Source organism: Actinomadura sp. NPDC048394, assembly GCF_040651755.1.
Taxonomy (GTDB): Bacteria; Actinomycetota; Actinomycetes; order Streptosporangiales; family Streptosporangiaceae; genus Spirillospora; species Spirillospora montaniterrae.
The window spans coordinates 1-55,672 of the sequence record NZ_JBEZJL010000019.1; the positions used below are offsets into that span (position 1 = coordinate 1).

Here is a 55,672-nt window from a genome sequence, read left to right on the forward strand (position 1 = left end):
ACCCACACCCAACCTCCACCCACCCCCCCCCCCCCCACCCCCCCCCCCCCCCCGCGGGGGGGGGGGGGGGCGCCCGCGCCCCCCCCCCCCCCCGCCTCCGGAGGCGCTCCGTCAGGACCAGGCGAGCATGCGCAGCGGGTCCTCGAGCATGTCGCCGACGTCGCGCAGGACGCGGGAGCCGAGCTCGCCGTCGACGATGCGGTGGTCGAACGACAGCGCGAGCGTGGTGACCTTGCGGATCGCCAGCTCGCCCTCGTGCACCCACGGCATGTCGCGGATCTGGCCGAACGCCAGGATCGCGGCCTCGCCGGGGGTGAGGATCGGGGTCCCGGTGTCCACGCCGAACACGCCGACGTTGGTGATGGTGATGGTGCCGTCGGACAGGTCGGCAGGGGACGCCTTGCCCGCGCGGGCCTTCTCCGTCAGCTCGGTCAGCGCGCGCGCCAGGGCGGGCAGGGACATGTCCTGCGCGTCCTTGATCTTCGGGACGATCAGGCCGCGGTCGGTGGCGGCGGCGATGCCGAGGTTGACGTAGCGCTTGACGACGATCTCCGCGCCGGACGGGCCGTCCGCCCAGGTGGAGTTCACCATCGGGTGGCGCGCCACCGCGGTGAGCAGCGCGCGCGCGACGAGCAGGAGCGGGGAGACCTTGACCCCGGCGAAGTCGGGCAGGTCGCGCAGCCGCGCCACCGCCTCCATCGTGCGGGTCACGTCGACCTGGAGGAACTCGGTGACGTGCGGCGCGGTGAACGCCGAGCCCGACATCGCGGTGGCGGTCGCCTTCCGGACGCCCTTGACCGTGATCCGCTCCTCGCGTTCCGCGGCGGCGGCGGGCGGCGCCTGCGCGCCCTGTGCGGGGGGCGGGCCGGCCTGGGCGGCGAGGACGTCGTCGCGGGTGATCGAGCCGTTCGGGCCCGAGCCGGTGATCGTCGTCAGGTCGACGCCGAGGTCCTTGGCCATCTTCCGGACGGGCGGCTTGGCCAGCGGCAATCCGTTTTCCACAGGCTGTGGACGAACGGCCGGTGCAGGCGGCCGTTCGACCGGCGGCGCGGGCGGCGCGGGCGGTGCGGGTGCCTGCGGCGGCGCCGGAGCCTGCGCGGGCACCGGCGGCGGCGCGCCGTTGGACGCCTTGCGAGGACGGCGCTTGGTCGTCCCCTCCTTGACCCCGTAGCCGACCAGGACGGGCTGGCGTTTTGGCTGGTCAGGGCTCGTCATGCCGGGCTCGTTGGCGGCCGGGACACCCTCCTCGCGCATCGCCGCGGCCTGCGCCGGAGGCTCGGACACCGGGGTCGCGACACCGCCGTCCGCCTCGGTGCTCACCGCGATGATCGGCACCCCGACGTCCACGGTCTGGCCCTCGGTGACCAGCAGCTCGGCGACCACGCCCTCGAACGGGCACGGCAGCTCCACGATCGCCTTGGCCGTCTCGATCTCCACGATCGTCTGGTTGACCTCGACGGTGTCGCCGGGCTGGACGTGCCACTTGACGATCTCCGCCTCGGTCAGCCCCTCGCCGACGTCCGGCAGCTTGAACAGTTTCGGGCTCACCGGCGTCACCACGCGAAGGTACGGTCGACCGCGTCGAGGATGCGGTCGAGGTCGGGCAGGTAGTGGTCCTCGAGGCGGGACGGCGGGTACGGGGTGGACGCCCCGCCGACCCGCAGCACCGGCGACTCCAGCCGGTAGAAGCACTTCTCGGTGATCCGCGCGGCCAGCTCGGCCCCGAACCCGCCGTACACCGGGGCCTCGTGGACGACGACGCAGCGTCCGGTGCGGTTCACCGAGCCGGTGACCGCGTCGATGTCGAGGGGGTTGAGCGAGCGCAGGTCGATGACCTCCAGCGAGCGTCCCTCGTCGGCGGCGGCGGACGCGGCCTCCAGGCACGTCTTCACCGACGGCCCGTAGGCCAGCACCGTGACGTGCTCGCCCGGCCGGACGACCTTCGCGTCGTGCAGCGGCGCCCAGTCGCCGGGGGCGGCGTCGACGTCGACGTCGGCCTTGTCCCAGTACCGGCGCTTCGGCTCGAAGAAGATCACCGGGTCGGGGGAGGCGATCGCCTGCTGGATCATCGTGAACGCGTCGGCCGGGTTGGAGCAGGCGACGACGCGCAGGCCGGCGGTGTGCGTGAAGTACGCCTCCGGTGACTCCGAGTGGTGCTCGACGGCGCCGATGCCGCCGCCGCACGGGATGCGGACGACCACCGGCAGCGACAGCGCGCCCAGCGACCGCATGCCCATCTTGGCGAGCTGGGTGATGATCTGGTCGGCCGCGGGGAACACGAACCCGTCGAACTGGATCTCGCAGACCGGCCGGTACCCGCGCAGCGCGAGCCCGATCGCGGTGCCGACGATGCCGGACTCGGCCAGCGGCGTGTCGATCACCCGCTCCTCGCCGAAGTCCTTCTGCAGCCCGTCGGTGATCCGGAACACGCCGCCGAGCTTGCCGACGTCCTCGCCCATGACCAGGACCTTCGGGTCGTTCTCCATGGCCTTGCGCAGGCCGGTGTTCAGCGCCTTGCCGAGCGTCAGGGTCTGCGCGGTCACGACGTCACCTCTTCCTCGAAGGACGCCAGGTAGGCGGCGAACTGCTCCTGCTCCTCGGTCATCAGCGGATGGTCTTCGGCGTAGACGTGCTCGAACATCGACAGCGGCTCCGGGTCCGGCAGGGCGAGGCAGCCCTCCCGCAGCTCCTTGGCGACCTGCTTGGCCTCGGCCTCGACCTCGTCCAGGAACGCGGTGTCGGCGAGGTCGTTGCGGACCAGGTACGCCTTGACCCGCTCGATCGGGTCCTTGAGCTTCCACGCCTCCTCTTCGGCCTTCAGCCGGTAGCGCGTGGGGTCGTCGGTGGTGGTGTGGGCGCCCATCCGGTACGTGAACGCCTCGATCAGCGTGGGGCCCTGGCCCGTCCGCGCGTTCTCCAGGGCCTTGCGGGTGACGGCCAGGCACGCGAACACGTCGTTGCCGTCCACCCGTAGCCCGGGAAAGCCGTAGCCCTGCGCGCGCTTGTAGAGCGGGATGCGGGTCTGCTTCTCCAGCGGCTCGGAGATGGCCCACTGGTTGTTCTGGCAGAAGAACACGATCGGGGCGTTGAACACGGAGGCGAACACGAACGCCTCGTTCACGTCGCCCTGCGACGTCGCGCCGTCGCCGAAGTACGCCATCGTGGCGCCGGCGGACGGCGTGCCCAGCACCCCGTCGCGCTGCACGCCCATCGCGTAGCCCGTCGCGTGCAGCGTCTGGCTGCCGATCACGACGGTGTACAGGTGGAAGCCGTGCTCGGCGGGGTCCCAGCCGCCGTGGTTGACGCCGCGGAACAGGCCGAGCAGGTTCAGCGGCGGGACGTCCCGGCACCACGCGACGCCGTGCTCGCGGTAGGTGGGGAAGACCATGTCGTGCTCGGACAGCGCGCGTCCCGAGCCGATCTGCGCGGCCTCCTGGCCGAGCAGCGACGCCCAGAGGCCGAGCTCGCCCTGCCGGGTCAGCGCCACGGCCTCCCGGTCGATCCGGCGGACGATCACCAGGTCGCGGTACAGCCCGCGGATCTCCCCGGCGCTCAGGTCCAGCGGGTAGTCGGGATGCTCGACGCGCTCGCCCTCGGGGGTGAGGAGCCTGATGAGCTCGGGTTCGGCGAGCTCGGAGGCGCCTGGCGCGCCGCGCACGGAGTCGATCGTCATTGATGGCACTCCTCGTTCGGGGCCGGTACGCGGGATCGCCGCACAGCCGGCCGATGTCAGCGGCCCCGTCCCCGGTAAGGGACAAAAGCCACCAAAGACATCGTGGCAGACATCACACCCGGAGATGCAAGTGCCGCCGCTCTATCTCCTACCCCGCTCCGGAGCCCCGATCCGCTGTGACGCACACCACCCAGCACGCCAGCCCGCGCGCCACCCCGAGCCGGGCCTCACTCGCGGGAGAGCGCGCGCGTCGCCCCGGCGGCGACAGTCAGGCCGAGGACCAGCCCGGCGGCCACGATGAAGTTGGCCACCCACTGGTAGATCCCGCTCGGCGCGAACTCGACCTCCTGCCCGAGGCTGCCGATCGGCAGCAGCAGGTCCAGCGTGTAGAAGAACGCGTTGAAATGCGGCTTGTGGCCGGTGTCCAGCACGTCCGGCCGGTGGATGGAGAAGACGATCGTCCCGAACGCCAGCAGCCCGACCAGCCAGCTCGCCGCCCGGAACGGCCGGTACCCGTAGCCGACCAGGACGTCCTGCAGGAACCCGACGACCTTCAGCGGGATGCCCTGCGTGCGGCGCCGGTCGCGGGCCTTGGCGAGCAGGACCGAGCGCCCGTCGGCGTCCAGGCCGAGGGACCGGTAGGTGGCGGCGAGCCGCTCGTACGGCTGCGGCGCGTAGCCGTCGGTGTCGCGGCGCAGCCAGGCCAGCCGCTCGCGCGCGGTCAGCGGCGGCTCGAGCGTCTCGTACTGCAGCCCGTCGAGCTGGAGCCGGTCCGGCCACGTCGCCGCCTCGTCCCGCAGCAGGTTGATCCGCGCGTACGACATGTCGGTCGTCCCGGCGATCTTGTCGGCCGGGCGCAGCAGCAGCTCCTCCGCCTGGACGCGCTGCAGGCTCAGCGCCGTCCCCTGCTCGTGCCGCAGGTGCGCGCCGCGCAGGCTGAGCTGCCCGGTGACGTGCGCCCCGGAGAAGCTGACCGAGCCGTGCGCGGTGAACCCGTCCGAGCAGTACACGTCGGTCTCGACGGTGAGGTCGTCGGCGTTCAGCGCGGTCCGCTCCGGCGCCGACAGGTGCGCGCCGACGAACGACAGGTACCCGCCGACGCGGGCGCCGCGCAGCCGGACCTCGCCCTCCGCGACGAACCCGCCGTCGCAGAACACGTTCGCCGCCACGTCCAGCCGGCTCGCGTACAGCGCGGCGCCGGACGGGTTGTGCAGCCGCGCCTTCCGGAAGATCAGCTGGCCGCCGACCCGCGCGCCGGGCAGCCGGACCTCGCCGTTCGCCGCGAACCCCTGGTCGCAGTAGACGTTCGCCTCGACCGTCAGCCGGTCGGCGAGCAGCGCGTCCCCGCCCGGGTTGGACAGCTGGACGCCCGACATATTCAGGATGCCGGTGATGTTCGCCCCGTCCAGCCAGAGCCCGCCGGAGATCCGGCTGCCCTCCAGCCACAGGTGGCCGTCCACCCGGGTGCCGGACGCGACCAGCCCCGGCAGCCGGCACCCCATCAGGTGGACGCTGTTCATGCTGGCCCAGTACAGGTGCGGCGCCTCGTCGAACGAGCAGGCCGTCAGCGCCAGCGGCACCCGCACCTCGGCGTGCCCGAGGTTCAGCGACCCGGTGATCCGGGCGCCGCTCAGCCGGACGGCGGCGACCCGTCCCGGCTCCGGCTCCACCGCGCCGACCAGCAGCGCGACCAGCACCTCGGCCCTGACCATCCGGTCATGACCCCACTGCGTCGCGTACCCGGGATCGTCGCGGGCGGGGTCGCCGGTCGACAGGTCCACGGATTCGCCGCTCGGGAACGCCTCCCACAGGCGGCGCTCCGAAGGGGTCAGGTCCTCGATGTTCATCGGACGTCTCCGGGGGATGCGGGCGGGGTGCGGACGGGGGGATGCGTGGGTCGCGCGTGCCAATGGTGCCGTACGCTTCAGGATCGTAAGCAAAAGCGCAGATCAGTGAGGGGGCGATCGTGGCGCGTGTCGTCGTCGACGTCATGCTCAAGCCGGAGATCCTCGACCCGCAGGGCCAGGCGATCGCCCGGAAGCTGCCGCAGATGGGCTTCGACGGCGTCGTGGCCGTCCGGCAGGGCAAGCGGTTCGAGGTCGAGCTCGAGGGCCCGGCCGACGAGGCCGCGCTCGAGCGGGTCCGCCGCATCGCCGAGACCCTGCTCGCCAACCCGGTGATCGAGAACTTCGAGGTGCGGGTGCTGCAGCCCGAGGGCCTCGAGCCCGACGCCTCGGACGAGCGTGGCGAAGGCCTCATCGAAGGCCTCCCCGAGGGCTCCCCGGCCGAGACGCCGCAGGTCGAAGGGCAGCCCGGGCAGCCCGATGGCCTCCAGGGCGACGCGAAAGACCCGACAGTATAGCGGTTACGGAAGATTCCGGCGGGGAAGTCTTAGCTGCGTCGAGTCGTCGAGCACGCTCCGGGACCGGGGGCCCTGCCGGAACGCCCGGGGCATGACACGAGGTGTCCGGGGTGGATATGGAGTTCGCGCTCGCGCTGCCGCGGGAGGCGCCGAGCATTCCGGTGGTACGCCGGGTCGTGGGGGACGCGCTGCGGGGGCTGGGCGTCGCCGAGGACTGCGTCGCCGACATCCTCGTCGCCGCGTCCGAGGCGTGCACCAACGCCGTCCAGCACGCCCGCGCCTCGGGCGACTACCGGGTCGCCGGACGCGTCGACCACGGCACCTGCCTGCTGGAGATCGAGGACGGCGGCCACGGCCCCCGTCCCGTCCCACGGGAACCAGGAGTTTTGAGCGAATCCGGGCGCGGGATTAAAATCATGCGGGCGCTGGTGGACGATCTGGACATCGACCGCACGCCCGACCGGGGCACCATCGTTCACCTGCGGAAGCGCCTGACCTGGCGGGACGGGGCCCTGGTCGGCGGCCTCGAGCGCCGGCTCATGCACACGGCCGGGTAGATTGGTACGCGCGCGGGGGGATTGTGCGACGCGCGCAGCGGTGATCGGCGGATGAGACCCGACCGTCCCGGCCGCACCTCATTTCGGAGGAACAGAACAGATGGACGCTGCCCGGGTGGGGGTCATCACCTTCCCTGGTTCCCTGGACGACAAGGACGCCGCGCGTGCCGTGCGGCTGGCCGGCGCCGAGCCGGTCGCGCTCTGGCACGCCGACCACGACCTGCGGGGAGTCGACGCCGTCGTGCTGCCCGGCGGGTTCTCCTACGGGGACTACCTGCGGGCCGGCGCGATCGCCCGGTTCGCGCCGCTGATGACCGAACTCGTCGCGGCCGCGAAGGCCGGGCTGCCGGTCCTCGGCATCTGCAACGGCTTCCAGGTGCTCTGCGAGTCGCACCTGCTCCCGGGCGCGCTGCTGCCCAACGCCGGGCTGCACTTCGTCTGCCGCGACCAGCGGCTGCGCGTCGAGAACGCCGGCACCGCCTGGACCTCGGAGTACACCGAGGGCCAGGAACTGGTGATCCCGGTCAAGAACGCGGACGGCCGCTACACCGCCGACCGCGAGACGCTGGCCGAGCTGGCCGACTCCGGCCGGATCGTCGCCCGCTACCTCGACCTGAACCCCAACGGCTCCCTCGACGACATCGCCGGGATCTGCAACGAGGCCGGCAACGTGGTCGGGCTCATGCCGCACCCCGAGCACGCCGCGGAGTCGCTGACCGGGCCGTCCACCGACGGGCTCGGCTTCTTCACCTCGATCGTCAAGAGACTGGTCAACGCATGAGCGAGCAACGGCCCCACTCTTCCGGCCGCGCGGGGCGCGACGCCGCGCACGACGAGCCGTCGCTGGACTGGCTGGACGAGCTGAAGTCCGACGCCGACGACCCCGAGCTGCAGCCCGTCGACCCGTCGGTGACGCAGGCCTTCGAGGCGATCCTCGAGGAGGACCGGTCCAACGCGGCCGCCGCGTCGCCCGGCACGTCCGGCATTCCCGGCCTTCCTGGTGCGTCCGGAGCGCCCGGCGGGCCCGGTGCGCCCGGTGCGTCCGGAGCGCCCGGCGGGCCCGGCGGGGAGCCGTCCGCGCCGGTGCCGCCTTCGGCGTCGCCCGGGCCGCAGGGGCCGTTCACCGGCCCGCTGCCCGTGCTGAACGACGACCAGGCCGCCGGACGCACCCCGCCCGCCGTGCCCGCCGGCCTCGCCGGTCCTGCCGTCCCCTCGGACGACCTGGCGCGCGCGCTGGCCGAGGAGGGCGTCGCCGTCCCCCTCCCGCCGCACGCCGACCCCACGCTCACCACCCCCGACCTCGGCGAGTACGCGGCGTTCCCGCCGCCGCCCGCCGCCCCGCAGCGCGTCGCAGGCCCCGCGACGGGTCCGCTGCCGGCCATCGGCTCCGGCACCGGTCCGCAGCCCGCTGTCGGGCCGCAGGGACCGTCTGGCCCTTGGCAGGGCCCCGGCGCGAGCCCGCAGCCCGCGGCCGGCCCCGGCACGGGTCCGCTGCCCGCGGTGAACCCGCACACCGGTCCGCTGCCCCCGGTCGGCCCGGGGACCGGCCCCCTGCCCGCCATCGGCTCCGGCACGGGTCCGCTGCCCGCCGTGAGTCCGAACACCGGCCCGTTCCCCGCCGTCGGCCCGTCCGGCACCGGCGCGTTCCCGGCCGTCGGCCCGTCCGGCACCGGCCCGCAGCCGGCCGTCGGGCCTGGCACCGGCCCGCTGCCCGCCGTCGGCTCCGGTACCGGCCCGCAGCCCGCCGTGGGCTCCGGCACGGGCCCCCAGCCGGCCGTCGGGCCCAACACCGGCCCGCAGCCGGCCGTCGGCTCCGGCACCGGCCCGCAGCCCGCCGTCGGCGGCCCCAACACCGGGCCCCAGCACGCCGTCGGGTCCGGGACGGGCCCGCAGCCCGCCATCGGCGGCGGCGCCCGGCTCGCGATCGAGTCGTCCGTCCGGGCCGACCCCGGCACCGACACCGTCGCCATCGCCGCCGCCTCGCCGGACCGCCCGCAGCCGTACGCCGAGCTGGGCATGAACGACGAGGAGTACCAGCGCGTCCGGCACATCCTCGGCCGCCGCCCCACCTCCGCCGAGCTGGCGATCTACTCGGTGATGTGGAGCGAGCACTGCTCCTACAAGAGCTCCAAGGTGCACCTGCGCCAGTTCGGCGACAAGGCGCCCAAGACCGACAAGCTGCTCGTCGGGATGGGGGAGAACGCCGGCGTCGTCGACATCGGCCAGGGCTGGGCGGTCACCTTCAAGGTCGAGTCGCACAACCACCCGTCCTACGTCGAGCCGTACCAGGGCGCCGCGACCGGCGTCGGCGGGATCGTCCGCGACATCATGTCGATGGGCGCCCGGCCGATCGCCGTCATGGACTCGCTCCGCTTCGGCCCGGCCGACGCCCCCGACACCCAGCGCGTCCTGCCCGGCGTCGTCGCCGGCGTCGGCGGCTACGGCAACTCCCTCGGCCTGCCGAACATCGGCGGCGAGACCGTCTTCGACGCCTGCTACGAGGGAAACCCGCTGGTCAACGCCCTGTGCGTGGGCGTGATGAAGCACGAGGACATCAAGCGCGCCGTGGCCCCCGGCCCCGGCAACAAGGTGATCCTGTTCGGCGCCCTCACCGGCCCGGACGGCATCGGCGGCGCGTCCGTCCTCGCGTCCGCGACGTTCGACGAGGAGTCCCACCAGAAGCGGCCGTCGGTCCAGGTCGGCGACCCGTTCATGGAGAAGCTGCTCATCGAGTGCTGCCTGGAGCTGTTCCGCGAGGACCTCGTGGTCGGCATCCAGGACCTCGGCGCCGCCGGCGTCTCCTGCGCGACGACGGAGCTGGCCGCGGCCGGCACCGGCGGCATGCACGTCGACCTCGACGCCGTCCCGCTGCGCGACGCGACCCTGCGCCCTGAGGAGATCCTCATGAGCGAGTCGCAGGAGCGCATGATGGCGGTCGTGTCGCCCGACAAGGTCGACCGCTTCATGGAGATCTGCCGCCGCTGGGAGATCCCCGCCACCGTCATCGGCCAGGTCACCGACACCCGCCGCCTCGTCATGACGTGGCGCGGCGAGACGATCGTCGACATCCCGCCGGTCACCGCCGCCGACGAGGGCCCCGTCTACGAGCGTCCCCTCGAGCCCCCGAAGGACCTCGGCGCCCTCCAGTCCGACACCCCGGGCCGGCTGACCCGCCCGTCCAACGGCGACGAGCTGCGCCGCACCGTCCTGTGGCTCGCGGGCTCCCCGAACCTGGCGAGCAAGACGTGGGTGACCTCGCAGTACGACCGGTACGTGCTGGGCAACACCGTCCTCGCCATGCCGGAGAACGCGGGCGTCGTCCGGATCGACGACGAGTCGGGCCTCGGCATCTCCCTCTCCCTCGACGGCAACGGCCGCTACGCCCGCCTCGACCCGTACTCGGGCGCGCAGCTCGCGCTGTCCGAGGCGTACCGCAACGTGGCCGCCACCGGCGCCCGCCCCCTCGCCGTCACGAACTGCCTGAACTTCGGCTCCCCGGAGGACCCGGGCGTCATGTGGCAGTTCGCCCGCGCCGTCGAGGGCCTCGCCGACGCCTGCCAGTACCTCGGCATCCCGGTGACCGGCGGCAACGTCAGCTTCTACAACCAGACCGGCACCACGCCGATCAACCCGACGCCGGTCATCGGCGTCCTCGGCGTCCACGACGACGTCCGCCGCCGCGTGAACATGGCGCTCACCTCCGACGGCGCCACGATCGCGCTGCTCGGCGAGACCCGCGAGGAGTTCGGCGGCTCCGAATGGGCGCACGTCGTCTACGGGCACCTCGGCGGCCTGCCGCCGCTGGTCGACCTGAAGGCGGAGGCGGCCCTCGCGTCCGTCATGGTCACCGCGATCCGCGAGGGCCTGCTGACGGCCGTCCACGACCTGTCGGACGGCGGCCTCTCGCAGACCCTGGTGGAGTCCTGCCTGCGCGGCGGCCTCGGCGCCCGGATCACCCTGCCCGGTGACCCGTTCGTCACGCTGTTCAGCGAGTCGGTGGCCCGCGCGATGGTCGCGGTCCGTCCGGGCGGCGAGGCCCGCCTGGCGGCCCTGTGCGAGTCGGCGGGCGTCCCGGTCACGCAGATCGGCGTCGCGGGCGGCGACTCGCTGAACGTCACCGGCCGCGGCCCCGAAGGCGACCAGCAGGAGCTGTTCTCCATTCCCCTCGCCGAACTCCGCGAGGCCAACGAGCGCATGCTCCCCAGCTACGCCAACTGACCGTCCCGAGGGCGCTCCCGTTTCCGGGGGCGCCCTCTCTAATGGACGCATGCAGATCCGAACCGCCACGGAAGCCGACGCCTCCGCGATAGCGCGCCTGCACCTGTCCTCGTACCGCACCGCCTACCGCGGCCTTCTCCCGGACGGCGTCCTCGCCGCCTACGACCCCGCCGAACGCGAACACCGGTGGCTCGAAAGGCTCAACGACCCGTCCCGCACCACCTTCGTCACCACACCCGCCTTAGTGGCCTTCGCCGAAATCGGCCCGTCCGGCGTCCCTCTCACAGGCGAACTGCTGGCCCTCCACGTGGCCTCGTCGCATTGGCGGCAAGGCCTCGGTCGCGCACTCCACTCCCACGCCCTCAAAGCCCTCACAGGCCGCGGCTTTGAAAGCGCCACCCTCTGGGTGCTCGACGGCAATCAATGCGCCTGCGCCTTCTACGAGGCCGCCGGCTGGACGTTCACCGGCGAAACCCGCCGCCGTCTCCTCCGCGGCACCGCCGTCCACGAACTCCGCTACCACTGCGAATTGGGCCGTAACCTGCGGATGTGAACGAGACCGTAACCTACGTCGAGATGACCGACCCCGTAACCTACGTCGAGATGACCGACCCCGCCCAGCTGGTCGCGGCCGACCCCGTCCCCGGCCTGACCCTGGACGCCCTGGACCGGACGTCCCCTCTCGTCCCCGACATCCTCGCCCGCGTCGGCGCCCCCTACGGCTGGAAAAGCTCCCGCCGCACCCCCGCCGAATGGCAGACCTGGCGAGCCGAGAACCCCCGCCGAACCTTCGCGCTGCTGACCTTCACGTCCGACCCCGCCGGCATCGTCGCCTACGACCCCCACGACCACGAGGTCGAGATCAAAAGCTTCGGCCTGCTCCCCGATTTCGTCGGCAAAGGCCTCGGTGGCTACGCGTTGACCCTGGCAATCCAGCGCGCCTGGGCCCTCTCTCCCACGGCCACCCGCGTCTGGCTCCACACGTCGTCCTTCGACCATCCCAACGCCTTGCCCAACTACCACCGCCGAGGCTTCCGCACCTACAAAACCGAGCAGACCACCCGCACCTAACCCAACGCCGCCCTTCCGGAAGCATGGCTTGAAATACTTCGGGCCCATGGTGCTCCTGCTGTCCAACTCGATCGCGCAAGCCAGGACCGTCCGCCTCCGCGACCTCGAAAGCGCCCCCAACGCCCTCGACGGCTACAAGCACAAGTACGTGGTCATCGCCCACAAATCATGGTGGCGACGAGGCCGCGAAATCGCGGCCTTCTGCACGGCGGTCGAACGCCTGGAGGCGAAAGGATGGGAGCCGGTCTCCTGGAACCTGGGCGCCCGCCGCTCCACCGTGGTCCTCCGACGCCGCGAGACCGACCCGGAATAGGCGTCAACGGGCGCTGGAAGCCGCGTCGGGAAGCCCGAGTGCTCTCACCAACTTCATGAAGACTTCTTCCACAAAGCCGCCCGTGGTTTCGAGGGCCTGGGTGATGAGCTCGGCTTCCGCGCGGTAGCCGGCCTCGGCCGACCATCGGGTCGCGCGGCGGGCGATGTCCTCGACCGGGCCGCACATCGCGGTGAACGTGGACCGGACGTCTTCCCGTTCCTGGAGGTAGTCGGGATCGTCTTCGAAGGTTCGCGGGATTTCCTCGCCGTCCACCCACTCGATCTCCGGAAGGACCAGGTGAGCAAGGACGCCCTCGATTTCGAGCACCGCCTGCCAGTTGCCGCTCGTCGGGGCGGCGCCGAGGACGCAGGCGCCGTCGCTGTCAAAGACGAAAGCGCCGACCACCGGCCGGGCGGTCTCACGCATCACCTCGATAAGCACGCTCCGCCAGTCGAGGGAATCGTCGTGGCGGAACTGGACGCCCTGCCAGCCATCACCGCAATGCCACGAGTCCATGCCGAGCTCGGCCCACGGCCCCAGCGCGCCCAGCGTTTCCGCAGGACGGGAGGCCTGAAGAAAAGCAAGGGTGCCCCAAAAACCCATCGAGTCAGAAGACCGAGTTCTGAGCTGCCCAAGATCGCGACCAGCGGCGATACCCCGCATGACCGCGCTGACCTGCCATGAGTCCCTCGGTGACTCTCAACGTCTCGTACATGATCGCGCCCCCATGTGCCCTCGATGTGCCCTCGCCGCCCGGCTGCCGCTCATCAGGGCGGAGTGCCCAAGACGAGCAGTAACCCCTACCTGACCAGCGAACGAATGGCCTCACCGCGCACGAACGGGGCCGTCCGTTCCACGATTGTTCCGTGCTTCGCGATCTGGTTCGATGAACGTGCGGGATTGGGTGCGGTGAGGTGAGGTGGACGGGATGAACGAGCGTGCGGTCATCCTGAACGAGTTAGCGCAAGGGATGGCCCCGATTGCTCAGGGTGTCGAGTGGTTCGAGGGTCTGAACGACCTTGAGCAGTTCGACGCCTTGCGCGACCTCGCGGCCTTCTGCGTTCAGGCGTGCGCCACCGTCGAGGACGGGCCGGAGAGCATCCGCCGGGCCGGAATCCGCCCAACTCACACTCCGGCCGTGCTGATCACGCGTGGGCGTATCGGGGAGCAACTAGCGAAGATCATCAACTTGCGGCAGGACGAGCGGGTTAAGGCGTTCCGTCTGCTGGTGGCGCTCCTTGGCGTTGCTGACGAGCGACGGCGTGAGCGCTGTTGCATCGATGGGTGCGGCCATGCTTGGCACCATCTCCGGGCCTGATGCCGCGAGTGCCTTGGCCAGCGGCGTAGCCGCTGTTCTCCCCCACCTTCCTCCCCCCGGCCCCGACGAGACCTGTACTTAGCGACGGACAGGTTCCGTCAAGGGTGGCGTAGCCATCACGTAGTGACGCCGTAGGCGCCCTTGACGGGTTCTGGCCGTCGCCATCCTCGACAGATCGGGGTCGGGGGGAGCCCGCGGATTTCCACGCCAACTTGCAACGTCCCTGCACCGGGATGGCATGTGCCTGCATCTGTGTCACCGTGCTCGGCGGCGGCGGCGCGGCCCCCGTGGCGGGCGGTCGGGGCGGGGCCGGCGGACGCGTCGCGATGCGCGGCCCGAGCGCCGCCGCCCCTTGATCCCAAACAGCCCAATTCGGCAGCCGAAGCGATGCCAAGCCCTTCAAGATCGTTCAGTAGGAGAGACTGGAGGCCAGGTCAACTAGGCACTTGCTACAAGATCAATTTCTTTAATGGAGCCCTTCGTCTGAAGCCGTGCGCTGTGCCCTGCAGACGATTTTCCGTTGGAACCGCAAGCGGCGCTGTAGAGTCCAAGTCACAGAGGCCGGTGCGCGGGCATGGTCCGCGAGTTACCCTGGGCTGGGACCAGGCTGAACGAGAGAGCTATCAGATGTCGACTCATTGGCTATACCAGTGGATTGATGAATTTTCCGTCAGGGACGCCGAAGATGCGCGCAATAAATTCGCACTTCCTGGGCCGGCTTCGAGACTGCATCAACTCGCGTCGGAGGCGCCGAGATGGACGGATGGAGCACTGCCCGATGGCCGCGCCATTGTCGCCGGTAGCACAATGGACTTCTCTGGCCGCCTATCCTGCTTTCATTCAGAATGTCTGGGAAAACAAGTGGATAGGCTATTTGGAAGCGTCTGGCATTACTTTGATTCGGTGGTAGTGGAAGGGCCGGTCGCCGACTCTTATATTGAGGGATTCGAGGAGGAGCCTTCAAAGAGGAAAGTCCCATTTGAATGGAAGGTAAGTCAGGACGTTCAATTTCTGCTCAATCTCAGATCCTCGGGAGTCTCTGAATACTTGTCCTTTCGTGCAAAGGCTCATCACTTTTGTGAAGCACACATACAGCAACATGCAGAAGAGGCAGGTGTCTTGCACTTCTTCGACCCATCTCTTCGTGCAGATATCGCCAAACAGATAAAAAATGAAAGCAATATCGAACTGCAGCCAGAGGGAAAAGGTTGGCGATTCACTGTCCGACACCCAAACATGCCGGAGCCGTTCAATGGATTCGCTCAACCAAAAAAGAAGGCCAAGAAGGACAAGAGGCGCAAGAATGAAATGCCTACAAAGCAGCAGATCGCGGAATTTGTGGTCAAGAAATCCGCTTACGCCCTCATCTGTGACATAGCCACCAGCAAATTCACCTCGCTACCCTTGGCGATCGAGACTCTTCACCTAAGGCCAGCTTGGAGGGCCGCTGACGGTCGCATGCGGGAGTCGAGCATAGCTCTGGAAATTCCTCTTCCGATCATGCAAGGGATGTCCGTCCGGGATGCATGCCTATTGCGGCAAGACCTGAGGCCGCATTTCGAGCGATTTCAGCATGCACTCACCATTGCCATTCGCGAGCAATTGGCGCGCGATCCAGGGCAAGAGGACTCGCGCATCGCCCAGGCGGTCGCGAATGAATACATTAAGCCTTCGCTTGCCGAAATTGACCGCGCCTTGAAGGAATCCAAGAGATCCCTTTCTGTGAAGGTAGGATCGTCATTGGCAGTCGGGGCTGCCGTAGCGAGCACCGGCCTGATCCTTTCTGTGCCTCTGGTTGTCGCGTCAGGGTTGGCGGCCGTCGGTGTGTCAGTTCCGGGAATTCATAAGTTTTTCGATGAAAATCGAGAAGTTAGAACTTCTGACGTTTACTTCCTATGGAAAGCTGCTAATCGTAAAAGATAGGCTTCACTTAAGTCCAATAAGGCGAAGTGAAAACCCGTGAGATCTTAGGTCGCGCGGGTATCAATGGGGGCTGGTCTGGTGACGACGTTCCTCTGACGCGGATTCAATCCTGTCGAGAGCCGTGGACCATGGGTAGGCTTCCATGTGGGAACCACCGGTACCGGGAGGGTGGGGCGCGAACTCGTTGGAGCCCAGAAGTATTCGGATTTTTTCCTTGCGGAGTGTGGCGATACTGCGTTGCAAGGGGGCACGGGCTGCTAGGGCAGTGTTGATGAAGGGGAGGACTGCCACGGGGATGCCCAGTCCGGGGGCTTCGGCGAGGATGCCTAGGGCGTAGGTGTCGCTGATGCCTGCGGCCCATTTGTTGATGGTGTTGTAGGTGGCGGGGGCGACGATGATGGCGTCTGCTTTGGGGGAGCGGGGCTCGCCTGGTTTGCGGTATTGGCTGCGGACGGGGCGGCCGGTTTGCTTTTCGAGGGCTTCGGCGTCGATGAAGTCCAGGGCTGAGGGGGTGGCGATGATTTGGACGTCCCAGCCTCGTTGGTGGGCGAGGGTGACGAGTTTTCCGACGTCGCCGGCGGGGCCTGCTGCGCAGACGATGATGTAGAGGACGCGGCGGCGCTCGTCGTCGGTTCCGGCGTCGGTCACAGGCGCACCCCGATTTCTGTCGTGAACTCTTTGAGCTGCCGTTTGATGCTGGGCGGGGCGGTGGCCATGAGGTCGCCGAGCATGCGGTGGACGGCGGGGCGCGCGGAGATCTCCTCGGGCGCGAGTTGGTGAGCGAAGCGCAAGACGTCGTATGCCTTGTCGTGCTTGCCCCATTGGGTGAGCGCGCGGGAGGTGTCGATAAGAAGTGTTGCTTTGCGCTCGGTGAGGGGAATTTGGTTCAGGTCGACGGAGCGGGCGTGCTGGATGGCGGCTCCGGCGTCGCCGAGCTGGAGGGCGATGTTGACGCGGTGGAGTTGGACGTTGGTGGGGCCGAACGCGGTCCAGCGGTGGTTGAAGTCGCCTCCGAGCTCGCGGCCCGCGTCTTCGGCCTCGTCCAGGAGCGTGGCGGCGGTGTGCCGGTCGGAGCGTTGGCCGGCAGCGACCGCACCGCGGAGGAGGAGCGCGCCGTAGACGGACAGGAAGTCGGGGGTGCGCTGGTCGATGTCGTGATCGATGCGTTCGGCGTAGGTGCTGGCGGTCTTGGTGGCGGCGCCGTGGTGGCCGTCGTTCATCAGGGCGTGGGTGATGATGCGGGCGCTGGATCCGATGATCGTGAGGTCCTGGCTGCGGCGGGCTGCTTGCATGCTGCGGTCGGCGGCGAGCCAGGCGAGGCCTTCGTGGTCCAGTTTGAGCAGGATGCTCGCGGCGACGTGGTGTGCCTCGGCCGAGAGCGCTTCGGCCTGGAGGCGGGCGTCTCCGTCGTAGGTGCCGGAGGCGTTGCGCAGGTCTGCCAGCAGGGCGGGCAGGGAGTTGATGACGGTGGAGTACTTGCAGTCCTGGTAGTTGCGTTTGGCTGCGGCTACGGCGGCGTCCAGGCGGGCGATGCTGAGGGCGGCCGGGGACGGGTCGTCGTTGATGGCGGGGTATCCGGCCAGTGCGGCGGCGAATGCCTCGACGCCTTCCAGGGGTGCGCCGTCGGACGGTAGGTCGGCGAGGATGGCGCTGAACACGCTGGCTCCGGCGAGCTTGCCGAAGGTTCTGCGGTGCACGGGGTCCCCTTCCTCGACGTTGGGATCTACGTCTAGGGAACCCAGGAATGCAGGCGGAACCAAGTCCGCGGGGGCATCCCGTGGTGTGATGACCGTCGCGTTCGTGGTGGTCGGTGACGTGAACGCGGGGAAGGTGCGCGGGGCCAGGCCCAGGGTCATGCGGGCTGGGTCGGGCATCTGGAGGCCATCGGCGATGCGCTCGAAGACCTCCAGGGTGGTGACCTGGCGGCCGCCCTTCTTCATGGTCTCGCTGACCTTGCCCTGCGACATGCCGCAGGCGATCGCGATCTGGGTCTGGCTGGCGCCTGCGTACTGGCGCAACAGGTGGAAGACGGTTCGGATGTCGCGGGCGGTCAGGGCCTCGATCATCTGCGGGCGCCGCCACAGTGAGTCCGGGATGACGATCGGGTCTGACGCCCGTCCCGACATCGGGTCTCCCTCCGCGTAACCGGTCTTCGCTGAGCGTATATCCCGTCGCGGGATATCGCCTGGGAATGGGTGCCGTCCGGGATTTGGCGGATCTTGGTCGGCATGACGCAGCAGCAGGGAACCGGCAAGCCGGGGTGCCGCTCGTGCGGTGGCCGTGGCTGGAAGTTCGTCTCTCCTCTCCGTGTGGTGTTCGTAGGGACGCCGGGTGACTCCGGTCCGCAGGTAAGGCGAACGCCGTGCCGCTGGTGCGCGCCGGTGCGCGAAACGCGTGCGGCGTAGGTGAAAGCCGCGGGGCCGGCGGGTGTGGCGAGCGACTGGAAGCGTGGTCGCTTCGCCCCCGTGGCGGCTGCGCTTGGCCGGGTGGGGTTCGGTCGCCTGCTCGTCCGTCGGTCCCGCTCAACCCCTGGGAGTTCTCGGTCATGAACGTGGTGAGCTTGCGGCCCCTTCAAGACACGGCATGGCGTCCGGCGGCGCTGGCGCTGGTCGACGCATTGAAGCGGCGAGGCCTGGACGCGCAGGTGTACGGGCATGGTGCGGTGCGGGCGAGTAACCCGGCCGGTGAACCCGACCCGGACGACCCGCGCGGGGCGCTGATGCATCCGGGGATGCGGCAAGAGGTGCTGTGCCGCCGCCACGAGGGCGTGTTGTGGTGGCTGTGGGTGTGGGCGGGGCCGACCCGCCAGTCTCCGCCGGAGTTGGAGCCGTTGTGCCCGCTGCTGGAGACCGATACGGCGGCGGACCGGATCGCGCGCGTCCTGGCGGTGCCGTTCGCCAGCGCGCCGGACGGCGGCTCGTGATGGGTGCGGTTCCCGTGGTGCTGCCGCACGGGATGAGCGGGCGGCCGGTCGCCGCGCAGATCGAACGTGAGTTCTCCGGAGTCTGGGCCTGGTACGGCGAAGCCACCGGGTCGTGGTGGGCGATGGTCCGGCTCGGCCATGCCGAGCGGCTCGTGGAGGCGCTCAACCCTGACGAGTTGAGGAACGCGATCGTCCACGCGCGGGGCTGGCCTTGGCCCCGGTGATGCGAAACTTCGTCGTCCCGGCGAGCCGGTCCCTGCACGGCCCGGTTCGTCTTCACGGCCGCGGATACGTCTAGAAGACCGAGATGTGGACGTGGTCGTAGTGGTTGGCGGTTACGCCGCCGCGGTTCTCCATCATGCGCCAGCCGGGGCTGCGGAGGTCGTAGATGCGCTGGCGCCAGATGATGTACTTGATGCCGAGGGCGCTCGCGTGGGCGATGGCGTAGGCGGCGGTGGCGTCGCCGTGGGCCTTGGCGGCGCCGGTGGCCATGACGCCGCCGGTGGTGACCATGAAGTCGCAGGCGTGGCCGGTGCCGTGGTCCTGCGGGTCGCCGGTGTGGCGGACGCAGCCGATCGTCGGGAAGGGGCCCTCTTCCTGGTCGATGACGGTCTTGACGTTCGCCATGCGGGGCGTGACGCCGCCCATGCCGACGCTCGGTGACTGCGGCTTGTACTTCTTGACCAGGGCCTCGATGCGCTTCTTCTGCGACGCGAGGTCCTTGATCTCCTTCTGCAGGTCGGTGATCTTCTGCTGGGCCTGGTCGTGCGCCTTGGCCTGCTCGTCGACGAGCTTGCCGATCTGCGCGACCTTCGCGGTCTTGTTCTGCGCGAGGTGCTCGATGAGGGTGTAGCCGCTCAGCATGTCGGACGCGTCGCCCGCGGCGAGCATGGAGATGGTGGGGCCCTGGCCGTCCGTCATGTACTGGGTGGCGGCCATCTGGGCGACGAGGGAGCGGGCGTCGTTGAGGTCGCTCTGCAGGCTCTCGGACTTCTGCAGCGCCTTCTTGGCGGCGTACTGGGCGTCCTTCAGCTTGGCGAGGTCGCCGCCGTAGGCCTTGTCGAGCTTGGCGATCTGGGCGTTCAGCTTGGCGAACTTGCCGCTGTCGCCGGGGTCGGACGGCAGGGCGGCGGGGGAGCGCGGCGCGGCGGCGGAGGAGGGGGCGGCGGTGCCGGCCAGCGGCAGGGCGACGGCGAGGACGGCCAGGGCCGCGCGCCGGGTTCGTCTCCGGAGGGTGGAGGTGGGGGACTCCACGTCTGCTCCTCTCCGGCCGGACCCGGGGGTGCCCGGCCGAACGCCAGTGGACGGTGAGGGGGACCGTCCTCGCCAAGGGTAAACGGCTGTGACGGGTGGGGCGGTTCAACACCCAAGAAGCCCGGCTCCCCGTGGGGGAGCCGGGCCAGCTTACGGGAGGGTTAGAGGGTGCTCTTGTAGAGCAGGCGGTTGGCCTGGCTGTGCATGCGGCCGAGGACGTTCTTGGTGGAGTTGTCGTTCAGCCACTTCTGCACGGTGGGGAAGGTGGCGCCGGGGTGGCCCGACAGGTAGAGGGCCGCGGTGCCGGCGACGAACGGGGACGCCATGGACGTGCCGCTCATCAGGCCGGTCTTGTTGCCGGGCAGCGTCGACCTGATGTCGTAGCCGGGGGCGTTGATGTCCACGCAGGGGCCCCAGTTGGACCAGGTGGCGCGGTTGTCGTAGGACGTGGTGGCGCCGACGGCCATGACCCAGCCGGCGCTGGCCGGGGAGGTCTTGCAGGCGTCCTGGTTGTCGTTGCCCGCCGCGACGGAGACGAAGACGCCGGACTTGGACAGGTTCGTGATGGCGGTGTTGAGCGCCGTGGACTTGGCGCCGCCGATCGACATGTTCGCGACGGCCGGCTTGGCGGCGTGGGTGCGCAGCCAGTTCACGGCGGACATGATGTCGGAGACGTAGCCCTCGCCGTTGCAGTCGAGGACGCGGAGCGCGCGCAGCTTGACGCCCTTGGCGACGCCGTAGGTGGACGAGCCGATGATGCCGGCGACGTGCGTGCCGTGGCCGTTGCAGTCGGCGCCGTCGCCGTTGAACGTCGGGGCGACCCACGCGACGGCGGCGCGGCCGCCGAACTGCGGGTGCCCGACGGCGAGGCCGGAGTCGATCACGTACGCGGTGACGTTCTTGGCGAGCGACGTGTAGTGGTACGACTTCGACAGAGGGCGCTTGCGCTGGTCGATGCGGTCGAGGCCCCAGGGCGCGGAGCCCTGCGTCGACTGGGTCTTCATGACCTGGTCGTGCTCGATGGCGGCGACGCGGCTGTCGCGGCGCAGCTTGTTCAGCTGGTCGGCGGTGAGCTTGGCGGCGAAGCCGTTCAGGACGCCGTCGAAGCGCTGGGCGCCGGTGGCCTTGACGGTCTTGACGGCCGACTCGGCGGAGGCGCCCTTCTTCAGGGTGACGATGTAGCGGCCGGGCACGGGGGTGCCTTCGGCGGCGGTCACCTTGACGAGGGAGGGGGAAGAGGAGTCCGCGAGGACGGGGAAGGCCGCCGCGCCGCCGACGCATGCCGCGACGACGCCGGTCAACAGGAGCCTCCGGTGGACAGCCCGCAAGGCTTGTCTCCTTCTGCCGGGGGGCCGCGCTCTCGGCGGCCCGTCAGAAGATCGAGGGATTCGATCGAGGGGACACCATAGCGGAACTGTCCCGATATAGACGGAGAAAATGGACAGGGCGGACGGACCGCGGAAAGGCCGGAGTCGGCCGTCAACCGGAAGGCCCCGTCAGGAGACGCTTCCGATCCGTCAGGGCCGGCGGGGGCTCAGCCGCGGGACAGCTTCCCGGCATAGGCGAGGGCGGTGCCGGGCTTGCTCCACGCGTACTGGAGCGTCCCGTCCCCCATCCGCTTGATCTCCACGGTCCCGGGCGTGCACGGCGCCGGGATGGCGAGGTCCATGGTCAGGTTGCTCTGCGTGCCCTTCTTGAGGGTGAGCGTCCCGGTGCAGTGCTCCTGCGGGTACACCGCGCGCGCGGTGGTGGCGCCGGTCTGGAAGGTGACCTCGACGGGGAAGGACGCGTGCTGCGCGGCGTTCACCACCGTGCCCTTCCACGTGCCCGCGAACGGCCCGGGCACCGTGCTCACGGGCTGGTTGGCGGACGTGTTGGTCTGGTTGGGCGGCGGGTCGCCGTCGTCCTTCAGCTGCGGCCACAGCACGAGCACGATGATCGCGATCCCCACGCCCACGCCGATGACCAGGGACAGCGCGACGCCCAGGACGTGGTTGCTGGGACGCCGCATCCGCCCGAGGGCGAGGCGCGCCGACGTCTTGCGCTCGCCGCCGCCGCCGTGCTCGGCGCGCAGGCCGGGAATCAGGTGCGACGCCGTCGTCTCGTCCGCCGGCGGCATGTCGAGGGGGCCGAACATGGCGGTCGGGGCCGGGTCGGGCTGGTCGGCGGGCTCGGGGACGGCGCTCAACGTGGCCGTGGCGTCCGCCGACGGGGCGACCACGTTGAACGTGGTCGTCGCCTCGAAGGCGGCGGGGTCGAGCTCAGGCGCGGACGATGCCGTACCGCCCGGGCCTTCCGGCGCGGGCTTCTGCTTTTCCTTCCCCAGGGATGTGGAGGACAGGAATTGCGAGAGCTTCCGGAAGGGACGCGACGGCGGCGGATTGAACGCGTGCCGCGCCGCTGTGGGCGGCGCCTTCATCTGCGGCGCGTTACCGGGAGGCGGGGGCATGAACCCCTGCTGCGGCGGGGGGAACGGAGGGCCGCCCATAGGACCACCCATAGGGACGCCCATGGGCGAGCGCGGAGGGCCCGGCGGCATAGGCGCGGGCCCGGCACCGGGCGGGGGCGGCCCTTGCGGCGTCGGCGGCGGGCCTTGCGGTGGAGGCGGCCCGGCGGGCTGCCCCTGTCCCTGCCCTTGTCCCTGCCCTTGGCCCGCAGGCGGCGGAGGCGGTTGAACCGGCGGCTGCACCGGAGGCGAAGGCGGCGCGGGGGACTGCTGTGCGGCGGACGGCTGCCCGGGGGACGGCTGCGCTGCCGGGACGGCGTTCGTCGCGAGCGCACGGCCTTCGTCCACCATCGACGCGGGCATCCGCCCCGCGAGGGCGGTGTTCTCCTCAAGGAGCCGTTCGAGGAGCTGCCTAGAGGTGGGACGTGCGGCGGGGTCCTTCGCGAACGCGTCGCGCAAGACGTCTTGCAGGGACGGCGGTGCGTCGGACAGGTCCGGGTCCTCGTAGATGATGTGCTGCATCACCTCGGACGGGGAGCCCTCCCCGAACGGTGCCTTGCCGGTCGCGGCGAAGAGCATGGTGGCGGCCCACGCGAAGACGTCGGCGGCGGGGCCTATGCCGCTGCCGCTGAGTTGTTCGGGCGCCTTGTAGGCGGGGTCCTGGGTGATACGTCCGGTGGGCGCGGCGTTAACGGCTTCCAGCGCGCGCGCTATACCGAAGTCGGCCACCCGGGGGCCGTTCCTGCCGAGCAGGATGTTCCCCGGCTTGAGCCCGTGGTGGACGGCGCCCGCCCGGTGGATGGCGGCCAGCGCGACCGCCGCACCGACGGCGACGCGTTCCACTACGGCGCCGCCGCGTTTGCCTTCCTCGTCCACGAGCTGCTGCAGGGAAGGGCCGTCGACCCATTCGCTCACCACGTAGGGGCGGTCGCCTTCCACGTCGGCGCTCAGGATGGCCGCGGTGCAGAAGCCGGAGACCTTCTGCGCGGGCGCGAAGGCGTTGGCGAACCGGGAACGGGCCACGGGCTCGCCGCTGAGCCGGACGTGCAGCAGCTTCACCGCGACGAGGCCGCCCGCGGGGTCCCTGCCGAGGAAGACGGCGCCCTGCTCGCCGACGCCCAGCCGGCCCGTGACCTCGTACGAGCCGAGCCGTCGCGGGTCACCGGGCTGCAGGGGCAGCGCCTCGGGCATCTGACGAACCTCCGTGTCCTCCGGGGACCGCGTCCCCGGCCTCCCCGTTCCTCTCACTCCCCCATGCGTGCCTGCCGCCGGGGTCCATTTTTACCGTGTGCGCGGCGTTCGGGTGCCATCGACGGCCGACCGCCTCCGCCGGAAAGGCCTCGACCGCCTCCGCCGGAAAGGCCCCGATGCCCTTGCCCGGCGGCCTCTCGCTCCCTCCCTCGGCGGCGACCCGGTAGTTTCGGGACGGTGCCGCGAACACCGCTCTCCACCGCCCTGCTGAACGAGCAGCGCGCCGCTCTCGGCCTGCCGCCCCACGCCGGCCCGGACGAGCCCGCCGCGCTGCGCCGCGCGGCCCTGGAGACCGTGCTGGCGGCCCTGGACGCGGGCAAGGACCCGGCCGGGGACGTGTCCCGCCCGGTCGTCCGGGGGGCCGTCCGGTTCCTGCTCGACCGGCTCGCGGAGCTGGCGCCGGGCCGGTCGGTCGAGGTGCGCGTCCCTCCGCACGCCGCCGTGCAGTGCATCGCCGGCCCGCACCATACCCGGGGAACCCCGCCGAATGTGGTGGAGATGGACGCGGGGACGTGGATCGCGCTGGCGACGGGACGGCTGAGCTGGGCGGACGCCGTCGCCGCGAACCGGGTGCGGGCCAGCGGCGCGCGCGCGGACCTGTCGGAACAGGTCCCGCTGCCGCTCGGCTGATCCGGTTTCCCGCGCCTGACCTGCGGTATTGGGCGAGAAGTCCAATTCGGGGCTTGCCTGGCGCGCCGGGCGCTGCGAGCGTGGGTGCCGACCGTCGGGGCACCGCATCGGCGAGACGCCGTGCAGGAGGTGGACCCGTGCTCGTTGCGCATTGGACGTTCGACGTCGAGACCGTCGACGGCCGCCGGGTGGCGGACGCCGCCGGCGGCGGGCCGGTCGCGGAGCTGAACGCGTCGGCGCAGATCGTCCCGGGCCGGAACGGGGAGGCGCTGAGCCTGGACGGCCGCGGCCGCGCGCTGATCCCCGCCATGCCGCAGCTGGTGCTGAGCCAGGTGTTCGGGTTCAGCGTGGCGTTCTTCGTCCAGGTGGTGGAGGAGCCGACCGGCGAGTGGCGCAGCCTGCTCTACAAGTCCGTGGCGGAGAACGATGCGCGCGCGCTCGGCATGTGGCTCTACCCGGACGCGATGCGCATACGGGTACAGCTGTTCACCGTTAAGGGACCGGAGTACGTGGACAGCCACGCACGGCCGGCTCCAGGGGAGTGGACCCACGTCGCCTTCGTCGTGGATCAGGAAGGCATGTTCCTCTACATCAACGGCAGCCTCGATACGGGCATGTCGCTGGAGCACGCCGTCGTGACGCCCGCCGGGCCCATCTATCTGGGCAGCGAACCCACCAAGCCCGGCTTCGGCGGCCTGATGGACGATTTCCGGGTCTACGCGTCCCCGCTTACCGCCGAGGCGGTGGCGGAGCTGGCCGCCCAAGAGCCCGGCTAGGCCGGGCCTAGGCGCCGAGGTACGGGATCAGGGGTTCGACGTCTCGCGGACGAACGGGAACTCCTGCTCCACGCACCCTTGCCGCGCCTCGTCGTTCGGGTAGCGGGACGTGTCCCCGCACATGGCCGCCTTGCTCAGCAGCCAGAACAGCGCCAGGGCGCCCACCACCACGGCTATGCCGGAGCACACGACCCCCGCCACGGCGGGCCACCGCTCGGACTGCCCGCGGACGAGAGCGATCGTCCCGAGGACGAGCCCCACCAGCGCCGGGATCAGCCCCAGCAGGCACAGGGCCAGCCCTAGGAGCCCGACGATGCCGAGCACCAGTGAGGCCCGTGCCAGACCGCTCCGCCTGGGCGGAGCGGGAGGCGAATAGGTCCGGTACCCAGGCAGCGTCATAGGTTCCTCCACGTGTCGGCCACCAGATTTGCGTGCGGACGCTGAAGGCCGTGCTCGCGGGGAGTAAAGGTCGGTTAAGGAGATCCACCGATCCGAGCAGGTGAAGGGGGCATCTAGACTGGCTGGTGTGCCTCTCCGTGACGGACGTCTGAGCCACGACATCGATCCCTCCGACCGCCCCCCGCAGGACGCCTGCGGTGTGTTCGGCGTCTGGGTCCCCGCGGACCAGGCGCCCAGGGCGGAAGTGAGCAAGCTCACCTACTACGGCCTGTACGCGCTCCAGCACCGCGGGCAGGAGTCGGCGGGCATCGCGGTAAGCGACGGCTCCCGGATCGTCGTCTACAAGGACATGGGCCTGGTCGCCCAGGTCTTCGACGAGTCGGTGCTGAACACCCTGCGCGGCCACATCGCCGTGGGCCACTGCCGCTACTCCACGACCGGCTCGCCGACGTGGGAGAACGCGCAGCCCACGTTCCGCTCGACCGAGTCGGGCGGGCTGGCGCTGGTGCACAACGGCAACCTGATCAACACCCCGGACCTGGCCGCCCGGCTGGAGCCGGGGGTGCTGACCGCCACCACCGACACCGAGGTCCTGACCGCGCTGCTGGCCACCCGCGAGGGCGGCCCGCTCGCGGCGGCGCGCGACATCCTCCCGGTGACGCGCGGCGCGTACTCCCTGGTCTTCATGGACGAGGGCGTCCTGTACGCGGCCCGCGACCCGGAGGGCATCCGCCCGCTGGTGCTGGGCGCGCTGGAGGACTTCGGCTGGGTCGTCGCGTCCGAGACCGCCGGTCTCGACATCGTCGGCGCCCGGTTCGTCCGGGAGATCGAGCCCGGCGAGCTGATCGCGATCGACGGCGGCGGCGTCCGGTCCGAGCGGTTCGCCGAGCCGCGGCCGAAGGGCTGCCTGTTCGAGTACGTGTACCTGGCCAGGCCGGACACCACGATCGCCGGGCGCAGCGTCCAGGCGACGCGGGTGGAGGTCGGCCGCCGGCTGGCCCGCGAGCACCCGGTCGAGGCCGACCTGGTGATCCCGACGCCGGAGTCGGGCACCCCGGCCGCGATCGGCTACGCGGAGGCGTCCGGCATCCCCTACGGCCAGGGCCTGGTGAAGAACTCCTACGTCGGCCGGACGTTCATCCAGCCGTCGCAGACGATCCGCCAGCTCGGCATCCGGCTGAAGCTGAACCCGCTGCGCGAGGCGATCGAGGGCAAGCGCCTGGTGGTGGTGGACGACTCCATCGTCCGCGGCAACACCCAGCGGGCGATCGTGGGGATGCTGCGGGACGCGGGCGCCAAGGAGGTGCACGTGCGCATCTCCAGCCCGCCCGTGTCGTGGCCGTGCTTCTACGGCATCGACTTCGCCACCCGGGCCGAGCTGATCGCCGGGAACCTGTCGGTGGAGGAGATCCGCGACTCCATCGGCGCCGACACGCTCGGCTACATCTCGCTGGACGAGCTGATCTCCGCGTCGCGGATCCCGAAGGACAACCTGTGCCGGGCGTGCTTCGACGGCGTCTACCCCATCCCGGTGGAGGACGCCGCCCGCGGCAAGCACCTGCTGGAGGTCACCCGATGACCTCGTACGAGGCCGCCGGTGTGGACATCGCGGCGGGCGAGCGCGCCGTGGAGCTGATGAAGTCGCGGGTGGCGCGCGCGCGGCGTCCCGAGGTCGTGGACGACGCCAGCGGCTTCGCGGGCCTCTTCGACGCGTCCGCCTTCCTGCGCTACAAGCGGCCGCTGCTGGCGACGTCCACGGACGGTGTCGGCACCAAGGTCGACCTGGCGCGGCGCCTCGGCGTGTACGACACGGTGGGGCACGACCTCGTCGGCATGGTCATCGACGACCTCGCCGTATGCGGGGCCGAGCCGCTGTTCATGACGGACTACATCGCCTGCGGCAAGGTCGTCCCGGAACGCATCGCCGACATCGTCGGCGGCATCGCGGACGGCTGCGCCCTGGCGGGCTGCGCGCTGGTCGGCGGGGAGACCGCCGAGCACCCCGGCCTGTTGGAGGCGGACGAGTTCGACATCGCCGGCGCCGGAACGGGCGTGGTGGAGGCCGGCGAGCTGCTGGGGCCGGACCGGGTCCGCCCCGGGGACGCGGTCATCGCGATGGCGTCGTCCGGCATCCACTCCAACGGGTACTCGCTCGTCCGCCACATCCTGGCGGCGACCGATCTCGGCCTGGAGTCGCAGCCGTCGGAGCTGGACCGTCCGCTGGGCGAGGAGCTCCTCACGCCGACCCGCATCTACGCGCAGGACTGCCTCGCCCTGACGCGGGCCGGGGGCGTCCGTGCGTTCGCCCACATCACGGGCGGCGGGCTCGCGGCGAACCTGGCGCGGTCCCTGCCGCCGACCGTGGACGCGGCGCTGCGCCGCTCGTCGTGGGAAGTGCCCGCGGTGTTCCGGGTCCTGCAGGGGCACGGCGACGTGCCGCAGGCGGAGATGGACAAGACGTTCAACCTGGGCGTCGGCATGGCCGCCATCGTCGCCCCGGACGCCGCCGACGAGGCGCTGCGGCTGCTGGCGGCGCGCGGCGTGCCGTCGTGGGTCCTCGGCGAGATCACCGAGGGCACCGGCCAGGCCGTGCTCGCCTGACCCGCCCGTTCTGTGGCGACGCGTCCGTTCCGTCCCGCTCGGGTGCCCGGGTGGAGCGGCGCGGCGCTGAGCGCGACGCTGGGACGCTCCGGAGACCCGTGGGTCCACTGATGCGTCCGAGGTGCGGAACGCGACCCCAGGCCGCTCTCAGCCGCGCGGGCGGCCGCTCACGGGTGCTGGGGGCCGGGTGCCCGAAACCGAACAAACGCCACTGCCCGCGCGAGCGGGCAGTGGCGTGTTGTCAGCCGGTCAACCGGAGGTGCCGTCCTTGCGGTCCTCGGTCCCGTAGTCATCGGCGAAGTCCGCGTACTTCTCGGCGAGCTCGTCGTAGGAGTCGTCGCCGGAGTCGTTGACTCCGAGTTCGTGCTTCAGGCGGTCGAGGTCCGTGTTGCCGCTGTTGTACTTGAGCTGGCGGGCAACCTTCACCTGCTTGGCCTTGGCTCGGCCGCGACCCATTGGCTCGACCCCCTCGATGGTCAGGGCTTTCGTGGGCCCATCAACGCGCGCGTGTACCACACGAACCGGTGCCTGATGAGCCATGCGTCAGTCACGGATACAACCGTACCCGTTTTGCGCCCGGCTCGGTACATCGACGGTACGTGGCGGCGCTCTTGTTGCTGAGGACTCCAGTGTATCCGGTGGTCAGGGCGCCCCGCAGGGCGGCGCCGCGGGCCACCGCGACACGCCGCGCGAGACCCGGCTCCATCGGCCGAAACGCGACGGACCGCCGCGGAACCGGGCGAACCGGGCCCGCGGCGATCCGGAGCGGTGCCCCGCTCGGAGATGTCCGCTCAGAGGAGAATGCCGCGCAGGCGTCCGATCTCGGACATCCGCCGCTCGGCGAGCCGGTCGGCCGCCACCGCCGGCGGGACGCCCTCGTCGGCGGCCAGCGCGAAGATCTTCCGGGTCGTCTCGTAGATCCCCGACGCGCGCGCCTTCGCCCGGTCGAACTCGAAGCCCTCGATCTCGTCCGCGACCTGGATCACGCCGCCGGAGTTCACCACGTAGTCGGGGGCGTACAGCACGTCGCGGTCGGCGAGGCGCTTCTCGATGCCGGAATGGGCGAGCTGGTTGTTGGCCGCCCCGCACACCACCTTCGCGGACAGCAGCGGCACCGTGTCGTCGTTGAGGGAGCCGCCGAGCGCACACGGCGCGTACACGTCCAGCTCCGTACGGACCATCTCGTCCTTGTCCGCGACGACGTCCACCTCCGGGTGCAGCGCCTGGACGCGCTCCACCGCCGCCTCGCTGACGTCGCAGATGACCACGTCCGCGCCGTCCTCGCGCAGGTGCTCCACCAGCCTGTGGCCGACCTTGCCCACGCCCTCCACGCCGACCCTCCTGCCGCGCAGGGAAGGCGTGCCCCACACCGTCTCCGCCGCGGCGCGCATGCCCTGGAACACGCCGTACGCGGTGAGGATCGACGAGTCGCCAGCCCCGCCGTGCGCGACCGTCCGCCCGGTGACGAACCGGCACTCCCGCGCCACCACGTCCATGTCCTCGCTGTACGTACCGACGTCGCACGCCGTGTAGTAGCGGCCGTTCAGCGACTGGACGAACCGCCCGTACGCCCGAAGCAGCGCCTCGGACTTGTCCTTTGCGGGGTCACCGATGATGACGGCCTTGCCGCCGCCGAGGTCGAGGCCCGCCATGGCGTTCTTGTAGGCCATGCCACGGGACAGGTTCAGCACGTCGGTGAGCGCCTCCTCCTCCGACCCGTACGGGTAGAAGCGGGTGCCGCCCAGCGAGGGGCCGAGCGCGGTGGAGTAGATCGCGATGATCGCGCGCAGGCCGCTGGCCTCGTCCTGGCAGAAGACGACCTGCTCGTGTCGGGGCTCTGTGCCCTTGTGGGGCGACCCGAAGACATTAGGCACGGTAGTGCCCTCCTCTCTGTCTGTAGATCAGACTAAGGGGCGCCGGTATGGCGTGTTCGCGGCAGCGTTCGTCCGGTCTCATGTCACGATGCGGTGGTGTTTCCGTACGCGGCGTACCTACGGATATATGAACCGGTGACCGCCTTCCCGGAGCCCGCGCGGACCCTGTGGACGGCCTATGCCGACTCCAGGCGGCGGCCCCGCCGGATCCACGCGCTCGGCGCCGAGCACCGCGACGCGGCGCGCCGCATCGTCGGCGTGCCCCCGGAGGTCGTCCCGGACCGGGAGAGCCGGGACGCCTACGTCCGGCGCGTGGACGACACGATCTACGTCTCCCCGTGGGAGACGCGGCTGCGGTCCTGGCTGGCGTTCGAGCGGTTCCGCGGCGAGCACGCCGCGGGCCTCGCGGCCGCATTCGTCCCGCCGCCGCAGGCGGAGCGCGTCACGCGCGAGTTCGAGCAGTGGAAGCGGGCGGGCCGCCCGCTGCGGCCGCACATCCTGACCAGTACGTGGCACGTCCCGCTGGACTGGTTCGTGCCGTTCGCCCGCGGGGAGCGGTGCCTGATGCTGGGCGCTCCGGGCACCGGATACGGCGCCGCAGAGGGCGCCGCGGAGGGCGCGGCGGACCCGCCGGCGGACGACGCGTCCCAGGAACATGCAGGTCATGGCCCTGCTACGGCGGCTCCTGCGCGTACCCTCATCTACGTCACCTCGATGGGGGAGGCGCGCCGCCGGGTCGCCGCCGCCCTCCCGGTGGTGCGCGAGAACCTCGGCGACGGGTCGGGAGAGGTCTTCCTGCTGTCGGCGGGCCGGCTGGACACGCTCGCCCGGTGGCTCGGGGAGTTCCATCCGCGGGCGCTGGTCGAGCTGGACTACGGCGGCCTGGTCCACCTGCTGGACGACCGGACGCTGCAGGGGGACGAGTCGGTCGCCGAGATGGCCGTCGCGCTCACCGGGATGGAGCGCGGTGAGGTCGAGCTGACCGTGGCGATGTACAAGCGTCTCCTCGCGCGCTGGAGGCCCGTGCGGGCCCTCGAATCGGCGAACTAAAACAAATTTCCCGAATCCGCGCGCGATACGACTATACGTGTCGCTAGAATCACGCAGCGTGACCCAGTCATCACCGGACACGCGCAGCTCCCGGCCCCGGCGGGGATGTTTGCACGCAACTACCGCCAGGAACTTGCTTGTTGCGCTGAGTGGTGGCAAGGTTACACGTTGTGATGTCATAGTGGCTCTTTCGGGCCATAGGGGACATCAGTGACCGCGCGAGGATCAATCGCAGGATCGCTGTCATCGGTCCACGGAGGAGAGGCCGCAAACATGTCAGCACGTACGCCAGAGGCCGAGCCCCTGTTGACGCCGGCGGAGGTGGCGACGATGTTCCGCGTCGACCCCAAGACCGTCACGCGGTGGGCGAAGGCGGGAAAGCTCACGTCCATCCGCACGCTCGGGGGGCATCGGCGCTACCGCGAGGCGGAGGTGCGCGCGCTGCTGGCGGGCATCCCGCAGCAGCGGTCGGAGTAGCCGCTCCGGCCGGCCGGGCTCGAGCCGAGCCCTGCCGGAAGCACCCGGCCGAACAACTGGGGGGGCGGTCAGGAGGCCCCTGGACGACTCGCACGTCGATTACGCGCGGGGACGCCGCAGCGGCCTCCTGGACGAACGGGCCGGGACCACGGTCATCCGAGAATCGCGGTCCCGGGCCGATCACCGTCCGATCGGGATGTCCCGCTCGCAACCGGCGAGCGGGACAGTTCCTGTTCAACCCCGGTCCTGTTCAACCCCGCGCTCGCGCGACGGCTCAGGTTGACGGCGCGTGACCGGATGAGGTCACCGGATCTTCCCGATGTGGCAGAACGGGCCGGGCGTCAGACGCTCATCTCTTCCTGGGCGAGGCGGTCGAAGAGGGCGCCGGTCGACGGGTCGTGCTTGCCGGCCACGTGCAGCATCACGACGAGCTGGTCCACCACGAGCGCCTCCAGCTCGGGGCGGGTCACGTCGCGGTTGTCCAGCCAGTCCAGGCCCGCGGTCTCCACCGACGCCATCCACGAGCGCAGCGTGATGCGCAGGATCGGCGGCGGCGTCTCCACGTCCAGCGAGTGCAGGATCCGGTCCAGCAGCAGCTGCCGGATCCCGTCGACGATCTCCCCGACCTCCCCGGACCGGTCCGCGGGCCCGCCGCGCAGCAGCGCCGTGTAACCGGCCGCGTGGCTCTCCACGAAGTCGAAGTAGCGCTCCAGCGACACCCGCAGCCGCTCCAGCGGCTTGCCCTCCGCAGGCGGCTCCAGCAGCACCGACAGCTGCTTGGCGGCGCTGCCGAGCGCCGCGAGGTACAGCTCGTACTTGCCGCCGAAGTAGTGGTAGACCAGCGCGCGCGAGGCGCCCGCGGCGGCCGCGACGTCGTCGATCGAGATGTCCTCGGGCGAGCGCGTGCTGAACAGCTGCAGCGCCGCCTCGATCAGTTCCTCTCGCCGTTCGTCCACGCTGAGCCTGCGGCGTCCTTGCCCGCCGCCCTGCCGGCTCCGCGCCTTACCGCCGGCCACCGCACGTTCTGCCACCTGGGCAGCGTATCCGAGGGCGGCGCGGGCGGGTCGCGGTCGCGCCGCGCCGGGCGGGCTTTTCACCGGGTCGTGATCACCCGCCGACGCCGCTGTGATCCGGAACACCACAGGCCGCAACTGGCATTGTCGTATGCCCGTTACTCACTGTTGCGACGATTCGGGGCGAAGGAGGGGCATCATGGCATCTCCTCCGCGGCGCAGGAGGCGTGCCGGCCCCCCGCGGCGCGCCGCCGCGGCAGGTGCCGCCAAGACCATTTGAGGCATGCCTAGGCCCCCCTGGACGGAGTGCCATGTCAGCTGGTGAAGCAAGCCCCCCGCACGAGACGCCGGTGGTGGGAGAGGGCGCGGTGCCCCCGCCGCGCGCCCCCGCCTCCGCGGCGCGCAGCGACGAGGGGAGGCCGGTGCCCGCGCCGAAACCGACCATCCGCAACGTCGCGGAGCGGGCCGGCGTCTCCAAGTCGCTCGTCTCGCTGGTGATGCGGGGGTCACCGCACGTGAGCGAGCGGCGCCGGCAGGCGGTGCTGCAGGCGGCCCGGGAGCTCGGCTACCGGCCGAACGCGGTGGCGCGCAGCCTGGTCGAGGGCCGCACCCGGCTGATCGGCGCGATCGTCGCCGACCTGCACAACCCGTTCTTCGCCGAGTTCCTGGACGGCCTGCAGGAGAGCCTGCACGGCGCCGGGCTGCGGATGCTGGTCGGCAGCGGCCGCTGGGACCCGCTGTTCGAGGCGGAGGCCGTCGAGGCGTTCCTGGAGATGCGGGTGGACGGCCTCGTCCTGCTCAGCGTCGTCCCGGAGTCGCTGAAGGAGGCCGCGGCGAGCGTCCCGGTGGTGGTCGTCGGCGAGCGCGACGTCGTCGGGGTCGACATCGTGGTGGACGACGACGAGCTGGGCGCGAGCCTGGCCGTCGACCACCTGGTCGGCCTGGGGCACCGGCGGATCGCGCACATCGAGGGGGCGCGCTCGACGACGGCGCGGTACCGGCGGGCGGGGTACGAGAAGGCGATGCGCCGGCACGGGCTGAGCGAGGAGATCGTGGTCGAGCCCGGCGACTTCACCGAGGACGGCGGCTACCGGGCGGCCCGCGAGCTGCTGCGCCGCGACCACCGGCCCACCGCGATCTTCGCGCCGAACGACCTGGTCGCGACCGGCGCGCTGTCGGCGGCGGACGAGCTGGACATGTCGGTGCCGGAGCAGCTGTCGATCGTCGGCTACGACAACACGCATCTCGCCGCGATCCGGCACATCTCGCTGACCAGCGTGGACCAGCCGCGGCGGGACATGGGGAGGGTGGCCGCGGAGCTGCTGACCGCGCGGATCGGCGACCCGTCCCGGGCCGCGAAGCAGAACCTCGTCGTCCCGCACCTGGTGATCCGTTCGACGACCGGCCCGGCTCCCGCCGTCTAGCGCGGCCCGCCGCCGCCCGGGCGCGGTCGCGGCCCGCGGGTGCTCCCCTCACGCCGCCCGCGGGCGCCCTTCGCGCCCGTCCACGTCCTTCGCACGTCCGCCCGCGGGTGCTCCCCTCGCCCTCGCCTCGGGTGCTCCCCTCGCGCCTGCCCGCGGCTCCGGACGGCCGGGCGTTCCTCGAAGTGGTGTGGCGCGGGTAAGGGGCTGGCCAAGCCTGCCGCATTCACCGGCCCGCGCGCGCTTCCCGGCGCCTTAATGGACTCACCGCTCGGCGTGGCGCGCGGGCGGTTCCTGTATGGGGCCGCCCGCGCGGCCGACGGACGGGGTAAGGGTCGTGTTCACCCAAGGGGGTTCAGCTCGTGCGTGATCCGGAACTGGTGTCGTGCGCGCAGCGTGCGGCGAGCGAACTGGAGCAGGCGTGGTCGCAGTGGCGGCACGCGCGCGGCCTGGCCGAGCAGGTCTCGGAGTCGGTCGCCAGTTACGTCGCCCATTCGATCGACCACCCCTGGGGGCGCCCCCGCGTGGTCCTCGGCCTGGACGCGGACGAGGCGCGCGCGCTGGCCGCGCTCCTGGGCAAGGAAGACCCGCTCCTCTGACGGGCCCTGCCACTCCGGGCCGGTCGCGTCGCATACCGGTCCTGTACGGCCGTCCCCGTTGACCGGGTACGGCCGGAACTCGCCGTACCCGTTTCTCCGACTTCGTTTGACGAACTCCCGCGCGTGTGCAGACTGTCAGGGTCGGTAACGAAGTCATCACGGAGGACGGCCTGTGCGCATCCAACGAGGCGGTCCAGCGGTCGCCGGTCTCGCGCTGTGCCTCGGCGCGCTCGCCGCGTGCGGCGGGTCGTCCGGGGGGAAGGCGTCGCCGGCCGGTGACACCGCCGAGCCGCCGACCGCGGGAGCGACGAAGGGCACCTCGGCGGGCGGCCCCGCCTCGCCCAAGGGGTCCGGCGGGCGTCCGCTGGCGGGCAAGGTCGTCGTGATCGACCCGGGCCACAACGGCGGCAACGCCTCGCATCCGCGCGAGATCGCCAAGAAGGTGTACGTCGGCAACGGCACCAAGGAGTGCGACACCACCGGCACCGACACCGTCTCCGGCTACTCCGAGCACGCCTTCACCTGGGACGTGTCGAACCGGCTCGCGAAGATCCTGCGGGCCGAGGGCGCGAAGGTGACGCTGACCCGCAAGAACGACACGGGCGTCGGGCCGTGCGTGGACCAGCGGGCGGCGATCGGCAACGAGGCGCACGCCGACGCCGCCATCTCGATCCACGGCGACGGCGCCGCCGCGTCCGGGCACGGGTTCCACATCATCGAGCCCCTCGCCGTCGGCAAGAACGCGAAGATCGTCGCGCCGTCCGCCAAGCTGGGCACGGCGCTGCGGGACGCGTACCACTCCGGCACCGGCATCTCCTACTCCACGTACCTCGGCACGAAGGCCATCGACAAGCGCAGCGACCTCGGCGGGCTGAACATGTCGACGGTCCCGAAGGTGTTCATCGAGTGCGGGAACATGCGCAACAAGGGCGACGCGGCCAAGATGACCAGCGCCTCGTTCCGGCAGCGCATGGCGGAGTCCCTCGCGAAGGGCTTCCAGAACTACCTGTCCTGATCGCCGGCGTGGCGGCGGGCGGTGAGGACGACGGCGCCGCCGGTCGCGGCGAGGGCGGCGAGCGCGGTGGCGAAGAGGGTGGCGCCCGCGGTGAGGCCCACGGCGTCGCTGAGGTAGCCGGCGGTGACCGGCAGGAGGCCGGCGGGGACGTAGCCGCCGATGTTGAACGCGGCGTTGGCCTCGGCGAGGCGGCGCGCCGGGACGGCGGCGTTCAGCAGCGAGAGGCCGCCGAGCTGGCCCATGCCCTGCCCGGCGCCCGCGAGGACGGCGGACGCGGCGAGCGCCGCGACGGACGCGCCGTGCACGGCGATCACCAGCGAGGCCATCGCGGCGACCGTGGCGGCGGCGCCCGCGACGAGGATGGCGCGCCGCGGCAGCCGCTGGACCGCGAACTGCACGCCGGTGGCGGCGGCGAACATGACGAACGCCATGCCGCCGGCGACGATCCGGTTCCCGGTGCCGAGCAGCCCCGACAGCAGTGACGGGCCGAGCGACAGGACGAACGACGTCGCGGTGATGCCGGGCGCGAAGACCGCGATGCCGAGGACGAGCCGCATGGCGTTCTCGCGCGGGACGCCCGGCACGCGGATCCACGACCGCGCGGCGGGGCCGGCGGTGGGGCCACCGCTGGGAGTGGACGGGCGCGGCAGCGGCATGCGCACGACGACGAGGGCCGCCGTGGCCAGCAGGACGGCCTCGACGGCGAACACGGTGACGGTCGGGGCGGGCAGCGTCTCGGACAGGACGCCGGACAGCAGCGGCCCGAGCCCGGCGCCGAACACCATCGCGGACGAGGCGAGGAGCGCGGCGAGGCGGCGGCGGGACGGCCCGGCGACGTCGGTGACGGCGGCCAAGCCGGCGGAGACGGTGGCGCCGACGGCGATGCCGGTCAGCAGCCGGGCGGCGATGAGGGCGGCGACGGTGCCGGCGGTCGCGAAGACGCCGCAGGCGACGAGGGCGAGGGCGAGCGCGGGCAGCAGGACGGGGCGGCGGCCGAGCCGGTCGGACAGCACGCCGGACACCAGCAGCGAGCCGAGCAGCCCGACGATGTAGAAGGCGAAGACGACGGTGAGCGTGCCCTTGGAGAAGCCGATGTCGCGCTGCCAGAGCACGTAGAGCGGCGTGGCGGCGTTCGACAGCACGAAGACGGCGGTGACGGGCCAGGCGGCGAGCCAGATCCAGCGGGTGCGGATGTCCCGGTGCCGGGCGCCGTGGGGGGCGCGGATCGTCGGGGCGTGCGACATGGGGGTCCCTTCGCCGAAGCAGTACGACTTTTTTCGAACTTAGCATGCAGTACGATGAAACTCGTACAAGCGGGGAGAGGGGACGCGACATGGCGACGACGGCGACCGGCGGGCCGGGGAGCGCCGCGGCGGAGACCGCGCGACCGGCGATCAGGGTGCTGCCCGAACCGCCCGGCCTGCCCGAGCCCCTGCCGGAACCGGCCGCCGAGGACCTCCGGCTGGAGACGATCTTCGGCGCGCTCAGCGGGCCGCTGCGGCTGGAGATCGTCCGCCGGCTCCTCCTCGACCGCGAGGAGTTCGACCACCCCTGCGGCTGGTTCGGCTTCGACCGGCCGAAATCGTCGCTGACCCACCACTTCAAGGCGCTGCGCGAGGCCGGCGTCCTGCGGCAGCGCCAGTACGGCCTGGAGCGCCGCAGCGAGGTCCGCATCGACGACCTCAACGCCCGCTTCCCAGGCCTGCTGGAGCTGATCGCGTCGTCCTCGGCGTCAGACCACTAGACGGCCTTCCTGCAACGGACGACGCGTGCGATCGCTGCATCGCTCCGACTCGCCCAGGGGCTCGCCGCGCGATCGGATTCTCGCTTCGCACGAATCCGGCTTCGCTCGCGATCGCGACGTCTGAGGTCCGTGCGGCGCCGGGCCGGGCTTGGGGTGCGGCGGCGCGGCGCGGGGTGGCGCGGGGCGGGGTTCGCGCATGCCGGTGGACGGTCGGGCAGGATGGGCGGATGGATGATCTTCGGGAGCCGCTGCGTCGCGTCCGTGCCGCGTTCGAGGGCGCCGGCTACACCGTCGGCGGGGTGCGCGAACTGCTCGGACCGGTCGCGGGCGGCGCGCTGGCGCGCGACGAGATCGTCCCGGCGCTGCGGGCCACGCGCGGCGGGTCGCCGCTGGAGCTGCTGACCCGGCTGTTCTGGTTGCAGGTGCCGGTGGACGCGTCCGCCCTCGACGCGGCGGGGCTCGACGTGCGCGACCTCGTCGCGGCCGGGCTCGCCGAGCCGTCCGGTGCGGAGGTGCGGCCGCTGCTGCACGTCGAGCCGCTGGAGTCGGTGAGCGGCGAGGGGCACGCGGGGTACGCCGTCTCCGATCTGAAGGTGCGGCCCGGCTCCGGGACGGTCCCGGCGGACGACCACGTCGTGGGGGCGGGCGGCGCGTCGGGGAATCTGGCCCGCCTCGTCGTCCACAGGCCTGTGGATAACGTGCTCGATCTCGGCACCGGCTGCGGGGTCCAGGCGGTGCATCTGCACGACCGGCTGCGCCCGGGCCGGATCACCGCGACGGACGTGAACCCGCGCGCCCTGGAGCTCGCCGCGATGAGTTTCGAGCTGTCCGGAATGGACGGCGTCGAGCTGCTGGAGGGCTCGCTCCTGGAGCCGGTGCGGGGCCGCCGCTTCGACCTGATCGTGTCGAACCCGCCGTTCGTCGTCGCGCCGTCCGGCGACCGCCGGTTCACCTACCGGGAGTCCGGGATGCCGGGCGACGACTTCTGCCGGCGGCTCGTCGGCGCGGCGCCGGAGATGCTGGAGGACGGCGGATACTGCCAGCTCCTGGCCAACTGGCTGCACGTCGAGGGCGTCCCGTGGGAGGAGCGCGTCGGCGCGTGGACGGCGGGCTGCGACGCGTGGATCGTCCAGCGGGACGTCCAGGACCCCGCCGAGTACGCCGAGTTGTGGCTGCGCGATTCATGCGAGGCGGGGACGCCCGAATACCGGGCGCGCTACGACGCGTGGCTCGATCACTTCGAGCGGCAGGGCGTCACGGGCATCGGGTTCGGGTGGATCACGTTGCGGCGCAGCGCGCGTCCCGCCGTCCGGATCGAGGAGCTGCGGCAGGCCGTCGACCAACCGGTCGGCGCCTATGTGGAAAGCGTCATGGACGGGTTCGGGAACGCCGAAAAGTTTTCCACAGGCTGTGGATCGCGCGTGCGGGCGGCGGACGGGCTCGTCCAGGAACAGGTCGGCGCGCCGGGCGCCGAGGACCCCGAGCGGATCGTGCTGCGGCAGACCGCGCGGCTGCGCCGGGCCGCCGGGGTCGGCACGGTCGAGGCGGCGCTCGCCGGGGTCTGCGACGGCTCCCTCCCGCTCGACCGGCTGCTCGACGCGATCGCCCAGCTCACCGGCATGGACGCGGGCCAGGTCCGGGCGCACGCCGGGACCGTCCTGCCGGAGCTGATCGCGGACGGCTTCTTCGAGGTGGCCTAGAACGGCGGCCTAGCGGCGGAAGACGGTCTCCATCGCGCGGCCGAGATCGCGGTACCGGTTGATCAGGACGGTGAAGCCGACCGCGAGGTAGATCCCCGACAGGACCAGCCGGGCCTGCTCGCCCGGCAGCGCGAACTGGATCGCGAACAGCACGAACAGCAGCGCGGCCTCCCACCGGCGCAGCACGAGGTCGATGAGCAGGCCGAGGCCGAGGACGGTCTGCGACGCGGTCAGCAGCACCTCCTCCAGCTGCCGCGAGTCGAGTGGCAGCGACCAGGCGCCGCCGCCCGCCTTGTAGGCGAGGGGGAGGCTGCCGATCAGCAGCGTCCACTGGTTGACCTTGCTGGACAGCAGCGTGCCGATCGCGTCGGCGTCCCGCAGCCGCCACGCGAACACCACCGCGACGATCAGCTCCGGCGCCTCGGACGCCAGCGGTGCGAGCCACTGCACCAGCAGGAACTCGTCGACGCCGAGCGCGGACCCGGCGTCCACCAGCGAGTTCGCGAACGGTTCGGCGGAGATGAACACCAGCGCCGTGCCGATCGCGAACCCGGCGCCGGTGGCGGCGCGGCGCATCCGGCGCGGCAGCGTGACGAGCCGGGCGGGCACCCCGGCGAGGTTCTCCACGTCCTCGCCGCCGCCCCGGGCGATCCGGCCGAGGTAGATCACGTACACGCCGATCAGGACGATCGCGATGTACCACCCGATCTCGGCGGTGAGCGCGGGGATGAAGCCGAGCACGGTCGCGAGCGCGAGGAAGCCCAGCTCCGTCCGGTGGTGCGGGGCGAGCCGGACGTCCCGTCGCTCGCCGCGCGGCGGCGGCCGCCGCTTTCCGTGCCGCCCGCCGCGGCGTGCCGTCCGGCGGACGCCGAGCGTGAACGCCAGCGCGACCAGCGCCCATCCGACGCCGACGAGGAGCCGGTTCGCGCCCGTCATGTTGGCCGCCGCATAGCCCGCGTAGTGCGGTTTCGTGCCGGCCGCGAACGCGTAGTACACGTCGACGGCGTATTCGGGGAGCACCGCGATGAGGGCGAGCAGCGCCAGCGCGAGCGCCCCGGACATGTCGGCTCGTGCCGTCTCGGCCGCCCACATCAGCAGGACGGCGGCGGCGAGGACGCCCGCGCCGTAGATCACCGCGGCGGGGACGGCGGACGGGTGCAGCCCGGCGGCCCGCGTCACGACCGCCGGGAGCGCGATGGCCAGCGCGGCGCCGATGCGGAGGAGCAGCGTCTCGCGTGGCATACCCGCACTCCTGCCCGCGCGATGATCACCTCACGGCAAAGCGGCGATCTCCGTTGCGTCGCGGTGTCCCCGTTGCGTCGCGGTGTCCCGCCGCGGCTCAGCGGTGGCGGGCGGCGGCGATGGTGGGGAAGGCGCTCGCCTTCAGGCGGGCCGCCAGGTCGCGGTGGACGCGGTGGGCCCAGAACGGGCCGCCGTAGATCATCCCGGTGTAGCCCTGGACGAGGGTGGCGCCGGCGCGGATCCGCTCCCACACGTCGTCGGCGTTCTCGACGCCGCCGACCGAGATCAGGACGAGCCGGTCGCCGGCGCGGTCGCGCAGCCGGCGCAGGACGTCCAGGGACCGGTCCTTCAGCGGCGCGCCGGACAGCCCGCCGGTCTCCTTGGCGAGCGCGGCGTCGCTGCGCAGGCCGGAGCGCTCGATGGTGGTGTTGGTGGCGATGATCCCGTCCAGGCCGAGGTCGAGCGCGAGGTCGGCGACCGCGTCGACGTCGTCGTCGGCGAGGTCCGGCGCGATCTTGACCAGCAGCGGGACGCGGCGCGGCGCGGACCGGTCGGCGGCCTCGCGGACGGCGGTGAGCAGCGGCCGCAGGTGCTCGACGGCCTGCAGGTTCCGCAGCCCCGGCGTGTTCGGGGAGCTGACGTTGACCACGAGGTAGTCGGCGTGGGGGGCGAGGCGCTCGGTGCTCGCGACGTAGTCGGCGGCGGCCTCGGCCTCCGGGACGACCTTGGTCTTGCCGATGTTGACCCCGACGATCGTCCCGGGACGGCGGTCCCGCAGCCGGGCGGCGGCGGCCTCGGAGCCGGCGTTGTTGAACCCCATCCGGTTGATGACCGCCCGGTCGCGGACGAGGCGGAACAGCCGGGGCCGCGGGTTGCCCGGCTGGGGCCGCCCGGTGACGGTGCCGATCTCGACGTGGCCGAACCCGAACGCGCCGAGCGCCTCGTAGGCGACGGCGTCCTTGTCGAACCCGGCGGCGAGGCCGAGCGGGCTCGGGAAGTCCAGGCCGAGCGCGTGCACGGCGAGCGCCGGGTCGCGCGGTGCGAGGAACCGCCGCAGCAGCGGCGCCGCGCCCGGGACGGCCTGGATCGCGCGCAGCGCCCGCAGCGTCAGGTGGTGCGCGGTCTCGGCGGAGATCCGGGCGATGACCAGTGAGAACAGGAGTCGATACATCGCCGCCAGTATCGCAGCACCGGTCCGGCCGAAAACACGTTGCCCGGCGTGCGGGCGGTGCCTACGGTGGCGGCATGTTCAGCGATCTCCTGGCCACCGCCGCGTGGCCCGTCCTCCAGCGCGTGCACCCGCCGCGTCCCGCCGGACGATCCGGCCGCGACGCCGGGGGCGTCTGAGCTTCCACCGCTCCCGCGCGGCCGGATCCGGGGTGCAGGACCGAACGCACACCAGCCCGGACGGGAGTGGATCATGTCCAGGAGCAGGGGCCGCAACGGCATGCTCGGAGTGGGCGGCCAGCGCAAGAAGATCTCGCGGCGCGCGCTGCGCGGCGGGGAGGCCGCCGCGCAGGGCGGCGCCGCCGATCAGGCGGCCCAGAGGAAGGAACTGCTCAGGAAGATGCGCGAGCGCGCCGAGCGGCGCGGCTCCGCCGCCGACGAGCAGTAGCGATCACCGCAGAGCGCGCCGGTCTCCGCACAGGAGACCGGCGCGTTCGCCTTTCCGCAGCTCATCAGCCGGGCTCGGGCTGATCGGCCCCGTTCCAGGGGCATCGGCCGAGCCCGGTTCAGCGGCCGAGCCCGGTTCAGCGGCCGGGCCCGGTTCAGCGGCCGAGGAAGGTGCGGCGGAGTGTCCGGCGGACGTCGCGGCTCGCCTCGCGCAGCGTCCGGCGGACGGCCCGGAGCGGGTCGCGGACGGTGACGCGCCACGCCGCGCCGATGCCGCGCCCGATGGGCGCCAGGACGTTCGTCCCGAACCAGCGGAGCGGGATCACCACCAGCACGCGCACGGGCGCGACCACCAGGGTGCGCCACAGCCAGGACAGGATGCGGGCGGAGAGCCGCCACGTCCCCGCGATTCCCGCGCCGATCGGCGCGAGGACGTACCGCCACAGCGCGCGCGCCGGGACGACCACGAAGACGCGTAGCAACCAGCCGAGGCAGCGGCCGGTCTGCCGCCACGACCACACGACGGCGGCGGCGAACGCCCGCCAGGCCGCGGCGAGGCCGCGTCCGGTCCAGCGCGCGAGCCAGGCGAGCCCGAGCAGCGGCGGCCGCAGGACGTACCGCCAGAGCAGGACGAGGGGCAGGACGAGCACGACGGCGAGGACCCGTCCGATGCCGCGGAACAGCCACGCGAGCCCGCGCCCGATCCACCTGCCGAGCCACGCGAGGCCCCGTCCGAGGGCGCGGAGCGGCCCGAGCAGGACGAGGTCGAGGAAGTGCCCGATCGGCGTCAGCACGTACCGGTAGAGCCAGAGCGCGGCGGCGGCGATGCCGAGGCCGAGCATCCGCAGCGGCCACCACAGGACGAGGCCGAGCGGCCGCAGCACCCACCGGTACAGCGCGACGGCGATGATCAGCGGGATCCGGACGAGGAACCGCCAGCACGCCGCGATGCCGCGCCCGACGACCCCGAGCAGGTCGTACAGCAACCGGAACGGCACGACGACGATCAGCGCGACCACCCGGGCGGGGACGACGAGCCAGGCGGGACCGGCCGGCGGGTCCGGTTCGGGCGGCGGTTGCTTGGCGAAGAGGCCGGCCGTGTCGGGGGTCGGGCGGCTCGGCCGGTCGGGGGTCGACAACGCGTACCTCGATTGCACAGTTCGTGGGCTTTTCCTGGGACGTGCCCGAGGTTGAACCCGTTCCGCGCCGTTCACCGTACTGCTCCTCGATCAGGACGAGCGGTGCGGCCGCCTCCTCGATCGGCGTGCGGTACCCGGACCGAGCCGGGGCCCACAACACATGGAGGACACGAGATGCATTTCCCACGATGGGCGTTCCCCGCCGCGGCCGCCCTCATCGCGTCCGGGATGGTGCTGTCGGCGTGCGGGCAGGAGAACGGGAACGGGAAAGGGCAGCGGAACGCCGCCGCGGGGAGCAGAGCCCAGGCGGACCCGTCGGCGTCCGCGGCGCCGTCGCCGTCCGCCGCGCCGACGACGCTGGAGGTCGCGAGCGTCACCAAACTCGGCAAGGTCGTCACCGACGGGCAGGGCAGGACGCTGTACCGGTTCGACGACGACACGGCGAAGCCGCCCGCGTCGACGTGCGCGGGCGCGTGCGCGAAGGCGTGGCCGCCGGTGTGGGCGAACGGAGCCGCGACGCAGGTCAAGGGCGTCGAGGCGGCGCTCGTCGGGAAGGTGCGGCGGCCGGACGGCAAGTGGCAGGTCACGCTCGCCGGCTGGCCGCTGTACCGCTACGTGAAGGACCAGAGCCCCGGCGACGTGCGCGGGCAGGGCGTCGGCAAGAAGTGGTATGCGGCGGCGCCGACCGGCAAGAAGGCGCTCGCGGCGGCCAAGACCGCGAACAGGTGGAAGGGCTGGACGGTCGTCAAGGCGAAGAACGACCCGAAGTTCGGGATGATCCTGACCGACGGGAACGGCCGGACCCTCTACCGCTACGACAAGGACACCAGCAAGCCGCCGAACTCGACGTGCTTCGGCGCGTGCAAGAAGGCGTGGCCGCCGGCGGTGTTCAACGGCTGGAAGCACCTCAAGCTGGAGGGCGTCAGCCGGAAGGTCGTCAACTTCATCGAGCGCAAGGACGACGGCAAGTGCCAGCTCACGATCAACGGCTGGCCGATGTACTTCTACGAGAAGGACAAGCAGCCGGGTGACACCAAGGGCCAGGGCGTCGGCGGGGTGTGGTGGCTGACGCGGCCGAGCGGTGCGAAGATCATGACCGGCGCGGGCTCGGGCGGCGGCTCGGGCACCGGGTCCGGCGGCGGCTCCGGCGGCGGGTCCGGGTACGGGACGGGCGGCGGTTACTGAGCCTCCGCGCCGTCCCCCACAGGCGAAGGCGCGGGAGGATCGCGGGTCGGTCGGGGTCCGCGAACCTCCCGCGCCTTCCTCATGCCCCGGCGCGCCCGCCGCCAGCCGCCCCGTTCCCGCTGCCCGCCGCTAGGTCAAGGTTCCTGCTGCCCGCCGCCAGGTCCCGGTTCCTGCCGCCCGCCGCCAGCCGCTCTGCTCCTGCCGCCCGCCGCTAGGCGCCCTGCTCCTGCTGGTGGGCGTGGCCCAGCGGGGAGGGGTGGGCGAGCTTGGCGAGGGGGCCAGCGTGGCCCGCCGAGAAGGGCACGCTGACACCGTGCTCGTAGGCCGTCTCGGCGTGCAGGGCGAGGTCGACGCCGCTCGTCTCGTCCTCGGCGGACACCCGGAACCCCAGCGTCTTGTCGATCAGCTTCCCGACCGCGAACGTGACGGTGAACGCGAACAGCCCGACGACCGGGACCGCGATCGCCTGCCTGCCGAGCTGGACGCCGCCGCCCCCGGAGATCAGCCCGGCCGCGTCGCCGGTCATCGAGCGGACGGCGAGCAGCCCGATCAGCAGCGTGCCGATGATCCCGCCGACGAGGTGGACGCCGACGACGTCGAGGGAGTCGTCGTAGCCGAGCCGGTGCTTCCAGCCGACCGCGTAGGAGCAGACGACGCCCGCGACGAGCCCGACGGCGAGCGCGCCGAGCACGTTCACCGACCCGCAGGACGGGGTGATCGCGACGAGTCCCGCGACGACGCCGGACGCGGCGCCGAACGTGGTCGGGTGCCCGTCGCGGCGCTGCTCGACGAGCAGCCAGCCGAGCAGGCCGGTGCAGCCGGCGACGAGGGTGTTGAGGAAGACGGCGGCGGCGGTCCCGTTCGCGGCGAGCGCGGAGCCGGCGTTGAAGCCGAACCAGCCGAACCAGAGCAGCCCGACGCCGAGCAGCACCATCGGCAGGTTGTGCGGCCGCATCGCCTCCTTGCGGAACCCGATGCGGGGGCCGAGGACGAGCGCCATCGCGAGCCCGGACGCGCCGGACGCGATCTCGACGACGAGCCCGCCGGCGTAGTCGAGGGCGCCGAGGTCGGAGATCCAGCCGCCGCCCCAGACCCAGTGGGCGATCGGCGCGTAGACGACGAGGGCCCAGACGGGGACGAACACCATCCAGGCGGAGAACTTCGCGCGGTCGGCGATGGCGCCGCTGATGAGCGCGGTGGTGAGGATCGCGAAGGTGAGCTGGAAGGTCACGAACAGCAGTGCCGGGACGTGACCATGGGGTGTCGTCGGGGTGATGCCTTTGAGGCCGACGTGCTCGAATCCGCCGAGCAGGCCGAGGCCGCCGAGATCATGGCCGAACGCGAGGCTGTAGCCGGCGACGAGCCAGGAGACGGTCACCAGCGCGACCGAGACCAGGCTCATCATGATCATGTTCAGCGTGCTCTTGGCGCGCACCATCCCGCCGTAGAACAGCGCGAGTCCGGGCGTCATCAGCAGGACGAGCGCGGTGCTGGCGAGCAGCCACGCGGTGTCGCCCGCATCGATCCCTGTGGGCACGGCGTCTCCCCCTTCGCGGGTCCGGTGTCCGCCATCGAGAATCACCCGTGTCCGTTTCGTGTCTTATGCCGCTTTGTTTCGGCTGTGTTTCATGTTGCCGTTACGTTGCCTTCTGCTCACCGCTCACTCTTTGCATCTCGACAGTTACCCAATCCGGTGTTCTCATGAAATCGGACCCGCCATGGATGCGTTCCGGCGAAGCGCCCGCACATGGTGGGTGGCTTCGGGAGGCCCGATGGTCGAGGGAGTCGGACGAGCGGAAAGAACCGGACGGAACGGTCCACGGGGGCACGGGGGCACCGGGACCGCACGCAGCACCAGGGGCGAACGCAGCACCAGGGGCGCACGGAGATCCACCGCAGGCAGAGCCACCACACGCAGGGTCAGGGGCACGGGCAGGGCCGCGGTCGCGCTGAGGGCCGCGGTCGCGCTGGCGCTGCCGGCGAGCGCCCTCGCCGCCTGCGGAGGCGGCGGCACCCCCACCCTGAACTGGTACATCAACCCCGACAACGGCGGGCAGGACAAGCTCGCCGCCGCCTGCTCCAAGGCGTCCGGCGGGCAGTACCGGATCAAGACCTCGCTGATGCCGGACGACGCCACGCAGCAGCGCGAGCAGCTCGTCCGGCGGCTGGCCGCCAAGGACAGCGGGCTCGACCTGATGAGCCTCGACCCGGTGTTCGTCGCGGAGGCCGCGAACGCCGGGTTCCTGCGGCCGTTCCCGGCGAGCCAGGCGGCGCAGTTCACGCAGGGCGTGTTCCCGGTGGCGGTGCAGAGCTCCACCTGGGACGGGAAGCTGTACGCGGCGCCGTTCTGGGCGAACACGCAGCTGCTCTGGTACCGCAAGTCCGCCGTCCAGAAGGCGGGCGTCGATCCGAACGCGCCCGACTTCACCTGGGACAAGATGATCGACGCGGCGCTGCGCACCGGCACCACCGTCGGCGTGCAGGGCAACAAGTACGAGGGCTACATGGTGTGGATCAACGCCCTCGTCGCGTCCGCCGGCGGGCAGATCGTCAGCGACGCCGGCAAGGGCGACAACGCCCGGATCGACATCGACTCCCCGGCCGGGCGGGCCGCGGCGACGATCGTCCGCCGGCTGGCGACCTCGCGGGCCGCGAGCCCGACGCTGTCCACCGACATCGAGGAGCAGTCCCGCGCCCTGTTCAACGGCGCGCGCGGCGGCTTCATGGTCAACTGGCCCTACATCTGGGCCGCGGACGCCAGCGACGCCAAGGCCGGCGTGATCGGCAAGTCGATCCCGTCCGACATCGGCTGGGCCCGCTACCCGAAGGTCGCGCCCGGGCAGGAGAGCAAGCCGCCGTTCGGCGGCATCGAGGTCGCCATCGGCGCCTACGGCAAGCACAAGAACACCTTCGCGGTGGACGCGGTCACGTGCATCACGTCCACCGAGCACCAGAAGGAGTACATGCTCGCCGAGGGCAACCCGGCCGCGCGTCCCGCCGTCTACGACGACCCGGAGATCCGCAAGCAGTTCCCGATGGCGGACCTGATCCGCGACTCGATCAACGCGGCGGCGCCGCGCCCGATCACGCCGTACTACACCGACGTGTCCGGCGCGATCCAGAGCCGCTGGCACCCGCCGGCGTCGGTGAACCCGAACTCGACGCCGCGCGAGTCCGCGACGTTCGTCCACCAGGTCCTGCGCGACCAGCGCCTGCTCTGAAGGGACCGACGATGACCGCAGTGCACACCGCGCCGGCCGCCGGGACGCCCGCGGCGCCCGCCGCGGAGATCTCCGACCGCGGCCGCGCCGAACGCCGGCTCGGCCTGCTCCTGTCCGCGCCGGCCGTGATCGTCATGCTGGTCGTGACCGCGTACCCGCTGGTCAACGCGCTGTACCTGTCGCTGTTCAGCTACCGGATCACCGCGCCGGACGACCGCCGCTTCGTCGGCCTCGCCAACTACGGGACGGCGCTGTCCGACCCGCTGTTCTGGCAGGACGTCCTCACCACCTTCGTCATCACCTTCGTCACCGTCGCGGTGGAGCTCGTCATCGGGTTCGCGCTCGCGATGGTGATGCACCGGGCCGTCTTCGCGCGGCGCACCGTCCGCACCGCGATCCTGCTGCCGTACGGGATCGTCACGGTGATCTCCGCGTTCGCCTGGAAGTACGCGTTCGACCTGCAGTCGGGGTTCGTGAACTCCTGGTTCGGGCTCGGCGACTACGCCTGGTTCTCCGGCCGCTGGTCCTCGATGACCGTGATCGTCCTGTCCGAGATCTGGAAGACGACCCCGTTCGTGTCGCTGCTGCTCCTCGCCGGGCTGGCGCAGGTGCCGGGCGACCTCGGCGAGGCCGCGACCGTGGACGGCGCGACGGCGTGGCAGCGGCTGCGCCGGGTGACGATCCCGAACATGAAGGCCGCGATCCTCGTCGCGGTGCTGTTCCGCACGCTCGACGCGTGGCGGATCTTCGACAACGTCTTCGTCATGACGTCCGGCCAGCAGAAGACCGAGACGCTGTCGTTCCTCACCTACCGGCAGACGATCACCCGGACCGCGATCGGGCTCGGCGACGCGGTCGGCGTGCTGCTGTTCCTGTCGGTGGTCCTCATCGCGGTCGTGTTCATCAAGGGGTTCCGGGTCGACCTGGCGCAGGCGCGCGGCGAGCGCGGGGGAGGCGAGAAGTGATGGAGACCGCCCGTTCGAAATGGCTGTGGGCGCTGGCGTCCCTGCTGATCCTCGTGTGGACGGTGTTCCCGATCCTGTGGATCGTGATGCTGTCGTTCAAGCAGCCCGGCGAGATCGGCAACCAGAAGGGCTTCCTGCCGCACCACTGGACCTGGGACAACTACCGGACGGTCTTCAAGACCGACCTGTTCACCGCCGCGCTGATCAACTCGATCGGCATCTCGCTGATCGCGACCGTGATCGGCGTCGTGTTCGCCACGCTCGTCGCGTACGCGATCGCCCGGCTGGAGTTCCCCGGCAAGAAGGCGATCCTGTCGTTCGCGCTCGCGATCGCCATGTTCCCCGTGGTGTCGCTGGTCGGGCCGCTGTTCGACCTGTGGCGCGACGTCGGCCTGTACGACACCTGGCCGGGGCTGATCATCCCGTACATCTCGTTCGCGCTGCCGCTCGCGATCTGGACGCTGTCGGCGTTCTTCCGCGAGATCCCGTGGGAGATGGAGCAGGCCGCGCAGGTCGACGGCGCGACGACCTGGCAGGCGTTCCGCAAGGTGATCGTCCCGCTGGCCGCGCCCGGGGTGTTCACCGCCGCGATCCTCACCTTCTTCTTCTGCTGGAACGACTTCGTCTTCGGGATCTCGCTGACGTCGTCGGACCGGGCCCGGGTCGTGCCCGCCGCGCTGGCGTTCTTCACCGGCGCGTCGGAGTTCCAGCAGCCGACGACCGCCATCTGCGCGGCGGCGGTCGTGGTGACCGTCCCGATCGTCGTCATCGTCCTGGCGTTCCAGCGCCGCATCGTCGCCGGGCTGACGTCCGGCGCAGTCAAGGGCTGAGGGCCCGAGGGGGTTGAAGCATGGCCGCCATCACCATGAAGAACATCGTCAAGCGGTACGGCGACGGGTTCCCGGCCGTGAACGAGGTGTCCCTGGACGTGCGGGACGGCGAGTTCATGATCCTGGTCGGGCCGTCCGGCTGCGGCAAGTCCACCCTGCTGCGGATGATCGTCGGGCTGGAGGACATCACCGGCGGCGAGATGCGCATCGGCGAGCAGGTCGTCAACAAGATCGCGCCGCGGCAGCGGAACCTGTCGATGGTGTTCCAGAACTACGCGCTGTACCCGCACCTCACGGTGTTCGAGAACATCGCGTTCCCGCTGCGGCTGGCGAAGGTGCCGCGCGAGGAGGTCGACCGCCGCGTCCGGGAGACCGCCGAGCTGCTCGAGCTCACCGAGCATCTGCAGCGCAAGCCGGCGAACCTGTCCGGCGGGCAGCGGCAGCGGGTCGCGATGGGCCGCGCGATCATCCGGCAGGCGAACGCGTTCCTGTTCGACGAGCCGCTGTCGAACCTGGACGCCAAGCTGCGCGGCCAGATGCGCACCGAGATCTCCCGGCTGCAGCGCCGGCTCGGCGTCACCACCGTGTACGTCACGCACGACCAGACGGAGGCGATGACGCTCGGCGACCGCGTCGCGGTGCTGCGCAAGGGCGTCCTGCAGCAGGTCGGGAGCCCGCGCGAGCTGTACGAGGAGCCGGTCAACCTGTTCGTGGCGGGGTTCATCGGCTCGCCGTCGATGAACTTCCTGCCCGCGTCCGTCGACGGGACGGCGCTCGACACCCCGCTCGGCCGGTTCGAGGTCGGCGACGCGCGCAAGGCCGCCGCAATCGAGGGCCGCGACGTCGTGCTCGTCGGGATCCGTCCCGAGCACTTCGAGGACGCCGCGCTGGTCGGCGCGGAGAAGAAGGCGCGCGGCAGCACGGTCAGCGCGCGCGTCGACGTCACCGAGTGGCTCGGCAACGAGCTGTACGCGTACGTCCCGTACGAGGCGCCGGACGACCTCGCCGCGCAGCTCCGCGACCTGTCCCGCGAGCTGGACAGCGACCAGCTGCGCACGCAGGCGGTGGTGGCGCTGGACGCGTCCAGCGGGATCACGGCGGGCGATGCGGCGGAGCTGTGGATCGACACCTCGAAGATCCACATCTTCGATCCGGCGAGCGGCGAGAACCTCACCCGCGACGAGACGCGGGTCGCGGAGCTGGCGCGGGTGGCCGAGCGCGCCCGCGAGGCGCAGCGCCGCGCGCAGCGTCCCGGCGAGGGCGCCGGCGCGGCGGGCGACCTGGCCGGCGGCGAGACGGCCGCACCGGACGCCGAGGCCGACGCGCCGGGCGGCGAGACGGGGGAGGAGGGCGCGCCGACCGCGGGCGCCGCGGAGACCTGACGCCGGGTCCCGCCCGCCGGCCTTGCCTGGCACGATCGGACGCATGTACGAGCGCTTCGCCCACGAGTACGCCGCGCACGCCGCGGTGAGCCCCTACAACGCGCTCTACGACCGTCCGGCCGTGCTGGGCCTCGCCGGGGACGTGCGCGGCCGGACCGTGTTCGACGCCGCGTGCGGCCCCGGCCTCTATGCCGCCGAGCTGCAGGAACGCGGGGCGCGCGTGCTGGGCTGCGACGCGAGCCCCACGTTCGTGGAGCTGGCGCGCGAGCGCACCGGTGGCCGCGCGGACCTGCGCGTCCACGACCTCGCCGAGCCGCTCGGCTGGGTGCCGGACGGGTCGGTCGACCTGGTCGTGTTCGCGCTCGCGATCCATTACCTGGACGACCGCGTCGCGGTCCTGGAGGAGCTGCGGCGCATTCTCGCGCCGGGCGGGGCGCTGGTGCTGTCGACCGAGCATCCGATGTCGAAATGGCTGCGTCTCGGCGGCTCCTACTTCGACGTCGAACCGGTCGAGGAATCGCTCAGCGAGAAGCGCGACTGGCCGGTCCGCGCGTGGCGCATGCCGCTGACGGACATCTGCGCGGAGTTCCGCCGGGCCGGGTTCCTCATCGACGAGTTCCTCGAACCCCGGCCCGTCCCGGAGATGGCGGAAAGCCACCCCGACGACCACGAATTGCTGAACCAGGTCCCGGCCTTCGTCGCGTTCCGGCTGGTCCCGCGTCCCGGCTGAACGAGGGGCGCCGCCTATCCTGGCGCGGTGCCGTCCCGTCCCGCGCCCGCCGAAGCGGTCACGCCCGACCCGCCGGGCTCGATCGACCGTCCGCTGCTCACCCAGTCCTGGCTGGACGTGGCGCTGGTGCACTGGGCCGCCGACCCCGCCGACGTGGCGGAACTGCTTCCCGCGGGCACCCGCCCCGACACCTTCGACGGCGCCGCCCACGTGGGCCTGATCGCCTTCCGGATGCACCGCGTCGGATGGCTCGGATTGCCGAGCGTTCCGTATCTCGGCGGTTTCCTCGAGACGAACGTCCGCCTGTATTCGGTGGACGGCGACGGCCGGCGCGGCGTCGTCTTCCGCTCGATGGACGCCTCGCGCCTCATTCCGGTCCTCATGGGGAGGATCGGTTTCGGGCTGCCTTACCTGTGGTCGCGGATGTCGTTCCGGCGCGTCGGCGACATCGTCCTCTACACCGGTTCGAGGCGCTGGCCCGGGCCGCGCGGCGCGGGCGACAGAATGGCCCTGCGCATCGGGGAGCGGATCGGCGAGCCGACGGAGCTGGAGCATTTCCTGACGGCCCGGTGGGGCCTGCACAATGCCTCCTTCGGCCGGACGCTGTTCCTGCGGAACACGCATCCGCGCTGGCCGCTGCACCGCGCCGAACTGCTGGCCTGCGATGAGGACCTGGTCGCCGCCGCCGGGCTGCCCGCACCGGCGGGCGACCCGGTGAGCGTCCTGTACTCGCCGGGCGTCCCCGCCCGCTTCGGCCTCCCCGCCGGCCCGCTGCGCGCCGGCTGACCCGTCAGGCGCCCCCGACCTCGATGCGGACGCCCCGGCTCTCACCGGTGGCGTGGAGTTCCAGCGCGCGGGGCGCGAAGCCGGACGGGACATCGAAGAGCAGGTAGCCGGTGAAGGACGAGCCGGCGGGCAGGGCCCGGGACGCCGACCGCGCGTACCTCTTCGAGCGCGACGGGCGGAGGAGCACCGAGCCCGGGTGCCCGCCGTCGCCGCCGTGCAGGCGCTGCGCCGCCGCGTCCAGGCGGAGGGCCGCCGAGCCGCTGTTGGCGGCCGTCAGCCGGACGCGGCACAGGGTGCCCGCGGCGGCGATGCCCTTGATCTTCACGCCGCAGCGGGGGCCGTACGCGGTGAACGTCAGGTCGCCGTCCTGGACGGGGGCGCCGAGGACGCCGCGGACGGGCGCGGTCGCGTGCCTGTGGAGGGCGTAGCCGCCGCCCGCGAGCCCGGCGGCCAGCAGCAGGACCAGCGCGGTGAGCAGGCGGCGCGGCCCGGCCGTCCGGCCGCCGAGGAGCCGGATGTCGCGGATCGCCAGCCAGCAGATCTGCAGGGTGGCGGCGGCGTCGGCGACGCCGATGAGCGGCAGCAGCCAGCCCGCGGCGGAGCGCCGGTAGCTGTTCAGGATGAGCAGGACGGCGAACGCCGCCAGCGCCTGGACGCCGAGGACGGCACCGAACGCCTGCGCGATCCGCCGCCCGGCCCGGACCGGCTCCGGCCGTCCGGGCGGCCGCGGGTCGTGCGGCGGCCAGGCGACCGGCCCGGGCGGGTCCGGCCGGGTGCGTTGCGGGTCCGACACCGGCCTCACCGTACGGGGCCGCCGATTCCATGATCGACTTTTGGCCTGAAGCGGCCGGGGCGGGGGGTGGCGGTGGTGCGGGGGCCACTGAATGGACTCATGGGGCAGGCGGTAAGTTCTGCGGCATGGGGGACTATTGGGGGCGGTCCGTCCGCGTCGTCGCGGGGGCCGCCGCCCTCGCGCTGGCGCTCGCGGCCTGCCAGCGATCCGCGGCGGAGAAGCCGAAGGCGGCCGCGCCGCCCGCCCCGGCGGCGCCCGCCGTCCGGCAGCAGCCGGACGCGGCGGCGGTCTGGCGGAAATGGGGCCTGAAACCGATGGTCCCGGCGCCCGCGCCGCCCGCCGACAAGCCGCTGAAACTGCCGGGGAAAGGCCCGGCGAAGGTCTTCGAAAGCGTCCCCACCAAGGACCGTGTCGTCTTCGTGACGCTCGACGACGGGCAGGAGAAGGACCCGAGGTTCGTCGAGATGATGAACGACCTCAAGGTGCCCGTCACGATGTTCCTCACCAAGGACGACGTCCAGGACGACTACGGGTACTTCACGCCGCTGCAGGCGCTCGGCAACCGGATCCAGGACCACACGGTCACCCATCCGGTGCTGCCCACGCTCGGCCTGGAAGGGCAGAAGCAGGAGATCTGCGGCGACCGCGACGCCCTCACCGAGCAGTACGGGACGGCGCCGACGCTGCTCAGGCCGCCGTTCGGGCGGTGGAACTCGCTGACGCAGGAGGCCGCGCGGGAATGCGGCATCAGCGGCATCGTGATGTGGCGGGCGTCGATGCAGATCCACGACTTCCAGTACGACGACCCGAAGAAGGAACTGCATCCCGGCGACATCCTGCTCGCGCATTTCCGGGGCCCGGAGCAGCTCAAGGGCGAGACGATGACGCGGATGTTCGCCGATCTCCTGAAGCAGATCGAGAAGCGCGGTTTCGCGGTCGGGCGGCTGGAGGACTACATCAGCGTTCAATGAACACGCGGACGCTCTTCACCGAGGAGTCGGCGGCGTCGGGGATGACCATTCCGGCGTCGACGCCCGTCCGCAGGTAGTCCATGACCGGGGCGGTGATCCGCTCGCCCGGCAGGACGGCCGGGATGCCCGGCGGGTACGGCGTGATCATCTCGGCGGAGACGCGGCCGGCGGCCTCGTCCGCCGGCACCTGCTCGGCCGGGCCGAAGAACGCGTCGCGGGGCAGCACGACCAGTTCGAGCCGCAGCTCCGCCGGCGACGGCACCTTCACCTCCGGGACGCCGGTGAGCGAGCCCAGGTTCGCGCGGAGGTCGCGGAACGCGGTGAGGAGATGCCCGACGGTGTCCTCGTCGTCGGCGAAGGTCAGCTGCGCGCTGATCCGGCGGTGGTCGGCCAGGTGCATGTTGACCCGGTGGTGCTCGCGCAGCCAGTCGGCGGCGCGGTAGCCAGCTCGTGCCGAGCCCGGCGAGGTCGATGACGATCGGGAGCGGGTCCAGGTCGCGGGCGAGGCCGGGGCCGGTGAACTCGTCGCGTCCCTGCACGTCGAACCCCATGCCGGACAGCTCCGAGCGGGCCCGCGCGGCGAGGTCGAGCGCGCCGCCGAGCAGCTCGCGGCCGTGCTCGACCATCTGCCGGCGCCACCCGTCCAGGCCCGCGTACAGCAGGACGGACGGGCTGGTCGTGCCGAGCAGGTCCTCGCGGGCCTTGAGGACGTCCGGGTCCACCAGCGGGCCCTGCAGGTGGAAGACCGAGCCCTGTTCGAGGCCCGCGCCCATCTTGTGGACGCTGGTCACGCACACGTCGGCGCCGGAGTCCATCGCCCAGGTCGGCAGGTCGGGGTGGAACGGCAGGTGCGCGCCCCACGCCTCGTCCACGATCAGCGGCTTGCCGCGCTTGTGGCACTCCTCGGCGATCGCGGAGAGGTGCGCGCACGTCCCGTACGGGGTGGGGCTGGTGACGAGGGCGCCCTTCGCGTCGGGGTGCTCGTCGAACCGGGCGGCGAAGGCCCCGGCGGACGGCGGGTGGGCGAGGTGCCGCTCGGCGTCCCACTGCGGCTCCACCCAGATCGGCCGGACGCCCGACAGGATCAGCCCGGACACCACGGACTTGTGCGCGTCCCGCCCGACCAGCAGCTTCTCGCCGGGACCGGCGACCGAGAGCATCGCGCTCTTCACCGAGAGCGAGCTTCCGCAGGTGGAGAAGAACGTGTGGTCGGCGTGCACCGCGTCCGCCATCAGCGCCTGCGCGTGCTCCAGGACCTCGTTGCTGGACATCCGGTCGTCCAGCCCGGAGATCGCGAGCACGTCCGACCGGTAGACGGCGTCGCCGAGCACCTCCCGGGCGCGCGGGTCGGCGCCGCGGCCCTGCTTGTGGCCGGGCGGGGTGAACGGGACCTGGCCCTCCCGGTGGTAGGCGGCCAGGGCTTCCAGGACGGGGGCTCGGGAGTGGTCCATTCCCGGCGTGTTCCCCGCAGCGGGACGCCCTAACGGGCGCGCCGCGGGGACTCCGGCCGACGAATGGGACGGCCGACACCGGGTAGGGCGAACGCCATGAACGATCGCATACCGGCCGAGGCGGAGCTGGCCTGGGAGGACTTCCACCGGCTCGTCAACATGACGTCCGACGAGCTGCGCACCTGGCTGCTCACGGACGCCTCGGGCGAGGAGGCGTTCCCGGCGGAGCCGGAAACCGGCGTCTCCGAGCTCGGCGTCCGCGTGGTGGACCTGCTGCGCAAGCGGAAGGTCGACCTCACCGACGGCGACGCCGACGTGATGCGCCAGGTCGTGGACTACGTCGAGGACCATCTGGACGCCCCGCCGCCGGACGGCGCGAGCAACGAGCGCTGGCGGCACGAGCTGATGACGGTGGGCCACGACCCGCTGCGCCCCGAGCCGTCCAGCGCATAGGAGGGGGATCATGCCGAACCCGCAGCAGCCCGAGATGAGGCGGTCCGGGCGGACCGCCGTGACCGAGGAGCCGGCGCCGGAGGCCACCGACCCGAAGTCGACGCGGGCGAAGGGCCACGCGCACGGCACCGACAAGGGTGACAAGGGCGGCGGCAAGGGCGGCGGCACGCCGCCGGACCAGCGCCCCCCGCACCCCGAGTAGAGGACCACGGCCGAGGCCGCCCCGGGAGCTTCCGGGGCGGCCTCGGCGCGGCTTCCCGGAACGGACGGACGGGTAGGGGCGGAAGGTGCTTGAGCTGTCG

54 protein-coding genes and 2 pseudogenes (1 of these 56 cut by a window edge) are annotated in these 55,672 nt (G+C 71.7%); 34 read left to right on the forward strand and 22 right to left on the reverse strand.

Going from position 1 to position 55,672, the window contains the following annotated elements:
* Positions 1–111: 111 nt before the first annotated feature.
* From AB0C78_RS15455 to AB0C78_RS15470, 4 genes are all read right to left on the reverse strand, one after another.
* Positions 112–1,548, reverse strand: a complete 1,437-nt coding sequence (locus AB0C78_RS15455; RefSeq protein ID WP_360747417.1) for a dihydrolipoamide acetyltransferase family protein — start codon at positions 1,546–1,548, stop codon at positions 112–114.
* A 5-nt stretch (positions 1,549–1,553) separates the two neighbouring features.
* Entirely contained in the window at positions 1,554–2,543 is a 990-nt protein-coding gene (locus AB0C78_RS15460) for an alpha-ketoacid dehydrogenase subunit beta (protein WP_360747420.1), read from the reverse strand.
* Positions 2,540–3,673 (reverse strand): pyruvate dehydrogenase (acetyl-transferring) E1 component subunit alpha, encoded by a 1,134-nt coding sequence (gene pdhA / locus AB0C78_RS15465; RefSeq protein ID WP_360747423.1) that lies wholly within the window; start codon positions 3,671–3,673, stop codon positions 2,540–2,542. The genes AB0C78_RS15460 and pdhA overlap by 4 nt, the downstream gene beginning before the upstream one ends.
* 227 nt (positions 3,674–3,900) lie before the next feature.
* Positions 3,901–5,520, reverse strand: coding sequence for a hypothetical protein (locus AB0C78_RS15470; RefSeq protein ID WP_360747426.1), 1,620 nt, complete (start codon positions 5,518–5,520; stop codon positions 3,901–3,903).
* 119 nt (positions 5,521–5,639) lie between these two features.
* Between AB0C78_RS15470 and purS the strand changes: the two are divergent.
* The 7 genes and pseudogenes from purS to AB0C78_RS15505 form a co-directional block, all read left to right on the forward strand.
* Positions 5,640–5,876 (forward strand): annotated as a pseudogene (gene purS, locus AB0C78_RS15475) (phosphoribosylformylglycinamidine synthase subunit PurS); the annotation flags it as partial.
* Between the two features lie 275 nt (positions 5,877–6,151).
* The gene (locus AB0C78_RS15480) at positions 6,152–6,592 is read left to right on the forward strand and encodes an ATP-binding protein (protein WP_360747805.1); all 441 of its coding nucleotides are present in this window, start codon (positions 6,152–6,154) and stop codon (positions 6,590–6,592) included.
* 100 nt (positions 6,593–6,692) lie between these two features.
* Positions 6,693–7,373 (forward strand): phosphoribosylformylglycinamidine synthase subunit PurQ, encoded by a 681-nt coding sequence (purQ, locus tag AB0C78_RS15485; protein ID WP_151590537.1) that lies wholly within the window; start codon positions 6,693–6,695, stop codon positions 7,371–7,373.
* On the forward strand, positions 7,370–10,810 hold the full coding sequence (purL, locus tag AB0C78_RS15490; protein ID WP_360747429.1) for a phosphoribosylformylglycinamidine synthase subunit PurL: 3,441 nt from the start codon (positions 7,370–7,372) through the stop codon (positions 10,808–10,810). Before purQ ends, purL begins: the two co-directional genes overlap by 4 nt.
* A gap of 49 nt (positions 10,811–10,859) precedes the next feature.
* Positions 10,860–11,363 carry a GNAT family N-acetyltransferase gene (locus tag AB0C78_RS15495; protein ID WP_360747432.1) on the forward strand — a complete coding sequence of 168 codons (504 nt, stop codon included), beginning with the start codon at positions 10,860–10,862 and terminating at the stop codon, positions 11,361–11,363.
* Entirely contained in the window at positions 11,360–11,881 is a 522-nt protein-coding gene (locus AB0C78_RS15500) for a GNAT family N-acetyltransferase (RefSeq protein ID WP_360747435.1), read from the forward strand. Before AB0C78_RS15495 ends, AB0C78_RS15500 begins: the two co-directional genes overlap by 4 nt.
* A 46-nt stretch (positions 11,882–11,927) precedes the next feature.
* Complete coding sequence (locus AB0C78_RS15505; protein ID WP_360747438.1) at positions 11,928–12,194, forward strand: hypothetical protein; 267 nt, start codon at positions 11,928–11,930, stop codon at positions 12,192–12,194.
* Between the two features lie 3 nt (positions 12,195–12,197).
* Here AB0C78_RS15505 and AB0C78_RS15510 read toward each other — a convergent pair whose 3' ends face one another.
* Positions 12,198–12,797: a hypothetical protein gene (locus AB0C78_RS15510; RefSeq protein ID WP_360747441.1), complete on the reverse strand. Its 600-nt coding sequence runs from the start codon at positions 12,795–12,797 to the stop codon at positions 12,198–12,200.
* A 325-nt stretch (positions 12,798–13,122) separates the two neighbouring features.
* Between AB0C78_RS15510 and AB0C78_RS15515 the strand changes: the two genes are divergently transcribed.
* Both AB0C78_RS15515 and AB0C78_RS15520 read left to right on the forward strand, forming a co-directional pair.
* Positions 13,123–13,512 (forward strand): DUF5958 family protein, encoded by a 390-nt coding sequence (locus tag AB0C78_RS15515; protein ID WP_360747444.1) that lies wholly within the window; start codon positions 13,123–13,125, stop codon positions 13,510–13,512.
* 627 nt (positions 13,513–14,139) lie between these two features.
* Positions 14,140–15,435 (forward strand): hypothetical protein, encoded by a 1,296-nt coding sequence (locus AB0C78_RS15520; RefSeq protein WP_360747447.1) that lies wholly within the window; start codon positions 14,140–14,142, stop codon positions 15,433–15,435.
* Positions 15,436–15,495: 60 nt separating this feature from the next.
* Here AB0C78_RS15520 and AB0C78_RS15525 read toward each other — a convergent pair whose 3' ends face one another.
* A complete protein-coding gene (locus AB0C78_RS15525; RefSeq protein ID WP_360747450.1) occupies positions 15,496–16,083 on the reverse strand; it encodes a flavoprotein in 588 nt (195 codons plus the stop codon).
* A complete protein-coding gene (locus tag AB0C78_RS15530) occupies positions 16,080–17,561 on the reverse strand; it encodes a helix-turn-helix transcriptional regulator (RefSeq protein ID WP_360747453.1) in 1,482 nt (493 codons plus the stop codon). The genes AB0C78_RS15525 and AB0C78_RS15530 overlap by 4 nt, the downstream gene beginning before the upstream one ends.
* A gap of 419 nt (positions 17,562–17,980) precedes the next feature.
* On the opposite strand from AB0C78_RS15530, the gene AB0C78_RS15535 reads away from it, so the two are divergent.
* Both AB0C78_RS15535 and AB0C78_RS15540 read left to right on the forward strand, forming a co-directional pair.
* Positions 17,981–18,358, forward strand: coding sequence for a hypothetical protein (locus AB0C78_RS15535; RefSeq protein WP_360747456.1), 378 nt, complete (start codon positions 17,981–17,983; stop codon positions 18,356–18,358).
* Complete coding sequence (locus AB0C78_RS15540; protein ID WP_360747459.1) at positions 18,358–18,582, forward strand: hypothetical protein; 225 nt, start codon at positions 18,358–18,360, stop codon at positions 18,580–18,582. The genes AB0C78_RS15535 and AB0C78_RS15540 overlap by 1 nt, the downstream gene beginning before the upstream one ends.
* Before the next feature lie 70 nt (positions 18,583–18,652).
* On the opposite strand, the gene AB0C78_RS15545 is transcribed toward AB0C78_RS15540, so the two are convergent.
* The 3 genes from AB0C78_RS15545 to AB0C78_RS15555 all read right to left on the reverse strand — a co-directional run bounded on the left by AB0C78_RS15545 (position 18,653) and on the right by AB0C78_RS15555 (position 23,249).
* On the reverse strand, positions 18,653–19,612 hold the full coding sequence (locus tag AB0C78_RS15545) for a hypothetical protein (RefSeq protein ID WP_360747462.1): 960 nt from the start codon (positions 19,610–19,612) through the stop codon (positions 18,653–18,655).
* A gap of 161 nt (positions 19,613–19,773) precedes the next feature.
* The gene (locus AB0C78_RS15550) at positions 19,774–20,940 is read right to left on the reverse strand and encodes a S8 family peptidase (RefSeq protein WP_151542597.1); all 1,167 of its coding nucleotides are present in this window, start codon (positions 20,938–20,940) and stop codon (positions 19,774–19,776) included.
* 206 nt (positions 20,941–21,146) lie between these two features.
* Entirely contained in the window at positions 21,147–23,249 is a 2,103-nt protein-coding gene (locus AB0C78_RS15555) for a serine/threonine-protein kinase (RefSeq protein ID WP_360747465.1), read from the reverse strand.
* A 237-nt stretch (positions 23,250–23,486) separates the two neighbouring features.
* Between AB0C78_RS15555 and AB0C78_RS15560 the strand changes: the two genes are divergently transcribed.
* Together AB0C78_RS15560 and AB0C78_RS15565 are read left to right on the forward strand one after the other, a co-directional pair.
* The gene (locus AB0C78_RS15560; protein ID WP_360747468.1) at positions 23,487–23,939 is read left to right on the forward strand and encodes a sterol carrier family protein; all 453 of its coding nucleotides are present in this window, start codon (positions 23,487–23,489) and stop codon (positions 23,937–23,939) included.
* Positions 23,940–24,076: 137 nt separating this feature from the next.
* Positions 24,077–24,715, forward strand: a complete 639-nt coding sequence (locus AB0C78_RS15565; protein WP_360747471.1) for a LamG domain-containing protein — start codon at positions 24,077–24,079, stop codon at positions 24,713–24,715.
* Between the two features lie 27 nt (positions 24,716–24,742).
* On the opposite strand, the gene AB0C78_RS15570 is transcribed toward AB0C78_RS15565, so the two are convergent.
* The gene (locus tag AB0C78_RS15570) at positions 24,743–25,114 is read right to left on the reverse strand and encodes a DUF4190 domain-containing protein (protein ID WP_360747474.1); all 372 of its coding nucleotides are present in this window, start codon (positions 25,112–25,114) and stop codon (positions 24,743–24,745) included.
* Positions 25,115–25,241: 127 nt separating this feature from the next.
* Here AB0C78_RS15570 and purF point away from each other — a divergent pair, with 127 nt between their 5' ends.
* Together purF and purM are read left to right on the forward strand one after the other, a co-directional pair.
* Positions 25,242–26,693 (forward strand): amidophosphoribosyltransferase, encoded by a 1,452-nt coding sequence (purF, locus tag AB0C78_RS15575; RefSeq protein ID WP_360747477.1) that lies wholly within the window; start codon positions 25,242–25,244, stop codon positions 26,691–26,693.
* Positions 26,690–27,715: a phosphoribosylformylglycinamidine cyclo-ligase gene (purM, locus tag AB0C78_RS15580; RefSeq protein WP_360747480.1), complete on the forward strand. Its 1,026-nt coding sequence runs from the start codon at positions 26,690–26,692 to the stop codon at positions 27,713–27,715. Before purF ends, purM begins: the two co-directional genes overlap by 4 nt.
* Positions 27,716–27,964: 249 nt before the next feature.
* Here the strand turns inward: purM and AB0C78_RS15585 are convergent, their stop codons facing one another.
* Together AB0C78_RS15585 and AB0C78_RS15590 are read right to left on the reverse strand one after the other, a co-directional pair.
* A complete protein-coding gene (locus tag AB0C78_RS15585; RefSeq protein ID WP_360747483.1) occupies positions 27,965–28,171 on the reverse strand; it encodes a DUF3073 domain-containing protein in 207 nt (68 codons plus the stop codon).
* Positions 28,172–28,506: 335 nt separating this feature from the next.
* Positions 28,507–29,589: a Glu/Leu/Phe/Val dehydrogenase dimerization domain-containing protein gene (locus AB0C78_RS15590; RefSeq protein WP_151542605.1), complete on the reverse strand. Its 1,083-nt coding sequence runs from the start codon at positions 29,587–29,589 to the stop codon at positions 28,507–28,509.
* Positions 29,590–29,724: 135 nt separating this feature from the next.
* Here AB0C78_RS15590 and AB0C78_RS15595 point away from each other — a divergent pair, with 135 nt between their 5' ends.
* Entirely contained in the window at positions 29,725–30,639 is a 915-nt protein-coding gene (locus AB0C78_RS15595) for a hypothetical protein (RefSeq protein ID WP_360747487.1), read from the forward strand.
* Between the two features lie 273 nt (positions 30,640–30,912).
* Positions 30,913–31,116, forward strand: a complete 204-nt coding sequence (gene bldC / locus AB0C78_RS15600; RefSeq protein WP_012850682.1) for a developmental transcriptional regulator BldC — start codon at positions 30,913–30,915, stop codon at positions 31,114–31,116.
* Between the two features lie 341 nt (positions 31,117–31,457).
* Here bldC and AB0C78_RS15605 read toward each other — a convergent pair whose 3' ends face one another.
* Positions 31,458–32,147, reverse strand: coding sequence for a TetR/AcrR family transcriptional regulator (locus AB0C78_RS15605; protein WP_225991928.1), 690 nt, complete (start codon positions 32,145–32,147; stop codon positions 31,458–31,460).
* Between the two features lie 404 nt (positions 32,148–32,551).
* On the opposite strand from AB0C78_RS15605, the gene AB0C78_RS15610 reads away from it, so the two are divergent.
* The 3 genes from AB0C78_RS15610 to AB0C78_RS15620 all read left to right on the forward strand — a co-directional run bounded on the left by AB0C78_RS15610 (position 32,552) and on the right by AB0C78_RS15620 (position 35,164).
* On the forward strand, positions 32,552–33,553 hold the full coding sequence (locus AB0C78_RS15610; RefSeq protein ID WP_360747490.1) for a LacI family DNA-binding transcriptional regulator: 1,002 nt from the start codon (positions 32,552–32,554) through the stop codon (positions 33,551–33,553).
* A gap of 359 nt (positions 33,554–33,912) precedes the next feature.
* The gene (locus AB0C78_RS15615) at positions 33,913–34,149 is read left to right on the forward strand and encodes a hypothetical protein (protein ID WP_151542608.1); all 237 of its coding nucleotides are present in this window, start codon (positions 33,913–33,915) and stop codon (positions 34,147–34,149) included.
* Positions 34,150–34,321: 172 nt separating this feature from the next.
* Positions 34,322–35,164, forward strand: a complete 843-nt coding sequence (locus tag AB0C78_RS15620) for an N-acetylmuramoyl-L-alanine amidase (RefSeq protein WP_360747493.1) — start codon at positions 34,322–34,324, stop codon at positions 35,162–35,164.
* On the opposite strand, the gene AB0C78_RS15625 is transcribed toward AB0C78_RS15620, so the two are convergent.
* Positions 35,152–36,408 carry an MFS transporter gene (locus AB0C78_RS15625; protein WP_360747496.1) on the reverse strand — a complete coding sequence of 419 codons (1,257 nt, stop codon included), beginning with the start codon at positions 36,406–36,408 and terminating at the stop codon, positions 35,152–35,154. The genes AB0C78_RS15620 and AB0C78_RS15625 overlap by 13 nt on opposite strands.
* 89 nt (positions 36,409–36,497) lie before the next feature.
* Between AB0C78_RS15625 and AB0C78_RS15630 the strand changes: the two genes are divergently transcribed.
* Together AB0C78_RS15630 and AB0C78_RS15635 are read left to right on the forward strand one after the other, a co-directional pair.
* Complete coding sequence (locus tag AB0C78_RS15630; RefSeq protein WP_360747499.1) at positions 36,498–36,908, forward strand: ArsR family transcriptional regulator; 411 nt, start codon at positions 36,498–36,500, stop codon at positions 36,906–36,908.
* 227 nt (positions 36,909–37,135) lie between these two features.
* Positions 37,136–38,608 carry a class I SAM-dependent methyltransferase gene (locus tag AB0C78_RS15635; RefSeq protein ID WP_360747502.1) on the forward strand — a complete coding sequence of 491 codons (1,473 nt, stop codon included), beginning with the start codon at positions 37,136–37,138 and terminating at the stop codon, positions 38,606–38,608.
* 9 nt (positions 38,609–38,617) lie between these two features.
* Here AB0C78_RS15635 and AB0C78_RS15640 read toward each other — a convergent pair whose 3' ends face one another.
* Positions 38,618–39,850, reverse strand: a complete 1,233-nt coding sequence (locus AB0C78_RS15640) for a sodium:proton exchanger (protein WP_360747505.1) — start codon at positions 39,848–39,850, stop codon at positions 38,618–38,620.
* A gap of 97 nt (positions 39,851–39,947) precedes the next feature.
* Positions 39,948–41,021, reverse strand: a complete 1,074-nt coding sequence (locus tag AB0C78_RS15645; protein WP_360747508.1) for a quinone-dependent dihydroorotate dehydrogenase — start codon at positions 41,019–41,021, stop codon at positions 39,948–39,950.
* A 249-nt stretch (positions 41,022–41,270) separates the two neighbouring features.
* On the opposite strand from AB0C78_RS15645, the gene AB0C78_RS15650 reads away from it, so the two are divergent.
* Positions 41,271–41,465, forward strand: a complete 195-nt coding sequence (locus AB0C78_RS15650) for a DUF6243 family protein (RefSeq protein ID WP_360747511.1) — start codon at positions 41,271–41,273, stop codon at positions 41,463–41,465.
* A 154-nt stretch (positions 41,466–41,619) separates the two neighbouring features.
* Here AB0C78_RS15650 and AB0C78_RS15655 read toward each other — a convergent pair whose 3' ends face one another.
* The gene (locus tag AB0C78_RS15655) at positions 41,620–42,603 is read right to left on the reverse strand and encodes a hypothetical protein (RefSeq protein ID WP_360747514.1); all 984 of its coding nucleotides are present in this window, start codon (positions 42,601–42,603) and stop codon (positions 41,620–41,622) included.
* A gap of 174 nt (positions 42,604–42,777) precedes the next feature.
* Here AB0C78_RS15655 and AB0C78_RS15660 point away from each other — a divergent pair, with 174 nt between their 5' ends.
* Positions 42,778–43,788, forward strand: a complete 1,011-nt coding sequence (locus tag AB0C78_RS15660) for an SCO0930 family lipoprotein (protein WP_360747517.1) — start codon at positions 42,778–42,780, stop codon at positions 43,786–43,788.
* Between the two features lie 211 nt (positions 43,789–43,999).
* On the opposite strand, the gene AB0C78_RS15665 is transcribed toward AB0C78_RS15660, so the two are convergent.
* Complete coding sequence (locus AB0C78_RS15665; RefSeq protein WP_360747520.1) at positions 44,000–45,325, reverse strand: ammonium transporter; 1,326 nt, start codon at positions 45,323–45,325, stop codon at positions 44,000–44,002.
* Positions 45,326–45,560: 235 nt separating this feature from the next.
* On the opposite strand from AB0C78_RS15665, the gene AB0C78_RS15670 reads away from it, so the two are divergent.
* From AB0C78_RS15670 to AB0C78_RS15695, 6 genes are read left to right on the forward strand one after another with little or no spacing between them, the layout of a single operon-like run.
* Positions 45,561–47,009: an extracellular solute-binding protein gene (locus tag AB0C78_RS15670; protein ID WP_360747523.1), complete on the forward strand. Its 1,449-nt coding sequence runs from the start codon at positions 45,561–45,563 to the stop codon at positions 47,007–47,009.
* A gap of 11 nt (positions 47,010–47,020) precedes the next feature.
* The gene (locus AB0C78_RS15675; protein ID WP_151542618.1) at positions 47,021–47,974 is read left to right on the forward strand and encodes a sugar ABC transporter permease; all 954 of its coding nucleotides are present in this window, start codon (positions 47,021–47,023) and stop codon (positions 47,972–47,974) included.
* Positions 47,974–48,804 carry a carbohydrate ABC transporter permease gene (locus AB0C78_RS15680; RefSeq protein ID WP_360747526.1) on the forward strand — a complete coding sequence of 277 codons (831 nt, stop codon included), beginning with the start codon at positions 47,974–47,976 and terminating at the stop codon, positions 48,802–48,804. The genes AB0C78_RS15675 and AB0C78_RS15680 overlap by 1 nt, the downstream gene beginning before the upstream one ends.
* 20 nt (positions 48,805–48,824) lie before the next feature.
* Complete coding sequence (locus AB0C78_RS15685) at positions 48,825–50,186, forward strand: ABC transporter ATP-binding protein (RefSeq protein ID WP_360747529.1); 1,362 nt, start codon at positions 48,825–48,827, stop codon at positions 50,184–50,186.
* Between the two features lie 43 nt (positions 50,187–50,229).
* Positions 50,230–50,916 carry a class I SAM-dependent methyltransferase gene (locus AB0C78_RS15690; RefSeq protein WP_360747532.1) on the forward strand — a complete coding sequence of 229 codons (687 nt, stop codon included), beginning with the start codon at positions 50,230–50,232 and terminating at the stop codon, positions 50,914–50,916.
* 27 nt (positions 50,917–50,943) lie between these two features.
* Entirely contained in the window at positions 50,944–51,702 is a 759-nt protein-coding gene (locus tag AB0C78_RS15695; protein ID WP_360747535.1) for a DUF2071 domain-containing protein, read from the forward strand.
* A gap of 4 nt (positions 51,703–51,706) precedes the next feature.
* On the opposite strand, the gene AB0C78_RS15700 is transcribed toward AB0C78_RS15695, so the two are convergent.
* Positions 51,707–52,495, reverse strand: a complete 789-nt coding sequence (locus tag AB0C78_RS15700) for a hypothetical protein (RefSeq protein ID WP_360747538.1) — start codon at positions 52,493–52,495, stop codon at positions 51,707–51,709.
* A gap of 125 nt (positions 52,496–52,620) precedes the next feature.
* Here AB0C78_RS15700 and AB0C78_RS15705 point away from each other — a divergent pair, with 125 nt between their 5' ends.
* Positions 52,621–53,466, forward strand: coding sequence for a polysaccharide deacetylase family protein (locus tag AB0C78_RS15705; RefSeq protein ID WP_360747541.1), 846 nt, complete (start codon positions 52,621–52,623; stop codon positions 53,464–53,466).
* Here AB0C78_RS15705 and AB0C78_RS15710 read toward each other — a convergent pair.
* Both AB0C78_RS15710 and AB0C78_RS15715 read right to left on the reverse strand, forming a co-directional pair.
* Positions 53,453–53,866, reverse strand: a complete 414-nt coding sequence (locus AB0C78_RS15710) for a hypothetical protein (RefSeq protein ID WP_360747808.1) — start codon at positions 53,864–53,866, stop codon at positions 53,453–53,455. The two genes, AB0C78_RS15705 and AB0C78_RS15710, sit on opposite strands and share 14 nt — an antisense overlap.
* Before the next feature lie 217 nt (positions 53,867–54,083).
* Positions 54,084–54,917 (reverse strand): annotated as a pseudogene (locus AB0C78_RS15715) (ornithine decarboxylase); the annotation flags it as partial.
* 96 nt (positions 54,918–55,013) lie between these two features.
* Between AB0C78_RS15715 and AB0C78_RS15720 the strand changes: the two are divergent.
* The 3 genes from AB0C78_RS15720 to AB0C78_RS15730 all read left to right on the forward strand — a co-directional run.
* Positions 55,014–55,370 (forward strand): DUF3140 domain-containing protein, encoded by a 357-nt coding sequence (locus tag AB0C78_RS15720; RefSeq protein ID WP_151539423.1) that lies wholly within the window; start codon positions 55,014–55,016, stop codon positions 55,368–55,370.
* 10 nt (positions 55,371–55,380) lie between these two features.
* Positions 55,381–55,572 (forward strand): hypothetical protein, encoded by a 192-nt coding sequence (locus AB0C78_RS15725; protein ID WP_151539422.1) that lies wholly within the window; start codon positions 55,381–55,383, stop codon positions 55,570–55,572.
* An 85-nt stretch (positions 55,573–55,657) separates the two neighbouring features.
* On the forward strand, positions 55,658–55,672 hold the beginning of the coding sequence (locus tag AB0C78_RS15730) for an MgtC/SapB family protein (protein WP_360747546.1). It continues 762 nt past the right edge of the window; the window shows 15 of its 777 coding nt (coding positions 1–15); its start codon is at positions 55,658–55,660; its stop codon lies off the right edge, out of view.

Bases quoted from the DNA above. Each gene is read 5' to 3' on its own strand.
- pdhA (WP_360747423.1), bottom strand. From the start codon at position 3,673: ATGACGATCGACTCCGTGCGCGGCGCGCCAGGCGCCTCCGAGCTCGCC.
- AB0C78_RS15470 (WP_360747426.1), bottom strand. From the start codon at position 5,520: ATGAACATCGAGGACCTGACCCCTTCGGAGCGCCGCCTGTGGGAGGCG.
- AB0C78_RS15480 (WP_360747805.1), top strand. From the start codon at position 6,152: ATGGAGTTCGCGCTCGCGCTGCCGCGGGAGGCGCCGAGCATTCCGGTG.
- purQ (WP_151590537.1), top strand. From the start codon at position 6,693: ATGGACGCTGCCCGGGTGGGGGTCATCACCTTCCCTGGTTCCCTGGAC.
- purL (WP_360747429.1), top strand. From the start codon at position 7,370: ATGAGCGAGCAACGGCCCCACTCTTCCGGCCGCGCGGGGCGCGACGCC.
- AB0C78_RS15495 (WP_360747432.1), top strand. From the start codon at position 10,860: ATGCAGATCCGAACCGCCACGGAAGCCGACGCCTCCGCGATAGCGCGC.
- AB0C78_RS15505 (WP_360747438.1), top strand. From the start codon at position 11,928: ATGGTGCTCCTGCTGTCCAACTCGATCGCGCAAGCCAGGACCGTCCGC.
- AB0C78_RS15510 (WP_360747441.1), bottom strand. From the start codon at position 12,797: ATGGGTTTTTGGGGCACCCTTGCTTTTCTTCAGGCCTCCCGTCCTGCG.
- AB0C78_RS15515 (WP_360747444.1), top strand. From the start codon at position 13,123: ATGAACGAGCGTGCGGTCATCCTGAACGAGTTAGCGCAAGGGATGGCC.
- AB0C78_RS15520 (WP_360747447.1), top strand. From the start codon at position 14,140: ATGTCGACTCATTGGCTATACCAGTGGATTGATGAATTTTCCGTCAGG.
- AB0C78_RS15530 (WP_360747453.1), bottom strand. From the start codon at position 17,561: ATGTCGGGACGGGCGTCAGACCCGATCGTCATCCCGGACTCACTGTGG.
- AB0C78_RS15535 (WP_360747456.1), top strand. From the start codon at position 17,981: ATGAACGTGGTGAGCTTGCGGCCCCTTCAAGACACGGCATGGCGTCCG.
- AB0C78_RS15540 (WP_360747459.1), top strand. From the start codon at position 18,358: ATGGGTGCGGTTCCCGTGGTGCTGCCGCACGGGATGAGCGGGCGGCCG.
- AB0C78_RS15555 (WP_360747465.1), bottom strand. From the start codon at position 23,249: ATGCCCGAGGCGCTGCCCCTGCAGCCCGGTGACCCGCGACGGCTCGGC.
- AB0C78_RS15570 (WP_360747474.1), bottom strand. From the start codon at position 25,114: ATGACGCTGCCTGGGTACCGGACCTATTCGCCTCCCGCTCCGCCCAGG.
- purM (WP_360747480.1), top strand. From the start codon at position 26,690: ATGACCTCGTACGAGGCCGCCGGTGTGGACATCGCGGCGGGCGAGCGC.
- AB0C78_RS15585 (WP_360747483.1), bottom strand. From the start codon at position 28,171: ATGGGTCGCGGCCGAGCCAAGGCCAAGCAGGTGAAGGTTGCCCGCCAG.
- bldC (WP_012850682.1), top strand. From the start codon at position 30,913: ATGTCAGCACGTACGCCAGAGGCCGAGCCCCTGTTGACGCCGGCGGAG.
- AB0C78_RS15625 (WP_360747496.1), bottom strand. From the start codon at position 36,408: ATGTCGCACGCCCCGACGATCCGCGCCCCCCACGGCGCCCGGCACCGG.
- AB0C78_RS15630 (WP_360747499.1), top strand. From the start codon at position 36,498: ATGGCGACGACGGCGACCGGCGGGCCGGGGAGCGCCGCGGCGGAGACC.
- AB0C78_RS15635 (WP_360747502.1), top strand. From the start codon at position 37,136: ATGGATGATCTTCGGGAGCCGCTGCGTCGCGTCCGTGCCGCGTTCGAG.
- AB0C78_RS15640 (WP_360747505.1), bottom strand. From the start codon at position 39,850: ATGCCACGCGAGACGCTGCTCCTCCGCATCGGCGCCGCGCTGGCCATC.
- AB0C78_RS15645 (WP_360747508.1), bottom strand. From the start codon at position 41,021: ATGTATCGACTCCTGTTCTCACTGGTCATCGCCCGGATCTCCGCCGAG.
- AB0C78_RS15650 (WP_360747511.1), top strand. From the start codon at position 41,271: ATGTCCAGGAGCAGGGGCCGCAACGGCATGCTCGGAGTGGGCGGCCAG.
- AB0C78_RS15660 (WP_360747517.1), top strand. From the start codon at position 42,778: ATGCATTTCCCACGATGGGCGTTCCCCGCCGCGGCCGCCCTCATCGCG.
- AB0C78_RS15670 (WP_360747523.1), top strand. From the start codon at position 45,561: ATGGTCGAGGGAGTCGGACGAGCGGAAAGAACCGGACGGAACGGTCCA.
- AB0C78_RS15675 (WP_151542618.1), top strand. From the start codon at position 47,021: ATGACCGCAGTGCACACCGCGCCGGCCGCCGGGACGCCCGCGGCGCCC.
- AB0C78_RS15680 (WP_360747526.1), top strand. From the start codon at position 47,974: ATGGAGACCGCCCGTTCGAAATGGCTGTGGGCGCTGGCGTCCCTGCTG.
- AB0C78_RS15685 (WP_360747529.1), top strand. From the start codon at position 48,825: ATGGCCGCCATCACCATGAAGAACATCGTCAAGCGGTACGGCGACGGG.
- AB0C78_RS15690 (WP_360747532.1), top strand. From the start codon at position 50,230: ATGTACGAGCGCTTCGCCCACGAGTACGCCGCGCACGCCGCGGTGAGC.
- AB0C78_RS15705 (WP_360747541.1), top strand. From the start codon at position 52,621: ATGGGGGACTATTGGGGGCGGTCCGTCCGCGTCGTCGCGGGGGCCGCC.
- AB0C78_RS15710 (WP_360747808.1), bottom strand. From the start codon at position 53,866: ATGCACCTGGCCGACCACCGCCGGATCAGCGCGCAGCTGACCTTCGCC.
- AB0C78_RS15720 (WP_151539423.1), top strand. From the start codon at position 55,014: ATGAACGATCGCATACCGGCCGAGGCGGAGCTGGCCTGGGAGGACTTC.
- AB0C78_RS15725 (WP_151539422.1), top strand. From the start codon at position 55,381: ATGCCGAACCCGCAGCAGCCCGAGATGAGGCGGTCCGGGCGGACCGCC.